Raw genomic sequence first — 57,671 nt, forward strand, 5'->3', positions numbered from 1 at the left:
CCCCGCCGACCACCGCCACCTCGCCGGGATCACCGCCTACTACAACACCCTGAACTGGCACTACCTCTACCTGACCCGGGCCGACGACGGCCGGGCGGTGCTGGAGCTGCTCAGTTCCGACAGCGGCCGGCGCACGGTGTACCCGGAGCTGACCGTGGACGCCAGCGCGGCCGGCCGGGTCGGTCTACGCGCGGAGTTCGACGGCCCCGCGGTGCTGTTCTCCTACGACCTCGGCGACGGCTGGCGCCAGCTGCCCGTCGAACTGGACGCGACGATCCTGTCCGACGAGCACGCCGCGCTGATCATCGACGGTGAGCCCGCCGCGTGGGGTTTCACCGGCGCGTTTCTCGGCCTCTGGGTGCAGGACCTCGGCAACGACGGCGTGCACGCCGACTACGACCACGCCACCTACCTCGAACACTGACGTCTTGCCGATCGGGACCCGGCCGCATGGGGGCCGGGCCCCGATCGCGCCTGGCGAGACAGCGACCTGCGCACATGTCCCCAACCGAAACTTTCGGGGCTGAGCTGCACAGATTCAACGCTGTACCAAGGTATTTCCGGAAGTTCCGACGGTTGACGGTCCACAAAGCCCATCGTAATGTTTCGGCGTAGTAACGGAACTTGAGCCGCAACTACCGCGCCTCGCGCGGGGAGGGTCTCCGCCCGCGGCTGCATTCGCCACTCACGCGTCATCCGCATCACGCAAACTCCCGTGCCTCTTCGTCGACCCCGTCGACCGCTCACCACGGAAGGAACGCTTATGAGAATCAAACGGTGGATCGCCACCGGCGCCGTCGCCATCGCGACCGTCGGGGCGCTCAACACGCTGCCGGCCTCGGCCGGTCATCCGTACAACCCGGCCGACCAGAGCCTGCGCAACCTCGGCCTGCGCCACGACCTGTACATGGGGACCGCGATCTCCATGGCAGCCCTCAACGACGCGGCCGACCCGCGCTACCGCGAACTGGCCGCGTCGGAGTTCTCCACGGTGACCGCGGAGAACGAGATGAAGTGGGAGAGCCTCGAGCCCACCCGCGGCGCCTACAACTGGGGACCGGCCGATGAGCTGATCGCCTTCGCCAAGCAGAACAACCAGCGGGTGCGCGGGCACGTGCTGGTGTGGCACAACCAGCTGCCCGCGTGGCTCACCAGCGGCGTGAACGACGGCTCGATCAGCACCGAGGAGCTGCGCGAGATCCTGCGCAACCACATCACCGACGTGGTGACACACTTCAAGGGCAAGATCTGGCAGTGGGACGTGGTCAACGAGGCGGTCAGCGACCCGTGGGACAACCCGTCGACCCTGCACTACAAGGGGTTCTGGGCGCAGCACCTGGGGCCGGACTACATCGCCGACGCGTTCCGCTGGGCGCGGGCCGCCGATCCGAAGGCGCTGCTGTTCTACAACGACTACAACATCGAGGCGTTCGGCTCCGGTGACCCGGCCAACGACAAGACCCAGTTCGTGTACGACATGGCCAAGAACCTGCTGGCCCAGCGCGTGCCGATCGACGGCGTGGGCAGCCAGGGCCACCTGGGCACGCAGTACGGCAACTACGACACGCTGCAGGTCGCGGCGGCGCTGAAGAAGTTCGCCGGGCTCGGGCTGGCGACGGCGTTCACCGAGGTGGACGTGCGCAGCCAGATGACCGAAGCGGTGCAGAACGGCGATTCCAACGAGATCAACCCGCGGCTGCAGGCGTCGGCGGCGAACTACAGCGTGCTGCTGCAGGCCTGCCTGGCCGACCGGCACTGCCTGTCGTTCACCGTCTGGGGTTTCACCGACAAGCACTCCTGGGTGCCGAACTGGTTCGGCACCGAGGGCATGGCCAACATCTACGACGAGAACTACCAGCCCAAGCGGGCGTACAACCTGATGAAGGGCGACCTGATCTACACGGGTCCGCCGTACGTGCTCCCGCGCATCCCGCAGAAGCCGCGTAAGTAGCAGCGTCGCCGCAGAGGGCCCGGCCGGTCTGGTCTCCAGGCCGGCCGGGCCCTGCCACGCCGTGATGCTGGGGCCGGGCGGCGCGACGCAGGCGGGCGGCCCTACACCGCCCGCCGCCGTCGTGTCCTCGCGCCGCCCGGCGTCACCGGGCCCCTCGGAACGGCCCGGTCCGCGGCCACGCCGCCGGCCTGCCGCCCCGGGCGCGTCGGGAGACACCCCGGCGCAACCCCGTGCGGTCGCCACCGCCGGTCACAGCGCCTCCTCCAACGCGCCGGGACAGCGGCGAACGGCCGACACCCTGGCCACAGCATCCGCAGTATTTTGGCTGACACCGACCGACGTCAATGACTTTCGGAAAGTATCGGAGCCGCCACGCCGCCGCGGGCCGCGAGAGTTCTCCGAAAGTCATTGACGGTGCGGGAACAGCCTGCGGACAATGAGATCCGCAACCAGGAGAAACGTTTCTACGTGATTACAGAACAGTTTCCGCTCCTCATCGAGGCCGCACGCGGCGACGGTGACGTCGTCAGCCTCACCTTCGACGACGGCCCCAACCCCGCCGACACCCATCGCCTGCTCGACGTGCTGCGCGGGCACGACGTCAGGGCCGTGTTCTGCCTGCAGGGCGACCAGGTCGAGCGGCATCCCGAGACGGTGCGCAGGATCGTCGCCGACGGGCACACCCTGTGCAACCACAGCATGCACCACGACGACATGAGCACCTGGACGCCGGAGCGGATCGCCGCCGACCTGCGCGAGACCGACGCCGCCATCCGCCGGGCCCTGCCGCACGCCCGCATCCCGTACTTCCGCGCGCCGTACGGCGCCTGGGGACAGAGCCCGGCCGTGGCCGCGGCGCTGGGCATGCGGCCGCTGGGCTGGCGGCTGGCCGTCGCCGACTGGGAGACCCCCGGCGCCGACGAGCTGGTGCGCCGCCTGGCGGCGGGCGTCACGCCCGGGGCGGTCGTGCTCCTGCACGACGGCGGCGGCGACCGCAGCCAGACCGTCGACGCCGTCGACCGGGTCATCCCGATCCTGAAGGCCCGGGGCTGGCGGTTCACGCTGCCCGAGACGGGCCGCTGACCGGGGCGTCCCCGCCGCTTTGATCGATCTATGTCACCATGTCGAAACCTCGATGTCGTACCCTCGACGCGGGGAGGTCGCCATGCCCAATCCGCGCCGATCGCCTTCGCGGCTGGTGCCGTCGCCGCGGGGCGGCGTGCTGTCGGTCGAGGTCTCCGGCGCGCCGGACGGGCGCCCCGTGTTCCTCATGCACGGCACGCCCGGCAGCCGCAGCGGACCGCGCCCGCGCAGCATCGTGCTCTACCGGATGGGTGTGCGGCTCGTCTCCTACGACCGCCCCGGCTACGGCGGCTCGACCCGGGTCCCGGGCCGCCAGGTCGCCGACGCCGCGGCCGACGTGGCGGCCATCGCCGACACGCTGGAGCTGGACCGCTTCGGGGTCATCGGCCGCTCCGGCGGCGGCCCGCACGCGCTGGCCTGCGCGGCACTGCTGGCCGACCGGGTGACCCGGGCCGCGGCGCTGGTGGGCATCGCGCCGCCGGACGCGCCCGGACTGGCCTGGTTCGACGGCATGGCCCAGTCCAACACCAACGACTACGACATGGCCGACCGGGACGTGGCCCTGTTCACCGAGCGGCTGCTGGCCCGCGCCGACCGCGCCCGCCGCGACCCGGAGAGCCTGATGGCAGCCCTGCGCGGCGAGCTGACCCACTCCGACCTGCGGGTCATCGACGACACCGCGATCCGGCGGCTGATCACGGACAACTACGCCGAGGCGACGCGCTTCGGCGGCCACGGCTGGGTCGACGACGCGCTGGCGTTCCGTCGCGAGTGGGGGTTCCAGCTGTCCGACGTGACGGGCGAGGTGCTGCTGTGGCACGGCGCCGACGACGCGTTCTCGCCGGTCGGGCACACCGAGTGGCTCGCCAGGCGGATCGCGCACGCGTACGTGCAGGTCCAGGCGGACACGGCGCACTTCGGCTCGGTCGAGATCCTGCCGCAGGCGCTGGCCTGGGTGACGGCCGGGCCCTGACCGGTCAGCCGGGGAACGGGTCGTGGTGCAGGGTCGCGGTGTGCTCGCGCAGGTGCCCGAGCTGGCGGTGCAGTTCGGCGTGCGAGTCCGGGTCGGCGGTGCGGTCCAGCGCCCGGGTCCACAGCTCGTCGAGGTGGCGGCCCAGGGTGCGGCTCTCGCCGGTGTCGCCGTGCAGCTGCAGGTAGCGCAGCCGGTGCAGGAGCAGCTGCCGGACGGCGGCGTCGCCGCACTCGGCCGCGCCCGAGGCGTCCAGGTGCGGCCACAGCGCGCCGTACGCGGCCCAGGAACGGGGGTCGTCGACGTCGGCGCGGGGCCGCGTCGCGGCGAGCACCAGGTGGGCGCGGTGCCGGTTGGCGGACAGGTCGGCGTCGGCCATCCGGGACCTGATCACCCGTTGCAGGACGGGGTGGATCAGCACGCGCGCGCCGCCGGCGTCCTGGCCGCGTACGTCGAGGCGGACCAGGGCGAGCCGGTTGACGGTCTGCAGGAGCTTGCCGCGTTTCCACCGGTCGGTGAGGGCCGGGTCGACCTCGGCGAGGGTCGCGGCGAGCGCGTCGCTGTACACGATGTGCAGGGGTATCTCCGGGGCGAGCAGCGCGCAGATCTCGATCAGGCGGTATGCCGCCGGGGTCTCCTCGCCCAGCCTGCGCAGCGAAGCGTCCCAGGTGAGCCGCAGGTCGGGTTCGAGGCGGCCGGGTTCGACGAGCAGGTCGGCCGGGGGGCGGCCGGTGTCGGCCAGCCAGCTGCCGGCCGCGGCGACGGCGATCGGCAGGTCGGCGACGGAGGCGGCCAGCTGCACGGCTTCGGAGTCGCGGATGGTGGGCAGCCGGTGGCGCAGGTGGGCGATGCTCTCCACCCGGTCGAACAGGCCGACTTCGAGCAGGTCGGCGTGTTCGGCCCAGCCGGGGTTCCGGGAGGTCACCACGACGTGCCCGGACCCGCGGGGCAGCAGGCCGACGACCGCGTCGATGTCGTCGGCGCCGTCGATGACGATGAGCCAGTGGCGGTACATGCGACCGCGTTCGAGTGCGGCCAGCGCGGCGCGGGCGGTGCCGGCAGGGGTGGGGCGCGCCGCGACGGCCAGGTGCGGGGCGAGCGCGGCGAGCTGGGCGGTGACGTCGGCGGTGGCGTCGATCCACCAGACGAGGTCGTACGCGCCGGCGTAGCGGTGGGCGTACTCGACGGCCAGCTGGGTCTTGCCGATGCCGCCCATGCCCTGCACGGCCACCCGCGCGCCGGCGGGCAGCAGGGTCGCGTCGTCGTGGTCGCGCAGCCGGGCGCGCAGCAGGCCCAGGTCGTCGTCGCGCCCGGTGAATCCCGGGTCGCGGGGTGGCATGTGGAACATCATGGGCGGCAGGCCGGGGAAGCGCACCGGCGGATGTGACGCGTCCAGGGCGGTCGCGGCGTGGCCGAGCAGGGTGAGCAGGCCGGTGCTGGCGGCGAGGACGTCGTCGCCGGACAGGCGCACGCTGTGGGCGGCGTCGAAGGCGGGCACGGCGGCGACGTCGGCGACGTACACGGCCAGCGGCGGGTTGGCGGCGGGGGCGCGCTCGTCGCGGGTGAGGCGGGCCAGGGCGGCGGCGTTGGCGGCCGAGATGATCGTCAGCCGCCGTCCGTGGCCGCGGGCCGGCGTGTTGCCGGGTGTCGGATCCGCGACGGTGAGCCCGGCGGCGTGGCAGAGCGAGGTGACCCATTCGGCCCAGACCGCGTCGGTGGCGTCGTGGTGCAGGATCACCTCGGTGACGGCGGGGTCGGGGGTGCGCACGAAGCGCGCGGCGGTGCGCCGGCGCAGGCCCTCGTCCATGACCGGGGCGCCGGTGACCGCGCCGTGGGTGATGTGCGCGACCAGCTCGGAGTATGCGGCGAGCAGCGTGCCGGGCAGGCCGGGCGGGTCGGCGACGGCGGCGAGGATCTCCTCGAACGCGTACGCGGGCTGGTAGGGCACCTCGACGGCGGCCCAGTAGCGGCGGCGCTGGGCCTCGGTCATGTTCGCGGGCAGCCCGGCCATGCGGCGCATGGCGACGGTCCGCCCGGCCTGGGCCTGGGCGGGCTGGGTCGTGTCGACGTGCATCGGGACGGGCAGGATGCGGATGGACCGGTTGCGGTAGCGGGTGGAGATCTCCCGGGCCAGCACGGCCGCGCCGTTGATCGCCTGCTCGGCGAAGGTGAAGCAGCTGACCAGGGTGTCGGGCAGGTGGGCGGTGCAGATGTCGGCGAGTTCGGTCAGGCCGGTGCGGCTGTCGACCAGGACGTAGTCGTAGTGGCGGCGCATGTCCTCGCGCAGCGCGTCGAAGAACCGGCCGCCGTGGCGGCGTTCGTAAAAGTCGTCCCAGTCGAGGTCGCCGAGCTGGGTGGCGTAGTCGCGGTTCTGTCGGCCTGCCGACAGGAAGTGCACACTGCCGCCGCCGGGAAAGGACCAGCGCAGGGGTGTCGCATAGCGCTGCACCTGGGCGTAGTGGGCGTACCAGGACGGCTCGCGGGGTTCGTCGGCGGTGGTGGCGTGGTCGAACTCGCGGATCAGGTCGATGACCCCGCCGAGCGCGGACAGCCTGCTCACGTCGAGGAACGGGTGGAAGAAGCGGTGCAGGCCCGGGGATTCGAGGTCCCAGTCGGCGGCGAGCACGCGCTTTCCGGCGGCGCCCAGGATCCAGGCCACATTGGCCACCGCCATGGTGCGCCCGGTGCCGCCCTTGAAGGAGTAGAACGTGACGATCTCACCCTGTCGCGCCTCGGCGCCGTTCTGCACGGACGGCCCTCCTTGCGTGTTATATGTATCGATTAAAGCACCCCGCGCCGCCTTTTCGGCTCCTTGTCGCGACCCGCTCGACAGTCGGCAATTCACCGGTTCCGATGTTTTGCGGGGCGGGTCAGGTCGGATAGGATCCGCAGAGGGTGTCGGTTCACAGCTGAAATGAGTGCCAATGGCCGAAACGGTGGGAACCCGAGGCACGCTCGAAAACCTCGTGGAGATGCTCGTACGCGTACCCGAACTCGCCGATCCGGCCGTCCGTGACCAGCTCATCGAGCAGATGCGCCTGGTGCTGCGGCGGACGTTGCGGGTCAAGCGTTTCGACGACGTGCGCCACGAGATGTCCAGCCTGGTCAACACATCCGCGGCCTGCTCCGGCGGGCTGCGGGTGCTCGCCGCGATCGTGGCCGAGCAGCATGTGGGCGACACCTCGGCCATCCACGCGGCGGTCGCCGAGCTGAGCCCCGGCCTGCTGTCCGGACCGGACCGTGACCACCTGCGCAGCCTGCTGTCGAACCTGGCCGCGAGCCAGGTCGCCGAGGCCGTCGACGGGCTCGGCGGCGCCGAGCAGCTGTACTCGATGCGCACCTGGCGCGACACTGCCGGCGCGATCAAGATCATGGAGGGTCTGCCGATCCCGGACGACGGCGTGCCGCAGGTGCTGGCCTTCGCCAGCCGCCTGTCGGAGCTGCTCACCGGTCCGATCGCGGACGGACTGCGGACCTGGGTGGACACCGTCGCCGGCGGTCTCGGCGTGGACCTCGCGGCGCTGGTGCTGCTGCGCGGCGGGGCGGGCCCGCTGCCCGCCACCGCGGCCCCGGCGTTCACTCCCCCGTCCCCGCGCACGCCCAGCTCGCGCCGGTCCGAGACGCGCGTGGTCGGCGGCGGGGTGCCGATCCGCAACCGTAACTTCACCGGTCGCAGCGAGCTGCTGGACCAGCTGTCCGAGGTGCTCAGCAGCGGCGCGCAGGCGGCCGTGCTGCCGCCGACCATCCACGGCCTCGGCGGGGTCGGCAAGACCCAGCTCGTCGTGGAATACCTCTACCGCCACCTCGACGACTACGAGGTGGTGTGGTGGATCCCGGCCGAGCGCACCGCGACCGTGCTCGGGGCGCTGACCCAGCTCGCCGAGACGCTGCGGCTGACCGTGACCGAGGACCGGCAGCAGACCGCGCGCACCGTGCTCGACGCGCTCGCCGGCCTGCGCGTGCCGTGGCTGCTCGTCTACGACAACGCCGACGACCCCGACGCGCTCAAGCCGCTGCTGCCGGCGACCGGCGGCCACGTGATCGTGACGACCCGCAACCCGGAGTGGGGCTCGGTCGGCCGGCCCATCGAGGTCAACGTGTTCCCCCGCGAGGAGAGCATCCAGATGCTCGAGGGCCGCGGCCTGCACATGCGGCCCGGCGAGGCGAACGAGCTGGCCGAGAAGCTCGGCGACCTCCCGCTGGCGCTGGAGCAGGCCGCGCTGTGGTGCCGCTCGACCGCGATGCCGGTCAGCGAGTACATCGAGCTGCTGGACAGCCACAGCCGCACGGACCTGCTGTCGGAGTCCAAGCCGTACGGCTACCCGGTCACCGTGACCGCGTTCGTCACCCTGGCCAGCGAGACGCTGCGGGCCACCGCGCCGGCCAGCGCGCAGCTGTTCGAGCTGCTGTCGTTCCTGTCGGGTGAGCCGGTGTCGCTGAACCTGCTCAGCCGGGGCCGCTCCGCCGACGTCACCGAGCCGCTGCGCAGCACCCTCAACGACCCGGTGAAGCTCAGCCGCGTCGTGCGCGACCTCAACAACCGCGGTCTGGCCAAGGTGGACCCGGCGCAGCGCATCCAGGTGCACCGGCTGGTCCAGGACATCCTCCGGGACATCCTGCCGCCCGACCTGGCCAGGACGACGCTGCGCAACACCCAGCGGCTGCTCGCCGAGGCCAACCCCGGCGACCCCGACGAGCTCGGCGGCCTGGACGTGCAGGCGGAGCTGGGTCCGCACCTCGACCGCGCGCAGATGATCTACGGCGACGAGGAGGCGGTCCTCAAGACCGTCCTGGACCACACCCGTTCGCTGTACATGATCGGCGACTACGAGAACAGCCTGCGGCTGGCCACCGAGGCCGCCCAGGAGTGGGCCAAGCCCACCGACGACCCGGAGCGGGGCCCGAACGGCCTGGCGACGCTGCGGGCGCGCAGCATGATGGCCAACGCGCTGCGCGTGCTCGGCAAGGCCACCGAGGCCGCCGAGCTGGCCCGCGACACCTACGACCGGATGTGCGCCAGCCCCCGGCTCGGTGAGCTGCACGAGTTCACCCTCATCCACGCCAACCAGGTCGGCCACGACATGCGCATCTCGGGGCAGTACGGCGACGCCCTGAGTTTCGACACCGCGTCGCTGGAGCGCCACCGGCGGGTGTTCAACGCGACCGAGGCCTACACCCTGCGCGCGCAGGCCAACCTCGCCGTCGACCTGCGGATGATCGGCGACTTCCCGAAGGCGTTCGAGCAGGACCGCGACATCGCCAACCACTGGGAGGACGTCGGCGGCTCCGACCCCCGGGCCCTGGCGGCGTACATCAACCAGGCTCGCAACTACTACGGCATGGGCGCCTACCGGGCCGGTCTGGACTGGATCCAGCAGTGGCGCGAGCCGCTGGCCGAGGCGCTGGGCGCGGGCAGCAGCCAGGTGCTGCTGGCCGAGCGCACCTACGCGATCCTGCTGCGCAAGCTGGGTTACCTCGACGACGCCCGGTGGATCCTGCGGGAGCACTTCGAGCGGACCCTGTCCCGGCTCGGCGACACCCACGAGTTCACCAACGCCGCCGCGGTCAGCTACGCCAACGTGCTGCGCCAGGTCGGCGGCACGTACGAGGCGGCGCAGCTGTTCGACGAGACGATGCCGCGCTACGACGAGTATTTCGGCGTGAAGCACCCGCTGACCCTGGCCGCGAAGGTCAACCAGGCCATCCTGGCGCGCGCCATGGGTGACCTGGATCAGGCGCGCGCCCTCAGCGAGGTCTGCTATGCCGGTTTCGGCGAGGTGCTCGGCGACCGGCATCCGTACACGCTGTGCGCGGGCGCGTCGCTGGCCAGCGATCTGGCGCTGGCCGGTGAGCATGCCGGGGCGTGCGCGCTGTCCGAGAAGATGTACGAGGTGAGCCAGGGGTCCGGCGGCGGCCACGAGGCCCGCGGCGGCGGCGAGCACCCCTACCTGCTGATGCGCGGCATCAACTACGCCCACGACCTGCGCGCCGTGGGCCGCACCGCGGAGGCCGACAAGTTGCGGCGCACCTCGCTGCAGGCGCTGCGTGAGGCGCTCGGCGCGACCCACCCGGAGGTGGAGGCGATCGAGCGGGACGAGCGCACCGAGGGCGACATCGAGCCGCCCCCGACCTGATCCCGTGGCCCCGTGGCCCGCTGCCGGAACATCGGCTGCGGGCCACCGGCGTCTCGGGTCAGCCCGCCACGAGCTGCCTGTTGCGGTCGAGCCACAGGCGGTGCGACTCGCTCAGCGCCTCCTCGGCCGCCGCGACCACGGCCGCGTCCAGCGGTTCGGCCAGCAGCTCGTCGGTGCGTTCCCGCAGCCCGGCGACCAGCCGCAGCCCGGTGCCGGTGAGCGCGCCGGACGCCTCCACCGCGCCCAGGCCGCGCTCGACCTGCAGGCGCGCCTCGGCGAACCGGGCACCGGCCAGGTCGGCGAGGCCGTCCTCGGCGATCAGCGCCCGCCAGGAGTCGGCGACCCCGACGAACGCGTACACGCCCTGCAGCAGCCCGGCCAGCGGCCGCGGGTCGGTGCGCCACGGGGCGAAGAAGCGCCGGGTGTCGGCGGGGTCGCTCATCGGGGTGAGGTCGAGCATGCCGCTGAGCTTCGAGTGCTGGAACTCGTGCACCATCGTGACGACCAGGTCGGCCGCCGACGACGGGCGGGTCAGCCCGAACGCGCCGAACGCGTACTTGATCGTGGCGCTGCGCGCCGAGTGCGGGTCGGTCTGCGCCAGCGGCACCAGCACCTGCAGCCCGGCGGCCAGTTCCGCGGCGCGGCCGGGCATCCGGCGCTCCAGCATCCCCCAGGCCTGCGCGAACACGGTCTGCCAGTGGGCGACCTCGGCGTCGTCGAGCCGGTTGGCGGGCGGCGCGTGGTGGCCGTGCCGGTACGGGTCGACGTCGTCGAGCGCGACTCCGGGCGCGCCGGGCGCCGAGAGCCGGTGGACGGGCAGCCACCCGGGCACGTCCGCGACGGCTGCGCCCTGCGCCGGCACCGGCGATGCGGACGACGCGTCCCCGCTGGGCAGCGGCTCCTCGTGCAGCGCCACGACCCGGCCGCCGGCCGCCACGGACAGCCGGCCGCCGTCGGCGACCAGCCGCGCGTCCGTGACGTCGCCGACCGTCAGCGCGCCGACGCCGGGCACGGAGACCACGCCGTCGCGGACCGGCACGGGCAGGTCGGCGGGCACGCCCGCGGCCGCGGCGGCGACGGCGGCGATGCCGCAGAGCTGCCCGAAGTCGGAGGCGGCCGCGACACCGCGCTCGGTGGCCCGCACGGTGATGCCGGTCCACGAGCCGACCAGCGGCGCGCCGAGCACCCGGGCGAACCGGCCCGGCGCGGCGCGGCGGGCCCGTTCGAGAGTGTCGGCGACGGCGTCGCGTTCGGCCGCGCTGCCCGGCCAGTTGCGCAGCAGGTGCCCGATGAGCAGCAGGTGGCGGCTGAGCTGCGCGGTCCGCAGCGCGTCGATGGCCGCCGGGCCGCCGTCACCGCGGGCCAGCGCGGCGAACTGGTCGGGATCGAACTCGTGGAAGGCAGTCATCACGTCTCCGGTTGAGCGGCACGGTTCAGGTCCGCCGCGACGCGCGCGGACACGTGGTCGATGAGGCGGCGCATGTCGTCGCAGTACACCGACGGGTTGAGGAAGCCGGCGCCGGGCCGGTAGCGGTGGGCGTAGTGGCCGCCGCCGCACACCGGGCGCACCGGGCAGGCGCGGCAGGTGCTCGACAGGGCCTGCGCCCCGAGCTGGCGGGCGGCGATCCCGGCGTCGTCGAAGACCCGGTCGAGTTCGTCGTGGCGCACGTCGAGGCCGGTGGCCGCGGCGCCCGGGTAGGCGGACTTGAGCGCGTCGACCTGCTCCAGCGCGCCGTCGGACTCCACCACGAGCATGCCGGCGGGGCTCAGCCCGACCTGCTCGGAGCCGCTCGCGCCGCCCAGCAGCAGGGCCAGGATGTCGTCGAACAGCCGGATCCGGATCGGTGAGTCCCGGCCGTACCAGCGTTCGAACACCGTGATCAGCCAGTCGGCGTACGGCGTCGCCCCGGGCCGGGCGGCGGGCGGCGGCTCGCCCCAGTTGGCGTGCGGCAGCAGGAAGTCGATCATCGGTGGGTCGAACGCGGACAGCGCCTCGAAGGTGGCCACCGGGTCGGTCTCGGGCGCGACGGTGGTCAGGATCCCGGCGTACGCCGGCCGGTTCGCGGGCTCGCGCAGCAGGTCCAGGGCGCGGGCGACGGCGGTGAAGCTGCCCCGCCCCGAATGGGTGCGCCGGTGCCGGTCGTGATCGGGCTGCGCGCCGTCGACGCTGACCCCCACGCTGATCCCCAGCTCCACCAGCCGGGTGACGGTGGTCCTGGTCAGCAGCACGCCGTTGGTCTGCATACCCACCCGCACCCGGGTGGACCGCGGCATGCGGGCGTGCAGGAAGCCGACGAGGCGTTCGATGCGGTCGAGCCGGAACAGCAGCGGCTCGCCCCCGTGCAGGATCACCTGCACACGGCGCAGCCCGTGGGCGGCGGCGTGCCGGGCGAGGTTGTCGACCGCGGCCTGCCAGATCTCGTCGGCCATGACCGCCGGGCGGTCCCGCCAGCTCTGGTCGGTCGACTCGTAGACGTAGCAGTAGTCGCAGGCGAGGTTGCAGCGCTGGTGAACCTTGAGGATGAGGTCGCGGATCGGTGTGGGCCGCCAGCCGGCGGCGCGCAGCCGCTCCGGATCGAGCTCGGCGTACGGCCACGGTGCTGCCGCTCGCTGTGCCTGCCGCAGCGACGTCCTGGCGTCGCCGGCCGACAGCACGGTCACGAGGTGAACGACTGGAAGGCTGAGATGATGCCGTCCGGGTCGTCGAGCGCACGGATCACTCGGCGGGCCGCCCTGGCGAGGGCGTCGTCGCCGGCTTGGATCGCATCGAGCAGGGGACGATCGGACAGATCAACCAGTGGCGACCATGCTGCGGCCGGAGGCTCCATCGTGATTTCAGCCTTCACCATTTGCTCCCCATCGGGTATGCCATACGGCGACCCTCGCCGGATGACGTCTTCGGCGCCGGACTATGTGCCCGGACGACTCAAGATAGGGCTCAGGGGCAGGTCTCGGCACGTTTTTGCCACCCTGTTTGGCAAAGTTTGGCGGTACCGGTTTGGCAAAGTCTGTCGATCTTCCCCTTGCGCCGGAGGCGGCGGAATGCTGTGCTCGGCCGACGGTCAGATCGGCAGCGGGTCCAGGTCACACTCGACCCGGGAGCCGCGCGCCCAGCGGGCGACGAACTCGTGCTCGCCCAGCAGGTCCTGCCAGCCGACGAGCATCCGTTCGCGCAGGCCGTCGTCCGGTTTGCCGACGGCGATCAGGTCCAGGGCCAGGTTCGTGCCGGCGGCCAGGGTCTCCGGGTGCTCGGCCCCGCGCACGGCGACGGCGATCTCGTACGCGGCCCGCGACGCCTTCACCGCGCCCGCCCGGTCACCGGTCAGCGACAGGTCTGTCGCATGGTTGACCGCGGCCGCGATCGCGTACGGGTGACTCTCCCCGAGCAGCTTCTCCAGCTGCGCGGCGGCCAGCCGGCCGGTCTCGCGGGCGGCCGCCCACAACCCGCGGGCACGCTGCACCGCGGCCAGGTTCACCCGGGCCACCGCCGTCAGCGGGTGCCCGTCGGACAGCCTGCGCCGGTAGCCGTCGACGGCGTCGGTGACCAGCCGCTCGGCCCGCGAGGTGACCCCCGCGTCGCGCAGCGCGTTGGCGTAGCTGACCGTCACGCTGAGCAGGTGCGCGTCGGAGCGGTCCAGCATCTCCTGGCAGCGCAGGTACAGCTCGGCCAGCTCGTCGAGCGCCTGCGGCCAGCCCAGACGTCGCCGGGCCACCGCGGCGGTGCGGCGGGCGGCCAGCATGCCCAGGTCGCCGTCGCCGAGCAGCCGGCTGCCCAGGGGCAGGTAGCGGTCCAGCATCTCCAGCGCCCGGTCGTAGTGGCCCAGCCCGGACTGGTCCTCGGCCAGCGCGAACGCGGCCCGGACCGTGGCGGCGGTGTCGGCGGGCTCCAGCCGCTCGAAGTCGGGCAGGTCCAGGAAGGCGGCTTCGGCGTACGCGCCCGCATGCCGCAGGCTCGCCGACAGCCGCCGCCGGCAGTCCGCGGTGCGCGCGTGCCCCGCGCCCAGCGCGCGCAGGGACCGGTCGTGGTTCTCCCGGCCGGCGGCGACGGCCTGCGCGTAGTCGCCCGCCACCAGCAGGTCGGTGGCCGTGCCCGCCACCGCGGCCAAGGTCAGTTCGTGATCGGCGCCGTGCGCCGGGCTCGCCTGCAGCCGCCGCACCACGTCCACGGCCAGCTCCCGGGCCCGCGCGTACTCCCCCAGCCCGCGCCACGCGCCGGCCAGCTCCACCTGCACCTGCAGGACCAGTTCGTGGTCCGGGCCGAGGAAGTCGGGCTGCTGCCAGACGGCCACGGCCTGGCCCGCCAGGTCCGCGGCCTTGGCCAGGTCGCCGTCGAGGACCCGGAACCGCACCTGGTCGGCGATCAAGCGCTGCGCGTCGGGGTTGCGCGACTCGACCAGCCGGGACGGCTGCAGGTGCCGGCCGATCTCGCGGTACTCCCCCGCCGCGGCTACCCCGGGTGCGCCCAGCGCTGCTCGGGCCAGGATCTCGTGGACGTGATGGCGGGCCCGCGCGTCGACGTCGGCGGGCAGCGTCGACCGCAGCGCCTGCCGGGCCAGGTGCGTCATCTCGACCTGGTGCTCGCCCAGCCGGATGAGGCCGTAGTTGGCCAGTGCCCGCAGCGCCCGGCGCAGCTCGACGCGGTTGCGCAGGGTCGTGCCCAGCGGCGAGCCGAGAGTGGTTCCGGCACGTTGCAGCAGGGCGATCGGCACCGGCGCCGGTCCGAACCAGGCGAACAGGTCGCACAGGTCCCGGTGCTCGGCGCTCAGTCCGGCCCGTGCGGCGGCCAGCGGTCTGACCACCGGATCCGACGGCGTGTACTGGTCATGCAGCGCGGCCGGGTCGATCCGGGCGGCGATGTTCAGGGCCTGCGGCAGCCGGCCCACCAGCTCGATGAAGTCGGCCAGCTGCGCGTCGGTGATGCCGGGACGCTGCCGGGAGAGGAACTCGCTGGCCTCGTCCGGCGCGAATTCGAGCACCTCGACCTCGACCATCGTGGCGTCGTACGGCAGCTCGCGGTCGGTGGTGGTCAGTATGGCGTGCCCGCCGCCGATCGGCAGCAGGTCACGGATCTCCCGCTCCTGCTCGCCGTTGACGTCGTCGAAGATCAGCAGGTGCGGCACCTCGGGCGCGCCGAGGTAGCGGCGCAGGTCCACCAGCGAGCGGTCGCCCGGGGATCCGTTGCCCAGGCCCAGCCGCGCCGCGAGCTCGGCCATGCCGGCGCGGGCCTGGTCGACGTCGGTGCAGCGCACCCACCAGACGATCGGGTAGCTCTCGCCGTAGCGGTGCGCGTACTCGGTGGCGAGTTCGGTCTTGCCGGCCCCGCCGACGCCGTGCAGCACGACCGTCGTGTGCTCATGCTGCTCGAACGCGGTGCGGATGCGGGCCAGCGCCGCCCGGCGGCCGGTGAACGAGGAGTTGCGGATCGGCAGTTGCTGCACCGGCCACGAGATGACCGCATCGGGTCGTGGGGGCTGCGGTGGAATGCCGCGCCCGGCGGGTGATCTCGGCACCGTCGTCTCCCCCGTCCGCGTCGGCCGCTGGCCGTCCTCCTGCGCGCGCGCCCAGAGTGCGTGGAACCTGCCGACCAGTTCGGCCTCGTTCCGCCGGGCGAGCGTGCGCTTGTTGAGATCGACGATAATCGACTGATACTTCGGCCACGAGAGCAGATATGCGCCACGCAGCGCCGCGCGGTAGGTCTCGTGCGAGACGTACTCCAGGGAACGGTCGCGGTTGATGCTGGTGCTGACCGTGCGGCCCGACGGGCAGCCGGCGCTCACGTACAGCTCATGCAGCGCGTCTATCAGGTCACGGAAAGGTCCCAGCGGGACCGCGTCCAAACTGGGTCTGCTGATCTGCACGTGGCGGCTCCGCGCGGATGACGGCCAGCCGAGGGTTGACGGTGGCGGAACGACTGTTGGCGGAACACGGAGACGCCATGCGGGCCCCCGGCGAGCATATCGACGGATGACCCACCGGCGCCATCGACACGCGCCATCGTCGCGCACACCCCGCGAGCGGGTGAATCGCCTTGACAGCGTCACATTCCCGACAGTCGGCGGCGGCGGGCGGGGTGGCGCGAGGTCGATAGGTTTGGCGGATGGCGCGGGTGGTAGCGGTGCACGGCATTCACAACACGTACGCCAGCCGGCCGCAGCTGGCCGACGGCTGGATCCCCGCGCTGCTGGGCGGGCTGGACAACGCCGCCCAGGCCGGCCTGGCCCCCGCCGTGGGGCTCACCGCCTCCGAAGTGGCCTGTGTGTTCTACGGCGACGTGTTCCGCCCGCCCGGCAAGCGGCTCAGCGGTGACATTCCCCCGCTGACGGCCGACGACGTCGAGGAGGGGCCCGAAACCGAGCTGCTGCTGCAGTGGTGGGCGGCGGCGGCGCGGATCGACCCCGCGGTGGTCGCACCGGACGCGCGGACCCTGGGACCGCGCGCGTCGGCCCGCAAGGCGCTGCTGGCGCTGGCCGGCGCGCGCTTCCTGACCCAGGTGTCGGAGCGCCTGCTCGTGTGGTGGCTCAAGCAGGTCACGTCCTATTTCACCGACCCGGCGGTGCGCGCCGCCGCCCGGGACCGGTTCGCCGCCGCGATCGGCGACGACACCCGGGTGGTGGTGGCCCACTCGCTGGGCTCGGTCGTGGCGTACGAGGCGCTGTGCGCCCGTCCGGGGTGGCCGGTCACCGACCTGGTGACGCTGGGTTCGCCGCTGGGGGTGCCGCACCTGGTCACGCACCGGCTCGACCCGTCGACCGGCGCCTGGCCGGGGGTCGAGCGCTGGGTGAACATCACCGACGCGGGCGACTTCGTGGCGCTGCAGCCGCTGCTGCGCACCGTGTACGGCGAGCGGGTGCGCGATGTGGAGATCAGCAACGGGCTGGGCGCGCACCAGGTCGAGCGGTATCTGTCCGATCGGGAGACCGGCGCGGCCGTGGCCGCGGGACTGCTCGCCGGCCGCTCGTGACCGGGCAGGAGGGCGGTCCGGTGGCGCGGCGGTACTTCATCGGCGCGGCGACGACCGTGTACGCCCCGGCGACCGAGCTGGTGGACCTGCCCGAACTCGTCGACGAGCTGCGCCGGGCCACCGAGCTGTTCACCGGCCTGGGCTACGAGGTGGTGCCGGACTTCGGCACGGACCTGAGCGCGGTCGCGTTCACCGGCCGGCTGCGCGCCTTCCTGCGCAGTCCCGAGCGCCTGCCCGACGACATGATCGCGGTGTACTACACGGGGCACGGCGAGGTGGCCGGGTCCGGGACGGAGCTGCTGCTGCCGATGGCCGACGCGACGGCCGACCGCTCGTACAGCTTCCTGCACGCCGGGGACCTGACCGGACGCCTGCTCGACAGCTACGCGCCCGGCGAGATGGTCGGCCAGCGGCTGCTGTTCGTGCTGGACACCTGCTACGCGGGCGCGGCCGGTGGCACACTGGCCGCCGGGGCGGTGGGCTTCGTCGACCGGCTGCGCCGCACGGCCAGCGGGCCCGCCGTCGCGGTGATCGTGGCGGCCCGCGACTACCAGCAGGCCGGGGTCGGCACGTTCACCCAGGCGCTGGCGCGCGCCGTGCAGGAACGGGCGATCGCCGGCCACGAGGTGCCGTTCCTGCCGCTGGAGCCGCTGATCACGCAGGTGAACGCGGAGATGGCCGAGGCCGCGGCGGGCGCGGCCGTCAGCCAGCACGCCCGCCTGCTCTACTTCGGCGAGCGGGCCGGGGAGTTCTTCCCGAACCGGCTGTACAGCCAGTGGTACGCCGACCTCGACGTGCGCACCCGGGACCTGCGGCTGCAGCAGGACGCGCGGCGGGCCGAACGGGAGCGCAGCGAGCGCATCGGGCAGGGCCTCGACCCGGCGTCCGAGCGCGACGACCTGTGGCTGTTCACCGGGCGGCACGCCGCCCTGCGCCGCGCCTCGGCCTGGCTGGCCGAAGCCGCGGGGCACCCGCCGCCACCGACCCTGGTGATCACCGGCGATCCGGGTTCGGGCAAGTCCGCGCTGCTGGCCCGGCTGGACACGCTGGCCGACCCGGGCCGCAGCGCCCGCGTGCCCGACGTGCACCTGCTGCCCCCGGACACCATCCCGCCGCGGGAGTCGATCAGCCGGTTCATCCACGCCCGCGGCCTGACCCCGGTGGCGCTGCTCGCCGGGCTGGCCGAGGCCTGCGGCGTCGACGACATCGCCGCGATCGACTCGCCGGGCAAGCTCGTCGCGCAGCTGCGCAGCCGGACCGCGCCGGTCACGGTCGTCATCGACGGCGTCGACGAGGCGGCCGGCGAGGCCGGCGACACCACGGTCACCGGCCTCGCGATGGTCAAGCAGGTGCTGGCCCCGCTGGTACGCGCCGCGCACCGCACGCCGCTGCGGCTGCTGATCGGCACCCGCCGGCACCTGATCGGCCCGCTCGGCAAGCCGGTCGAAGTCGTCAACCTCGACCGGGCCCGCTACGCCGACCAGCCCAGCCTGCACGCGTACGTGCGCTCGTGCCTGATCGAGCTGGTCGAGACGTCGCCCTACCGCAGGCAGCGGCCCGAGTACCTGGCCGCGGTCGTCGACGCCGTCGCCGCAGCCGCCGGTGACTCGTTCCTCGTCGCCCTGATCACCGCCCGCAGCCTCGCCCTGCAGGACGAGCCGGTGGCCGACCCGTACGACCCGGTCTGGCGGGCCTCGCTGCCGCGGGAGGCCGCCGGAGCGATGAGCCGCGACCTCGACGAACGGCTGGGCGCGGACGCGGCCCGAGCCCGGGACCTGCTGCTGCCGCTGGCCTACGCGCAGGCGTCCGGGCTGCCGTGGGAGGATCTGTGGCCGCGCCTGGTGACCCGGCTGACCGGCCGCCCGTGCGGCAACCGCGACCTGGACTGGCTGGTCGAGAACGCCGGCTACTACATCATCGAGTCGCGCCTGGCCAACAGCTCCGTGTACCGCCTCTACCACGCGGCGCTGGCCGAGCACCTGCTCGCCGAGCGCCGGGCCGGCCACGGCGCGGTCCCCCACGACCTGCCCGACGACGGCGACGCCAGGGCCGACGCCGCGGCGATCACCCGGGCCGACCACCGGGCGATCTTCGACATGCTCGTCGACCGGGTGCCGCGGCGGCTCGACGGCACCCGGGACTGGGCGATGGCCCATCCGTACACCGCGGCCGCCATCACCGGCCACGCCGTGCAGGCCGACTGCCTCGACATGCTGCTGGCCGAGCCCCGGCTGCTCACCGACACCCCGGCCGAGCCGCTGCTGACCGCGCTGCACCGGGTCCGCACCCCGCAGGCGTGGGCGACCGCGGACGCGTACCGGCGCGCGATCGGCCGCATGCAGGCCCACCCGGCCGAGCGGGCCGCCTACCTGCAGCTCGCCGCCCGGTGCGCGCGAGCCCCGCACCTGGCCGACGACATCACCGCCAGCGGCCTGCCGCTGCCCTGGACCGCGCACTGGGCGTCCTGGCGTATGCACCCGCCGCACCAGACGCTGACCTGGCACCGCGGCCCGGTCACCGCCGTCGCGCTCGGCGAGGTCGCCGGCCGGGCGGTCGTCGCGTCGGCCAGCGGCGACCGCAGGCTTCGGCTGTGGAACGCCGCGACGGGGCGGCCGCTCGGCGAGCCGCTGGCCGGCCACACCGACTGGGTCACCTCGGTCGTGTTCGGACAGGTCGACGATCAGACGGTCGTGGTGTCCGGTGGCCGGGACGGCACCGTGCGGCGCTGGGACGCGACGACGGGCCGCCCCCTGCCCGGACGGCCCAACCGCCACCGCGGGCCGGTGCGCACGGTCGCGTTCGGACGGCTCGACGGCCGCGCCGTCGTCGTGTCCGGGGGCGAGGACGACGGTGTCATGGTGTGGGACGCGGCCACCGGACAGGTCGTCGCCGGGCCGCTGGCCGGGCACGCCGGCGGGGTCTACGCCGTGGCGGTCGGGGACGTGCGCGGGCAGGGCGTCGTGGCGACGGCCGGCGCCGACGGCCTGGTGCGGCTGTGGGAGGCGAGCACCGGCAGCCTGTTCGACGTGCCGTACGGCGGCCACACCGGCCGGGTGAAGGCCGTCGCGTTCGGACGGCTCGGCGACGACACGATCGTGATCTCCGGCGGTGAGGACCGGACGGTGCAGGTGTGGTCGGCCGAGACCGGACGGCTCGTCGCGGACGTCTACACCGGGCACACCGACCACGTCAACGCCGTCGCGTTCGGCCGCCGCGGCTCCCAGCCGGTCGTCGTGTCCGGCAGCAGCGACCAGACCGTGCAGGTGTCCGACGTGGTCACCGGACGCCAGATCGGGGTCCGGCTCACCGGCCACACCGACTGGGTGTCGTCGGTGGCGTTCGGCGTCCGCGACGGCCGGCCCGTGATCGTTTCGGGCAGCGAGGACGAGACGGTGCGCCTGTGGGACGCGGTGTCCGGCGAGCCGGTCGGCGAGCCCTTCACCGGCCACACCGGCACGGTCGACGCGGTGGCGTTCGGTGACCTGGCCGGGCAGCCGGTCGTCGTCTCCGGCGGCGGCGACCGCGCGGTGCGGCTGTGGGACGCCGCGTCCGGCCAGCCGGTCGGCGAGCCGATCACCGGCCACACCGGCGCGGTCACCGCGGTGGCGTACGGGACCGTCGGCGGGCAGCCCGCGGTCGCCTCGGGCGACGACGAGACGGTGCGCGTGTGGCACGCCGTGTCCAGGCGGGCGGCCGGCGATCCGATCACCGGCGCCGGCCCGGTCCGCTCGGTGGCCCTGGGCAGCGTCGACGGCCGGGCCGTGGTGGCCGCCGCAGGCCCGGACGAGACGGTACGGCTGTGGGACGCCGCGTCCGGGCGGGCGGCGGGACCGCCGCTGACCGGGCACACGGGGGCGGTGAACGCGGTGGCCTTCGGCGAACTCGACGGGGCGGCCGTCGTCGCCTCCGGCGGCGACGACCACACGGTGCGGCTGTGGGACGCCGCGTCCGGCCAGCCGGTCGGTGAGCCGATCACCGGCCACACCGGCGCGGTCACCGCGGTGGCGTTCGGGACCGTCGACGGGCTGCCCGCGGTGGCCTCCGGCAGCGACGACGAGACGGTGCGCGTGTGGTACGCCGACTCCGGCGAGCCGGTCGGCGAACCCGTCACGGGGGCCGGGGCGATCCGGTCGGTGGCGTTCGGGCAGCTCGGCCGGCAGCCGATCGTCGTCGCCGGGGGCGCGGGCGCGCAGGTGCGGGTCAGCGACGCGGTCACCGGGGAGGCGGTCAGCGCGCTGTACGCGACGCCCGGCGGGGTGCGTTCGGTGGCGTTCGGGCGGCTCGGCCGCCAGCCGATCGTCGTCGCGGGCGGCGCGGACCGCGCGCTGCGCGCCTGGGACGCGGCCACCGGGCAGGTCGTCGCGGCCCCGTTCGCCGGGCACCTGAGCCCGGTCACCGCGATCGCGTTCGGCCGCCTCGACCGGGCCCTGGTCGTCGCGTCGGGCAGCACTGACCACACGGTGCGGCTGTGGGACGCGGCCTCCGGCCGGCCGCTGGCCGCCCCGCTCACCGGCCACACCGACGGCGTGCGCTCGGTCGCGTTCGGGCAGGTCAACGGCCGGACCGTGGTCGTCTCCGCCAGCGACGACCGCACCGTGCGGATCTGGGACGCCGGCACCGGCCGCCCCGTCGGCGAGCCGTTCACGGGCCACCGCAGCTCGGTGAACGCGGTCGTGTTCGGGCGGCTGGACGGGCATCCGGTGATCGTGTCCGGCAGCAACGACCACAAGGTGCAGATCTGGGACGCGGCCACCGGCAAGCTGCGCTGCCCGCCCGTCGACGCCCACCACGGCTACGTCAGCGCGGTCGCCTTCGCGTCGCTGCGCGGCCGCCCGATCGTGGTGTCGGGCGGCTACGACCACGTCGTACGGCTGTGGGACGCCCGCACCGGGGAGCCGGTCGGGGAGCCGTTCACGGGGCACGCCGCCGACGTCAACGCCGTCGCGGTGGGCGAGTCCGGGGACCGGCTGCTGGTGGTGTCGGCGGGACGGGACGGCACCGTGCGGACCTGGGACGCGACCACGGGCGAGCCGGTCGGCCCGACGTTCACCGGCCACGAGGGCTGGGTGCACGCGGCCGCGATCGACCGGCGCGGTGACCGTACGGTGGTGGTCAGCGGCGGAGCCGACCAGACGCTGTGGGTGCGGCCCGCACCGGGCGAGACCGGTGACCGGCCGCTCGGCGGCACCCGGATCCGGCTCAACGCGACGGTGCACTGCGTCGCCGTACGCGACGCGTCCCACCTGGTCGTCGGCACCGAACTCGGCATCGTGAGCCTGCAACTGCCGTGATGCGGCGCCGCCGGACAGCCGCGCCGGGGCACGGGCCCTCGCCGCCCCGAGGGCCCGTCCCGTCCCCCGGGTTCAGGCGGCGGCGCTCTTTCGCCGCTTGCGCTCGTCGCGCAGGATCTGCTTGGCCTCCTGCCGGCTGAGACCGAGTTCGGCCAGCAACTGCTTCTGCGGGATGAGCAGCAGCGCGCCGATGCCGACACCGACCGCCGTGCCGCATGCCGGCGAGATCATCAGATTGTTGGCGATGAGCAGGGCCAGTACCCCGATCATGGCGAAGCAGAAGACCCAGACCGAGATCTTCAGGTTGCGGTGGGAACGGACCAGCCGGTCGAGGTCCTGCGGACTCAGCTTGCGCATGGTCACCGATGCCTTCCACTCGTGGGCGTGCCTGGCGTGCGCCGCGGCGGGACACGCCCGGCGCGCCGACGCTAGCCGCACGCCACCGCCGCCCTGCCGGACAGCTCGCTCACCGCACCGCCGTACGGCCAGCTCAGCGCAGGTAGGCAACGGCTGCGCCCGCTCCCCGGTGCGGGCCGGTCCGGTGACCGGCGCGGGCCGACCGTCCACATCGGCGCATCCTAGAATCAGATCGTCGACGGACCGGGGAGGGGGTCGCGGGCCACGATGGCGGAGCGTTCGCACGATCAGGACTCCGTGCCCCGGATCGCGTTCACGGCCGCGCTGGCGCAGCTGCGCCGCCGCCTGCCCGACGTGTCCGATGAGGTGCTGGCCCGCCGGGCGAGCGGGATCGCGCTGCCGTCGGGGCGGCGGATCGCCGTCAACGCCCGCCGGATCGGCGAGTGGATCAACGGCCGGTCGGTGCCCCGCGACTTCGAGCAGGTGCACGCGCTCGTGCAGGCCGTGGAGACGGCCGCGGGCGGCTCGGCGACGGGCCAGTCGCTGCAGCGCTGGCGGCAGCTGTGGCGGGCCGCGCACGAGCAGCAGCGCGCTCCGGCGCGCACCGCACCGGCCGCCGAGCCCGTGGCGGAGCTGGTCGTCGGCCGCCCGCCCAGCGACGCCGCCTCGCTGCGCGAGCGCCCGGAGCTGGCCGCGGCCATCGACGGCGCGCTGCGCGACGACGCGGTCCGCCAGGTGCTGCTGACCGGGCCGGGCGGGTCAGGCAAGTCGCAGCTCGCGGCGGCGGCGTTCCACCGGGCGCGCGGCAGCGGGGGCCTGTTCGCCTGGGTGTCGGCGTCGTCGCGGCAGTCGCTGCTGGCCGGCTATGCCCGGGTCTGGCGTGCCGTCTCCGGCGGTGCCCTGGACCGGCCCGCCGCCGCCGGGCGCGCGGCGCACCCGGACGGCTACGGCCACGACGAGGAGACGCAGGCCGACCTGCTGGTGGCGTGGCTGCGCACGACGCCGCAGCCGTGGCTGGTCGTGCTCGACGACGCCGACGACCCGGCCGACCTGGACGGGCTGTGGCCGATCGGCGAGCACGGGCGCAGCATCGTGACGACCCGCCGCCGCGACGCGATGGTGCTGCGGCCGGCGGCCCGGGTCGTGCGGGTGGGCATGTTCACCGGCCCGGAATCGGTGGACTACCTGCGCAACCGGCTGTCGCTGGATCCGGCGGCGGGGCACGGCGCGCCGCCGCCGGACGGAGAGCTGGCCGGGCTGGCGGCGGCGCTGGGGCACTTCCCGCTGGCGCTGTCGCAGGCCGCGGCGTTCCTCATCGACACCGGCACGGGTGTGGCGGCATACCGGCGGCTGCTCGACGACGAGCGCGAGCGGCTGGCCGACCTGTTCCCGCCGTCCTCCCCCGCCGACGGCCACGACCGCACGGTGGCCAGCACCTGGCAGCTGGCGGCGCAGCGGGCCGCCGCGCTGGCCAAGCCGGGCACGGCGCAGCGGCTGCTGGAGCTGGTGTCGCTGCTGGCCCCGGAGGGGGTGCCGCAGGAGCTGCTGCTGACGGGCGCGGCCCGGGCCAGGATCGGCGCGGACCGGCGCGAGGCGCTGGCGGCGCTGCGGGCGCTGCACCGGCTGAGCCTGCTCACCCACGACACGGCGACGGTGGCGATGCACGCGCTGGTGCAGCGTGCGGTGCGGGAGTCCGTCCCGGACGCCGAACTGCCCGGACTGGCCCGCGCCGCCGCGGACGCGCTGGACGAGGCGTGGGCGGCCCCGGATACCGGCCTGCCGGTGGCCGCCCTGTACGACAGCCTGCTGGCGCTGCGCCGGGCGGCCGGTGAGCAGCTGTGGCACGGCGGCATGCACCCGGTGCTGCGGCGGCTCGGCGAGCACCTGATGGCGGTGGGCCGCACCGCCGCGGCCCGCGACGACGTGGAGGGCCTGCTCCAGCAGGCTCGCGCGCGGCTCGGCGACGGGCACCGCGACGTGATCTTCCTGGCGGCGCAGCGTGCCCAGGCCGTCGGCGAGCTCGGCGACCCCGCCGCGGCGCACACGGAGCTGACCCGGCTGCGGGGCGAGGCCGAGCGGCTGCTGGGCGCCGACGACCCGGACACGCTGTGGATCCGGCTGCACGAAGGGCTCCAGCCGTTCGAGCTCGGCGCGCCCGCCACGACGCTGGCCGACATGGTGCCGCTGCTCGCGCAGGCCACGGCCGTCCTCGGGGACGACCACCCGCTGACCCTGTCGGCGCGGCGGTACGTCGCGCTGTGCCACGGGATGTCGGGCGACCCGGCCCTGGCGCGGGACGGGTTCCGTGCGCTGGCCGACGAGCTGGCGCGGCGGCGCGGCCCGGCGCACCCGGACACCGTCAGCACCCTGTCGGACCTGGGCCGGTGGATCGGCGAGGCCGGGGACGCGGAGCTGGCCGTACGGACGTACCAGCGGGCGGTGGAAGGGCTCGTCGCCGTGCACGGGCCGCTGCACCACGACACGCTGACGGCCCGGCACAACCTGGCCTACTGGCGCGGTCTGGCCGGGCAGCCGGCGGCGGCGGTCGAGGAGTTCGGGGTGGCCACCCAGGACGCCGAGCGGGCGCTGGGACCGCGGCACCCGACGACGCTGACGTTCCGCACCAACCTGGCCTACTGGACCGGCCTGGCCGACGACCCGGCCGCGGGCATGGCGGCGCTGGCCGAGCTGCAGGCGGTCGTCGAGCAGGTGTTCGGGCCCACCCACCCGCGCGCCCTGCGGACCCGGCAGCTGCACGCGCAGCTGCGCCACCGCGGCGGCGACGTGACGGGCGCGGTCGGCGAGCTGACCGCGGTGCTGGCCGACATGCGCGCGGTGCAGACCGACGACCACCTGCGCACCACCGAGGTCGCCCAACTGCTGGCGTCGTGGACGCAGTCGCCCGCGCAGGGCTAGCTCGTTGACCGGTGGCGGTCGACGGGCCACAGTGGAGGCGTGTATCGGGCTCTGCACGCGCTGACCGTGGCCGCGTATCTGACGCTGGTCGCCGGGGTCGCCGTGGCGCAGCCGCCGCCCGGTATGCCGCACGATCCGGTCGCGGCGGTGGTGCTGGGCGTGGTGTACACGGCGACGGCCACGGCCGGTTTCAGCCGGGTGCGCCGAGGGTCGCGGCGCGGCCCGCGGATCGCGTTCGTCGCGGCGCAGCTGCTGCTCGGGTACGCCGTCTTCGTGACCTCGGGTGCGATGGTGGGTGCGATCCTGCTGCTGCTGGTCCTGGTGAGCCAGAGTGTGCTGCTGCTGCCGCCGCGCGGCGCGCTGGTGATCGTCGCCCTGGTCCCGTTCGCGCACACGGGCATGGAGTGGCGGGCGGGGCTCCGGGAAGCGCTGGGCATGCTGGCCGCGGCAGCGTTCGCCGCCGTGCTCACCGGTCTGATCACCCGCGAGCGGCAGGCCCGCCAGGAGCTGACCCTGGCCCACGAGCAGTTGCGCGAGTACGCGCTGCGGGTCGAGCAGCTGGCCGTGGCGCAGGAGCGCAACCGGGTCGCCCGCGACATCCACGACGGGCTCGGCCACTCGCTCACCGTGGTGCAGATGCAGGTGAAGGCCGCGCGGGCGGTGCTGGGCACGGACCCGGACCGGGCCGACGCGGTGCTGGCCAAGGCTCAGGTCCAAGCGGAGGAGGCGCTGGCGGAGGTGCGCCGCTCGGTGGGCGCGATGCGTGAGCCGCGGCCCCGCGCGCCGCTGGCCGACGCGCTGCGTGAACTGGTCGAGCAGTCCTCGGCGTCGGGGGTGCCGACCAGCCTGGACATCGCGGGCCAGGCCCGGCCGCTGCTGGCCGCCGCCCAGGAGTCGCTCTACCGGGCCGCGCAGGAGGGCCTGACCAACGTGCGCAAGCACGCCGGGGCGACCCGGGCCGCGCTGGTCCTCGACTACACCCGCCCGGCCGCCGTGCGGCTGGAGGTCCGCGACGACGGCGGCGGCCTGGCCGCCGACCCGGCCGAGCTGCCCGGCTACGGCCTGCTCGGGGTACGCGAACGGGCCGCGCACGCGGGCGGCCGGATGAGCATCGAGTCCACGCCCGGCGAGGGCGCGACGCTGAGCGTCGAGGTGCCCGGGTGAGCGGCGCGCCGGTGCGGGTGCTGCTCGCCGACGACCAGTCGCTGTTCCGCGAGGCCTTGGCCGTGCTGCTCGGCGTGCGCGACGACATCGTGGTGGTCGGCGAGGCCGGCGACGGCGCGCAGGCCCTGGACCGCGCCGCCGAGCTGCGGCCCGACGTGGTGCTGATGGATCTGCGCATGCCGGTCCTGGACGGGGTCGCGGCCACCCGGCGGATGCGGGTCGAGCACCCGGGCGTACGGGTCATCGTGCTGACGACGTTCGACGACGACGAGGACGTGTTCGCGGCGCTGCGCGCCGGGGCGCTGGGTTACCTGCTCAAGGACGTGTCGTCGGCGCGGCTGGTGGAGGCGGTCCTCGCCGCCGCCCGCGACGAGGCGGTGCTGCAGCCGTCGGTGGCCGCGAAGGTGGTGGCCCGGTTCGCCCGGCTGCCCGCCGAGGAGCCGGCGGCCCGGCCGCAGCCGCTGGTGGTGCCGCTGTCCGAACGGGAACTGGACGTGCTGCGCCTGCTCGCCGACGGCCGGTCCAATCGGGAGATCGCGGCCGCGCTGTTCCTGGCCGAGGGCACGGTGAAGAACCACGTCAGCGGCGTGCTGGTCAAACTCGACGCCCGCGACCGCACCCAGGCGGCACTGCGGGCCCGCTCGCTCGGCCTGCTGTGACCCGAGCCGGCCACCGTCGCGGCCGGCGGCGGTCAGCCCTTGGTGCGCCAGTCGGCGTCGCCGGCACGCCATTCGAGCCACGACAGGTTGACGAACCCGGCGTGCAGGAGGCTGACCAGCCAGGTGGCGGCGACCATCGACGGCGCCCAGCCAGGGGTGTCCGCCGCGGCGATCAGCGCCGCGCCCGTGCCGACGACAGCGGTGTAGACGATGCCGGGCGCCCACCACCAGGCGCGGCGGGCCAGCAGCCCGATCAGCAGGAAGGCCGGTCCGGCCAGGCCGACGAAGGGCAGCACCAGCCACGAACTGTTGAGCAGCCGCCACCACAGCCGCCGCAGGGCGGTCGGGAGGGGCACATTGTCTTGTCCCAGCGACACGGGCGGCAGCGTAGCCGCCACGATCAACAGGGTCCGGTCCGTCCCATGACCCAGACCGTGACTTCCGGCACCTGTGCGCACGACGCGGCCGGTCCAGGATGGCTGTCATGACAACCTCGACCGGTTCGACCGCCCCCGCCGAACAGCCCCCGCGCTCGGCCGCCCGCAAGAACCTGCGCTTCGCCCTGCACTTCGTCGAGATGGTCGTGGCCATGGTCGTCGGGATGGTCGCGCTGGGCCCGCTGTGGTCGCTGGCGTGGCCCGGCCTGGCCGACCTGACCGTCGCGAGCGTGCTGGTCATGGCGACGAACATGACGATCGGCATGGCGCTGTGGATGCGGTTCCGGCGGCACGGCTGGGCGCCCATCGCCGAGATGTCCGCCGCGATGTACGTGCCGTTCCTGGTCCTGCTGGTGCCCTACTGGTTCGGAGCCGTCTCCGGTGAGGCGCTGATGATGGGCGGCCACCTGCTGATGCTGCCCGCGATGCTCGCCGCCATGCTGTGGCGCCATCACGAGTACCGCCATTGAGCACCGCCGGGGACGGGCCGGGACCGCTGGCACGCGGTTCCGGCCCGTCCCCGGTCGACGCTCAGGCCAGCCGCACCACGCGCACACCCCGCGCTGGTAGCGGCAGCTCGCCCTGCGTGCTCCGCGCTCCCAGGAGCGGTTCGCCGGGCAGGTCGGAAACCGTGAGGGGGCGGTCGGTGCGGTTGACGAGGAACGCGAAGCGCTCCGCACCACGGCGGCGCACGGTCAGCTCGACGTCTCCGCGCGACTCCAGGGGCAGCTCACTCGTCACGCCCGCGGCCCTGGCCAGCCCGTCCAGGACTGCCGTGAGACCCCGAGACCCCAGGCGGGTCGACACGTACGCCGCCGAGCCTTCGCCGACGGTGCGGCGGGTGACGGCCGGGTGGCCGGCGTGCTCGCCGGTCGTGTAGCACGACAGCACGGCGACGTCCGGGCCGGTGACCTGGACGCGTTCGGTCCACAGGGTCGCGGACAGGCCGTCGTCCAGCGTCACGGTCTCGTGGTCCAGCAGGGGCGCGAACTCCTCGACGCGTACGCCGAGCAGGTCGCGCAGCGCGCCCGGGTGGCCGCCGAGCCAGACGTGGTCGTGCTCGTCGACGATGCCGGAGAAGTACGTCGTGACCAGGTGACCGCCGGCTTCGGCGTACCCCCGCAGGTCCTTGGCGACCGCCTCGGTGACCATGTGCAGCATCGGCGCGACGACCAGGGAGTAGCCGTCGAGCGGCGTGCCCAGCGGCACGACGTCGGCGCGGATGCCGAGGTTCAGGCACGCGGTGTACCAGTCCAGGGCCTCCTGCCGGTAGCGCAGGCGGTCGGTGGGGTGCGAGTCGGCCTCGGCGGCCCACCACGACTCCCAGTGGAAGAGGATCGCGGCGGGGGCCTGCTCGCGGCTCGCGCCGGCGACGGGGGCGAGGTCGCGCAGGGTCGCGCCGAGGGCGGCGGCGGACCGGAACACGTCGCTGTCGGCGCCGGCGTGCGGGACCATCGCCGAGTGGTACTTCTCCGCGCCCGCCGCGGACTGCCGCCACTGGAAGAAGCACACCGCGTCGGCGCCGTGCGCGACGTGCGTCAGCGAGTCGCGGGCCAGCTCACCGGCCTTCTTGGCGACGTTGACCGGCTGCCAGTTGACGGCGCTGGTGGAGTGCTCCATGAGGAACCACGGCCGCCCGCCGGCGATGTTGCCGGTCAGGTTGGCCGAGAAGGACAGCTCGTCGAACGCCTGCGGGCCGGGCTCGACGTAGTGGTCGTTGGACACGAAGTCGACGTCGGCCGCCCAGGCGGCGTAGTCCATGCCCTTGGTGCCGCCCATGACCATGAAGTTGGTGGTGACGGGCACGTCCGGGGTGTGCCGGTGCAGGATGTCGCGTTCGGCCCGCAGGTATCGCCGCAGCGCGTCGGAGGAGAAACGCTTGAAGTCCAGCTGCTGGGTCGGGTTGGGGTGGGTGGCGGCCAGGCGCGGCGGCAGGATCTGCGCCCAGTCGCTGTACTCCTGCGACCAGAACGCGGTGCCCCAGGCGTGGTTGAGCGCGTCCAGCGTGGTGTATCGCGCCTGGAGCCAGTCGCGGAAGGCGCGGGCCGCGTCGTCGGAGTAGTCGTAGACGTTGTGGCAGCCCAGCTCGTTGGACACGTGCCAGGCGGTGAGCGCCGGGTGCCCGGCGTAGCGGGCGGCCATCTTCTCGACCAGGGCCAGGGCGTGCTCGCGGAAGACCGGCGAGGTGGGCCGCCAGTGCTGGCGGCCGCCCGGCCAGATCGTCTCGCCGCGGGCGTTGACCGGCAGGATCTCGGGGTGCTTGGCGGTCAGCCACGGCGGCGGGGAGGCGGTGGCGGTGGCCAGGTCCACGGCGATGCCGTTGTCGTAGAGCAGGCCCATGACCTCGTCGAGCCAGTCGAAGCGCCAGGCGTTCTCGGCGGGCTGCAGCTTCGCCCAGGAGAAGATGCCGAGCGAGACGATGTTGACGCCGGCCTCGCGCATGAGGCGTACGTCGTCGCGCCACACCTCGCGGGGCCACTGCTCGGGGTTGTAGTCGGCGCCGTAGGCCAGGCCGGGCGCCACGTTGTCGGGCCGGCGCAGCCACTGCGGGCGGGCGGGGTGGGTCACGGGGAGCTCCTTGCAAGGGGTTGTGCGGTAGGGCCAGGGCCGCGCCGCGGACGGTCGGGGTGTTCCGCCCGCGGCGCGGGGTACGTAGCGGACGGATTCGTGGTCCGCCCGCGACGCGGGGCTGCGGTCAGCCGACCGTGAAGCCCTGGTCCTTGCCGTACTTCGCGGACGCCTCCTGCCAGGCCTTGAGGCCGTCGGTCAGCGGCTTGTCCGTCACGTACGCCTGTCCGACGGTGTCGTTGAAGATGCTGTTGGCGTACACCTGGAAGGGCAGGTACGACCAGCCGGGCACGACGTCGGCGGCCGACTTCGCGAACACCTCGTTGGCCTTCTGCCCGCCGAAGTACGGGAACTCCTTGCCGAGGAACTCGGCGGACTTGAGCTCGGCGGTGGTGGCCGGGAACGCCCCGTTGTCGACGCGGATCTTCACGCCCTCGCCGGCGGTGGCGTACTTGAGGAACGCGTAGCCGAGGGCGTTGTTCGCGCCGGCCTTCGGGATGGCCAGCGAGCTGCCGCCGTTCTCGGCCGCGGCGTTGGCGCCGGCGGTCCACTGCGGCATGGGCGCGACGCGCCACTTGCCCTTCGCTCCGGGCACGCCGGACTCCAGGTTGGCGGGCATCCACGCGCCGATGACCAGGGTGGCGATGCTGCCGTCGCCGAGGCCCTTGTACCAGCCGTCGCTCCACGAGCCGACCGGGGCGAGCAGCTTGTCGCTGATGAGCTTCTGCCAGGTGCCGGCGAACTTGGCGGAGCCCTCGTCGGCGAGGTTGATCTTCACGTTGGTGCCGTCGACGGCGAACGGCTTGCCGCCGGCCTGCCAGATCAGGCTGGTGGTGAAGCCGGCGTCGCCGGTGTCGTTGGTGATGTAGGCCTTCGGGTCGGCGGCGTGCAGCTTCTTGGCGGCCGCGGCGTACTCGTCCCAGGTGGTCGGCACCGCGATCTGGTGCTTGTCGAAGACCTCCTTGTTGTAGAACAGCGCCATCGGGCCGGAGTCCATCGGCAGGCCGAACGTGCCGCCGCCGGTCTTGACCGACGACCACGGGCCGGGGGTGAAGGTGCCGTCGAGCTCGCCCGCGCCGAACGCGGCCAGGTCGGTCAGCGACTTGCCCAGGGCGAACTGGGGCAGCGCGTAGTACTCGACCTGCGCGACGTCCGGCACGCCGGAGCCGGCCGCGATCGCGTTCTGCAGCGCGGTGTACTGGTCGTTGCCGGTGCCCGCGTTGACCAGGTTGACCTTGACCTTGGGGTACTTGGCCTCGAACGAGGTGACGACCTGCTTGAGGGTCGGCTCCCAGGCCCAGACGGTGATCGAGCCGCCCTTGTCGAGCGCGGCCTGTACCTGGTCGGCGGTGACCGGGGTGGTCGTGTCGCCGCCGTCGTCGGAGCCGCAGGCCGCGAGCGCCGCGGTCGTGATCGCGGCGGTGGCGAGCGCCGCGGTGCGCAGGAACGCGCGTCGGTTGGTGAACATCGGTGTCCTCTCAAACGGGGTGTGGCGCATTTCGTGAGCGGTGAGGTCGGTGGGTCAGTCCTTGACGCCGCCGGCGGCGAGGCCGGACTGCCAGTAGCGCTGCAGGAACAGGAAGGCGGCCAGCAGCGGCAGGATGGTCAGCAGCGAGCCGGTGATGACCAGGTGGAAGATGGCCTGCCCGCCGGCGGTGGCGGCCTGGTCGTTCCAGGCGTTGAGGCCCAGGGTCAGCGGGTACCAGTCCGGGTCCTTGAGCATGATCAGCGGCAGGAAGTAGTTGTTCCAGGTCGCGACCATGGTGAACAGCGCCACCGTGACGATGCCGGGGGCGAGCAGCGGCATGCAGATGCGGATGAAGGTGCGCAGCTCGCCCGCGCCGTCCACGCGCGCGGCCTCCAGCAGCTCGCCGGGGATGGCGCTGGCCGCGAAGGTCCACATCAGGTAGAGGCCGAACGGCGAGATCAGCGACGGGATGATCACCGCCCAGGGGGTGTTGGTCAGCCCGAGTTTGGAGAACATGAGGAACGTGGGCACGGCCAGGGCGGTGCCGGGCACGGCGACCGCGCCGATGACGACGGCGAACACGCCGCGCTTGCCGGGGAAGTCGAACTTCGCCAGGGCGTATCCGCCCAGCGTCGCCAGCGCGGTCGCGCCGCCCGCCCCCAGCACCACGTAGAGCAGGGTGTTGAGCAGCCACCGGACGAAGACGCCGTCGTCGTAGGCGAGCGTGGCGCGGATGTTGTCGAACAGGGCGAAGTCGTCGTCGAACCACAGCCCGAACGAGCTGAACAGGCCCTCCTGCGTCTTGCTGGCGTTGATGAGCAGCCACACCAGCGGCACCAGGCTGTAGATCAGCATGATGGCGGTGAGCGCGGTCAGCAGCGGGCTGCGCCGCTGTTCCTTGCGGCGTACGCGGCCGCGGGCGGGTGCCGTCGGCGCGGCGGCGGTGACGGGGGTGGTCTGCGTCGTCATGGCTACCTGTCCTTCCGCGTGCCACGCAGCTGGACGGCGTAGGCGACGATCATGGTGAGCACGCCCATGACGATCGCGACGGTCGCGGAGTAGTTGTACTGCTGGCCGGAGAACGACAGCGAGTACGCGTACATGTTCGGGGTGAAGTACGTGGTGATCGCGTTGGGCGCGAGGCTCTGCAGGATGCTGGGCTCGTTGAAGAGCTGGAAGCTGCCGATGATCGAGAAGATGGTGGCGATGAGCAGCGCACCCTTGATCGCCGGGATCTTGATCGACCGGATGACCTGGAGCTGGCTCGCGCCGTCGAGTTCGGCGGCCTCGTACAGCGACTTCGGCACGACCTGCAGCGCGCTGTAGAAGATCAGCATGTTGTAGCCGACGAACTCCCAGGTGACGATGTTGCCGATGGAGGCGAGCACCAGGTCCGGGGAGAGCGGGTCGGGCAGCATCACGCCGAGCGCGTCGTTGATGTTGCCGATCAGGCCGAACCGGGAGCCGTACATGAAGCCCCACATCAGCGTCGCCACCACGGCGGGCACGGCGTACGGCATGAACACCGCGACGCGGAAGAACGCCTTGCCGTAGAGCCGGCCGCTGTCGATGGCCAGGGCGACCAGCAGCGCCAGGAACAGCATGATCGGCACCTGGACGAGCAGGAACAGGGTCACCCGCCAGGTCGCCGACCAGAACTGCGGGTCGGTGAAGGCCTGCTGGTAGTTCTCCAGGCCGACGAAGCTGGTCCCGCCGATCAGCCGGGTGCGGAACACGCTGAGGTAGAGCGCGTAGGCGATGGGCGCGACGAAGACGAACGCGAACACGGCCATGAACGGGCCGACGAACGCCCATCCCGTCCAGGACCGGCGGCGGCGCGGTGGTCTGGGGGCGGCTTGGCCGGTGCGCGAGATGGTCGGCGGGGCAAGCACCGTCATGTCTCCTCCTTCCGGCAGATCCTCAAGAGTGGCTGGTCAGGCCAGATGTTTACGCAAACATAGCGCCGCTGCCGAATCACACCACATCTACACGAATAGGAGTGATTTCGTCACGCTGCGTAATGTTTACGTAAACATCAGCTCGGTGATAGTGTCACCGAGGCCAACGGCCGTCAAGAAGCGGTTTCGGATTCGTTACCCGGAGCACTCGACCGCCCCGGCGGAGCCGCGCGAAGGGAGCACGGGAGATGAGCCGCCCCAAGGCGACCCGGGTGTCGATGGCCGACGTGGCCAAGCTCGCCGGCGTCTCCTCGCAGACCGTCTCCCGCGTGGCCAACGGCCACCCCAGCGTCGTCGGCAGCACCCGCCAGCAGGTCCTCGCCGCGATGAAGGAGCTGCACTACCGCCCCAACAGCGCCGCCCGCGCGCTCAAGAGCGGCCAGTTCCGCACCATCGGCGTGATCCTGTTCACCCTGTCCAGCACCGGCAACAGCCGCACCCTGGAGGCCATCGCCACCCACGCGGCGCTGCAGGGATACGCCATCACGCTCATCCCCGTCGCCGTGCCCACCCAGGACAGCGTGCTCGGCGCGTTCACCCGGCTCGGCGAGCTCGCCGTCGACGGCGTGATCGTGATCATGGAGGTGCACCTGCTCGACGCGGCGACGGTGACCCTACCGCCGAACGTGCAGGTGGTCGTCGTCGACTCCGACGCCGGCGACCGGTATGCCGTCGTCGACACCGACCAGGCCGACGGCGCCCGCCAGGCCGTCGAGCACCTGCTGGAACTGGGCCACCGCACGGTGTGGCACGTCACCGGCCCCGAGGAGTCCTTCGCCGGCGAGCGGCGCACCCAGGCCTGGCGCGACACCCTCACCGCCGCCGGGCGCGAGATCCCGCCGCCGCTGCGCGGCGACTGGTCGGCCGAATCCGGCTACCGGGCCGGGCTCGCCCTGGCCGACGAACCCGGCTGCACCGCCGTCTTCGCGGCCAACGACCAGATGGCCCTCGGCGTGCTGCGCGCCATGCACGAGCGCGGCCGCGCCGTGCCCGCCGACGTCAGCGTCGTCGGCTTCGACGACATCCCCGACGCCACCTCCTTCATCCCGCCGCTGACCACGGTGCACCAGGACTTCGCCGAGGTCGGCCGCCGGTGCGTGGAGGGCATCCTGCGCCAGATCGACAGCGGCGAGACCGGGCCCGGCACCGCGCTGGTCCCCACCCGCCTGCAGGTGCGCAGCAGCACCGCCCCGCCGCCGCCCGGCCGGTGATTCCGCCCATCGCCCGGATTGGCACCAACGCCGGGATGCCACCGGTTCGACCGGTGATTCTGCCGATGCCGGTCCCGTTAACATCGATGAAACTGACTCCACTGCTCGATCGACCAGCTTCCCGTCCCCCGCAGCACCGCTGCTGGGGAGCTGGTTCCTCACCGTCAGGAGTGGAACAGTGCAGCAATCCGTCTCGTCCCCCCGCCGGCGGCTCACCCGCCTGATCGCCACCGCCTTCGTCGCCACCGCTCTCGCCGGCGGAACCGCGCTCGGCGCCGCCGCACCGGCGTACGCCGACGAGATCGGCCAGGCGCCGACCTCGTCGAACATCACCGGCAACGGCAGCTTCTCCGTGTCGACCTACAACATCTCCAGCCTCGTCAGCGGCTTCGGCGGCGGCGTGGCGTACTACCCGAGCACCGCCGGCCGCTACCCGGTCGTCGCCGTGTCCCCGGGCTTCACCGCCCGCTGGTCCAGCATCAGCTGGATCGGGCCGCGCCTGGCCTCCTGGGGCTTCGTCGTGGTCGGCATCGAGACCAACAGCGTCTACGACCAGCCCGCCAGCCGCGGCAGCCAACTGCTCGCCGCGCTGAACTGGGCCGTGAACTCGGCCCCGAGCGCCATCACCTCCCGCGCCGACGGCAGCCGCCGCGGCGTGGCCGGCCACTCCATGGGCGGCGGCGGCACCCTGGAGGCCCTCGCGGCCGACACCACCGGCAACGTCAAGGCCGGCGTGCCGCTCGCGCCGTGGAACTCCGACAAGACCTGGAACAACGTCACCGAGCCCGTGCAGATCATCGGCGGCGAGAACGACTCGGTCGCCGGTGTCAGCTCGCACTCGATCCCGTTCTACAACTCCCTCGGCGGACAGAAGAGCTATGTCGAACTGAACGGCGCCAGCCACTTCTTCCCGCAGACCACCAACGCGACCACCTCGCGGGCGCTGGTCTCCTGGTTCAAGCGCTGGCTCAACCAGGACTCCCGCTTCACGCCGTTCACCTGCGGCTACAGCGGCACGGCGATCTCGGACTTCCGCACCAACGCCTGCTGATCACCACTGAGCGGACGCGGCGGGGCTGGTCCCCGCCGCGTCCGCGTGTGCCGGCACGACCGGCCCGGCCGCCGCCACGGCGTATATCGTGGATCAGATGCGGGTGACGACCTGGAACGTGAACTCGGTGAAGCAGCGGCTGCCCCGGCTGCTGCCCTGGCTGGACCAGCGGCGACCCGACGTGCTCTGCCTGCAGGAGACCAAGCTCGCCGACGCCGCCTTCGCCGAGCTGCTGAGCAAGGAGCTGGCCGACCGCGGCTACGAGTACGCCGCGCACGGCGAGGCGCGCTGGAACGGCGTGGCGATCCTGTCCCGGGTCGGGCTCGACGACGTCGTGACGGGCATCCCCGGCGGCCCCGGCTTCCCCCATCCCGAGGCGCGGGCCGTGTCGGCGACCTGCGGCGGGATCCGCGTGCACTCGGTGTACGTGCCCAACGGCCGCACCCCCGACTCCGACCACTACCAGTACAAACTCACCTGGCTCAAGGCCCTGCGCGACCTCGTCGCCACCGGACCCGACGCCGTGATCGTGGCCGGCGACATCAACATCGCCCCGGCCGACGCCGACGTGTTCGACCCCGAAGCGTTCGTCGGCCAGACCCACGTCACGGCCCCGGAACGGGCAGCCCTGGCCGAACTCCAGGCGGCCGGGCTGCACGACGTCGTACGCGACCACTGGCCCGACAAGCGCGTCTTCTCCTACTGGGACTACCGCGCCGGCATGTTCCACCAGGACCTCGGCATGCGCATCGACCTGGTGCTGGCCGGCACACCGGTCGCCGAACGGGTCAAGGCCGCCTGGGTCGACCGGCACGCCCGCAAAGGCACCGGCCCCAGCGACCACGCCCCCGTCGTCGTCGATCTCGACGAGGCCCCGGACGGCGACATCGGGCCCGTCGTGCCGCCGCCGTCGGCACCGGCCGCCCGGCGCGGCAAGGCCCGTCTGCCCCAGGCCGCGCCGGCCACCCCGGACGACAAGTGAACGGCACGGGCGCCCCTGCCCTGCACGTGGGCTGCGCGATGTGGAGCCTCAAGGCCTGGCAGGGGCGCTTCCTGCCGCATCCGGCCACGGCCGAGGAGCGGCTGCGGGCGTACGCCGGCTGGTGCAACGCGGTCGAAGGCAACACCACCTTCTACGCCACCCCGGCACGGGCCACCGTGGCCACCTGGGCGCAGCAGACCGACCCGGACTTCCGGTTCGTGGCCAAGCTGCCCAAACTGATCACCCACGAACGCCGCCTCATCGGCGCCGACGCCGAGTTGCGCGCCTTCCTGGACGCCGTCGAACCGCTCGGCCCCCGTAACCACGCCGTCTGGCTGCAGCTGCCGAGCTCGTTCGGCCCCTCGGACGTGCCCGTGCTGGCCGCCTTCCTGCGCGGCCTGCCCGCCGGGCACCGGTACGCCGTCGAGGTCCGCCACCGCGCGTTCTTCGACGAGCAGCGCTCGGCGCGGCTGCTCGAGGACGTGCTCACCGCGGCGAACGCCGAATGGGTGCCGTTCGACACCCGCGTGCTCTTCCGGTCCCCGCCGACCAGCGACGCCGAGCGCGAAACGTGGACCAGGAAGCCCCGCATGCCGTACCGCTCGCGCGCGCTCACCGATCAGCCGATCATCCGCTACCTGGGCCGCGACGACACCGCCGCGACCGTCGAGGGCTGGCAGCCGTGGGTCGAGACGGTCACCGGCTGGCTGCGCGAGGGGCGCTCGCCGACCGTGTTCATCCACACCCCCGACAACGCCGACGTGCCCGAGCTGTGCCGCCGCTTCCACGACGAGGTGCGGGCCAGGGTGCCGGAACTGCGTCCGCTGCCCGAGCCCGAGCCGGTCGAGCCGCTGACCCTGTTCTGAGCCGCCTCAGCAGGCCTTCTTGTACGGCGGCGGCATCGGCGGGGCGTGGTCCGGGGCCACGTACGCGCCGATCAGCCGGAACACGGTGTCGCTGGAGTTCGGGTAGACGCCCTTGCAGTCGAACGCGCCGGGCAGGAACGTGGTGGCCACCGAGATGCCGACCTTCTCCTGGGGCAGGAACGCCTCCGTCGCGCTGTACCCGCCGACCAGCGGGTCCTGCAGGATCCAGTCGCCGGAGCGGACCACGCCCAGGCCGTAGTTGTACCCGACGATCTGCTTGAAGCACGAGGGCGCGCAGTTGGCCTGCGCGTGCCCGAAGCCCAGCAGGTTCGGCTCGGTCATCGCCCGGTAGCTCGACTCCGACAGCAGCTTGCCCGTGCCGACCGCGATCGCGGTGGTCGCCATGTCGTCGATGGTCGACGTCTGGTTCGCGCCGACCGGGGTGCCCCAGTCGGAGTTCCAGTACGTCGCCTCCTCGTAGAACGCCGTCTTCGGCGGGACGCCCAGCGCCACACGCCGTTCCGAGCTGTACGAATGCAGCGCCGGCTCGGGCACGGCCCCGGTCTGGCTGCCGACGGTGCTCCGCAGCCCCATCGGCTCCATGACCTTCTCGCGCAGCAGCACGTCGAGCGGCCTGCCGCCGATCTTCGCCAGGATCTCACCGAGGATCATGAAGTTGGTGTGCGCGTAGCTCCAGTTCGTGCCCGGCGGGAACTGGATCGGCCGGGAGAACGCGTACTTGAGCCGCCGCTCGAACGTCCACGACTGGAACGGGTCGGCGTTGAAGGCCGCGTTCCAGCCCGGGTCGGTCTCGAAGTCCGGGTAACCCGTGGTCTGGTTCGTCAGCATCTTCAGGGTGACCTTGCCGGACTCGGGCAGCTCCGGCATCCACCGGTCGATGGTGTCGTCGAGGCCGGCCTTGCCCTCCTCCACGAACAGCAGCAGCAGCGTGCCGAGGTACGCGAAGACGACCGCGCCGTTGCGGAAGCGCATGTCCGTGGTGGCGGGCACCCCGTCGAGGGACTCGCCGAACGCCTGGGACGTCACGACCTGGTCGCCTCTGGTCACCTTGACGATGACGGCCCGCAGCGACTGGTCCGCCATCGCCTTGCGCACGATGTCGGCGATGCCCTGCTCCTGCGGCGTCGGGGCCGACGGCGCCAGCGCCGCCGCCGACGTGTCCACGGGAACCGTGCACCCGCCCAGCAGGAGCAGCACGGCGGCGGCTCCGGCGACTGCGGCACGGCGGAAGTCCCCCGCCCTCGACCTGGTCATCCCCGGATCGTATCGGCACAAATCAACCGAACAGGCCGCAACCGACGAACAGGACCGGTCGCTGGCGGCCCGCTGCCCACATCGCCGTATCCGGGCATGTCAGAGGGGTCATGTCTACTGATCACACCGGCTCGACCAGCGCGCCGGAGCGAACGGGCACGGAGGGGAAGCGCAACCGTCATGGCCGATCTCAAGGACCACATCGACGACGCCAGCATCACGCGGCTGGCCGCGGCCCTCGCCCGGGTGCACCCCGCGTTCCCCGCCGCGGACTTCCGGGCCGCCGCCGGCCGAGGGCTGGAACCGCTCGCGCTCAAGCAGCGCGTGTCGGCCGTGTCCGCGCAGCTCGCCCGGTTCCTGCCCGAGCCGTTCCCGCACGCCGCACGCGTGCTGCGTGAAGCCGTCGCGGCGAGCCCGCTGGACATGTGGAGCGGCTGGCCCGCCACCGACTACGTCGCCGCGCACGGCCTGGCCCACCCCGACGACGCCCTGGCCGCCCTCGCCGCGCTGACCCCGCACGCCACCGCCGAGTTCGCGATCCGCCCCTACCTGGCCGCGCACCCCGAACGCACCCTCGCCCAGCTGCACACCTGGGCCACCGACCCCGACCAGCACCTGCGCCGGCTCGCCTCCGAAGGCTCCCGGCCCCGGCTGCCGTGGGCGTCCCGGGTGACGATGCTGGCCGACCCGCAGGTCACCCTCCCGGTGCTCGACCGGCTGCACGACGACCCCGAGCTGTACGTGCGGCGCTCGGTCGCCAACCACCTCAACGACATCACCAAGGACCACCCCGACGTCGCCCTGGCCACGGCCCGGCGCTGGGCCGCGAGCGGCGGCGACGGCACCGCCTGGGTGATCCGCCACGCGCTGCGCTCGCTGGTCAAGCAGGGTCATCCCGAGGCGCTGGGGCTGCTCGGCTTCGACCACGGCGCGGACGTCACCGTCACCGGCCTGACCGTCACGCCCACCACGCTGCCGATCGGCGGGCAGGTCACCATCGCGTTCACCCTCACCGCCGACACCGGCGTACGGGCCGCCGTCGACTACGTCGTGCACCACGCGGGCGCGCGCGGCCCCCGCGCCCCGAAGGTGTTCAAGCTGACCACGGCCGACATCGAACCCGGCCTCCCCCGCCAGGTCACCCGCCGCCACACCTTCCAGCACGTCAGCGTGCGACAGCTGTACCCGGGCCCGCACCGCATCGACATCCAGGTCAACGGCCGCGTCCTGGCCGGCGCCGAGATCACCCTTGAGGACGGCCACTGACCCGGCGCAGGCGCACCGGCCGGCGAACGGCGGGTGATCGCCGTTTCAGGTCAGGGCCTGCGGTCTGGCCACAGTTCCCGACCCGAAACGGCGATCATCGAGCAGCAGCTGCCCGCCGCGTCGCCGTCAGTTCACCGCGGGCGGGTCCTCGTCGGTGAACTCGGCACGCACCACGAGGTCGCTGCTGCGCAGGGTGCCGGTGGCGGCCGGTCTGCGGCCCGCGCCGAGGTCCCAGATCTCCTCGGCGAGCGCCTTGCCGGTGGTCAGGTCGACGATCAGGCGGGTCTGGTACCACCTGCCCCCGTCGTCCTTGCGGACGAAGCCGACCGCGGTGCCGGTGCGCCCGTGCTGGTCCTGGACGGTGCCGAGCACCGTGGCGCCCTTGACCTCGGCGAGCACCCGGTAGGCCGCCGCCCGTACCCGCGGGGACACGGGCAGGTCGGAGACGAGCTGCTGCGCCGCCACGAAGAGGGCGTGGTCGGTGGCGATCTGCACCTCGCTGCGGCCGAGCATTCCGGACAGCGTGCGCCGTAGCGCCTGTGGTTCGGCGGGCAGGGCGTTCAGCTGGGCGAGGGTGACCTGGCCGCCGGCCAGTTCGTAGGTGGGCAGGGCGTGGGTCTGCTTCTCGGAACCTCGGGGCGCGGGGCGGCCGGGCATGGGCCGCCACGGCCCGGGATCGGGCGTGAGGACGAGCTTGCCTTCGATCACGACCCACCGCGTCGGGGAGCCGTCCGCCTGCCAGGCCGCGACGTCCTCGGCGGTGATCGGGGCGGCTCCGGCGAAGCGTTTGCGGGCCGCGCCGGCGTACGCGGTGCTCATGTTGTCCCAGTAGGCTCTCTCCATCCCGTACCGGATGTGATACGGCCGGGTCGCCGGGCCGACGCGCAGCGGTTGGGCGTTCTCTTTGGCCAGCACCCAGTAGCGGCCGCTGGTCGCGGTGCCCGCCTCGATGCGTTCGGCGGCGACCAGGAAGAACTGCCGGGCCGTCCGCGGTGCCGGAGCCGCGGAGGCCGCTGTCGTGACGTCGACTCCGAGCGATGGTGTGCCCTCGGCCCGGGGCGGTGTCGTGCCGGTGCCGGTGCCGCCGGCCAGGAAGACCGCGACCGCCGCGGTCAGGGCGGCCGCCGGCAGCCCTGCGGCCAGGGCGATCCGCAGCGCGGGCCGCCGTGTCCGGCCGGTCTTGACCCGTGCGGCTCGGTCGGCCGGGGCCGCTGCGACGCCGTCGAGGACCCGCCGTCCCTCGGCGCTGCCCGCCCAGCCGGCCGAGGTGCGCGGGCGGGTGGCGCGTACCAGTTCGTCGATGTTCATGGCGCTCCTCACACTGCCAACGGATTGCGGACTGCCGACGGGTGGTCTTCGGCTCCGGCGACCTGCTGGTATGCCGAGCGGAAGCGGTTGCGGGCGCGGTGCAGCCGGACCAGGTAGGCCGGGCGGGAGATGTCGAGGACCCGGGCGGCCTCGGCGGGGGTCAGGTCGAACCAGTTCGCGGTGATCAGGACTTCGCGGTCGCGCTCGCCGAGCGCGTCCAGAGCCCGGCATACGTGGTCGCGGCGGGCGACGTCGTCGGCGAGTCCGTCCCGTTCAGACTCCTCGACGGCCAGGGTGACCAGGCGCTGTCCCAGGGCGGCCGAGGCGGCCCCGTGCCGGTGGCGGGCCAGCACGATGTTGCGGGCCGCGCCGAACAGCCAGCCGCGTTCCTCGCCGGCGCGGATCCGGTCCAGGGACCGCCAGGCGGCCAGGAACACCTCGCCGACCACGTCCGGGGCGTCCTGGCGGCCGACCCGCCACGTCGCGTACGCGTGGATGTCGTCGGCATGTCTGCGGAACAGTTCCGTCAGCCGTTCTTGCCGTTCTCGCATGGCACCTCCGTGAGTCGCGCTGTCGACGGGTACTTGTCGAGCCGCGCGCCAGGAATTACAGGCCGGCCGCGACGATCATTGTCAGCGCTTCGCGTGGTCGGGCGCTCATCACCTTGGCTGTACGATGAGCTGCGAGTGAAGGGCTGATGTCGTTGGCTACCCGAACCAGGCGCACCGAGTCACGGCCCGCGTTGAGCCGGGACCGCGTGCTGCGGGCGGCGATCGAGATCGCCGACGAGGGCGGTATCGCCGCGGTGACGATGCGCCGGCTGGCCGAGAGCCTCGGGGCCGAGGCGATGTCGCTCTACCACCACGTGGCCAACAAGGAGCAGGTCCTGGACGGCGTCGTCGACGTCATCGCGACCGAGATCAACGAGGCCGTCGGCCGGATCACGCTGCCGACCCGCGGCGCGGCCTGGCAGGGCGCGGCCCGCGAGCGCATCCTGACGGCCCGGCGGCTGCTGCTGCGGCACCGGTGGGCGCCCGCGGTGTTCGAGTCGCGGACCACGACCAGCCCCGCGGTGCTGCTGTACTACGACGGCCTGGTCGGCATCATGCGCGACGGCGGGTTCTCCAACGACCTGGCCCACCGGGCGATGCACGCGCTCGGCAGCCGGGCGCTGGGCTTCAGCCAGGAGCTGTTCAGCCCGGGTGACGGGCCGACCACCGGCGAGCCGGATCCGGTCATGGCGGCCATGGCGGCGCGGCTGCCCCACCTGGTCGGCATGCTGAGCGAGGTCATGCACGTCGATCCTGATGCGACGCTGGGCTGGTGCGACGAGCAGGCGGAGTTCGAGTTCGGACTGGACCTGATCCTCGACGGCCTCGACCGCCGCCGCTGACCCTCCACTTAAGGGATTTCCCTCCTTGACTGCCTTACGGCGTAAGTCTACCTTACAACGTAAGACTTACAACGTAAGGTCAGGAGACCTCGATGAAGGCGTACATGCTCCACTCCTACGGGCCGCCCGAGAATCTGCACCTCACCGACGTCGACGAGCCCACGCCCGGGCCCGGCGAGGTGCTCGTCCGGGTCCGCGCCACCTCGATCAACCCGTACGACTGGCACCACCTGCGCGGCGAGCCCGTCGTCGCCCGGTTCATGGGCGGCGGCTTCGGCAAACGCCGCCCGACCCACCCCATCCTGGGCTGCGACGTGGCCGGCGAGGTCGCCGCGGTCGGCCCCGGGGTCACCCGCTTCCGCCCCGGCGACGAGGTCTACGCGCTCGTCACCCACGGCGGCTTCGCGCAGTACACCTGCATCCCCGAGGACCACCTGGCGCTCAAGCCGCGCAGCCTGTCCTTCGAGCAGGCCGCCACGGTGCCGATGGCCGCGCTGACCGCGCTCGTCGCGATCCGCGACAACGCCAAGGTCCAGCCGGGACAGCGCGTCGTCGTCAACGGGGCCTCCGGCGGCGTCGGGACGTACGCGGTGCAGCTCGCCCGCGCGGCGGGCGCGCAGGTGACCGGGGTGTGCAGCGCGCGCAACGCCGAACTCGTCCGGTCCATCGGCGCCACGCAGGTCATCGACTACACCACCCAGGACTTCACCCGGCTCGTCCGCGACCACGACGCGCTCATCGACATCGCCAGCAGCCCGTCGGTCTGGGCCGCGCGGCGCGTACTGCGCCCGTCCGGCACCTACGTCGTCGTCGGCGGCAACGCGGGACGGTGGGCCAGGCCGGTCGACCACATGATCGCCGCCACCCTGATGGGCAAGCTCGCCTCCCAGCCCGTGGTCATCACCGACACCCCGGCCGCCCCGGCCAGCGCCCGCGACCTGGTCGAACTGACCCCGCTGTTCGACTCCGGCGAAGTGACGCCGGTCGTGGAGCGGCGGTTCCCGTTCGCGCAGCTGCCCGAGGCGATCCGTCACGTCGAGACGGGGCGCGCCCGCGGCAAGGTGGTGGTGGCCGTCGAGTGAGGCCCCGAAGCCGGTCCTGCGGGGACCGCGGGTGTCGGTCAAGATTGCTACGCTCCGCGCCATGTTCTCGGAGGACGTTGACGCCGACCTGCGGCAGATGGCAGACGACCCCTCGTTTCCGCACCGCGACGCCGCCCGGCACGCGGTGCGGTTCCGCGCCGGCGGCGACGTGGCGGACCTGGTCGCGGTGCACGACGATCCGCACCCGTGCGGGATGACGGACATCCTGTTCGCCATGGCCGGCGCGAAGCGGCACTGGCTCAACTGGGTGCCGATGCCCAGCGAGGCGATCACCAACATCGCCAACGAGGTCGGCAGCCGCCGGGCACAGGGCGAGGAGCTCGTCCTCACCGGCCTCGGCCTGTCGGCCGGCGAAGCCGCCAGCGCCGTGACCGCGTGCCGCCGGGTCACCGGCCCGCTCGACATCGCGGTCGCCGGCTTCCCCCACCCCGACATCCGGGTGCCCCTGCGGCCCGGCCGGTACGCGGTCTGGCGCTACGACGGCGACGAGCCGCTGCCCGCCGTCGCGGTGCCGTCGCCCGCCGCGGTCGCGCTGCTGCACGAGGTCGCGGGCGAGCCGTGGCAGTCGCCGCTGTCGGGATACACCAAGGCCGCGCCGCTCGGCGAGCTGCCGCTGGACGACCTGCTCGGGCTGCTCGCGCACCTGCCGGGGCCGCCGGACACGGGGCGCTGGCAGCACCTGGCCAAGTCGACACCGACGTACTGGTACCGGCTCATGCAGCCGTGGGTGTGCCTGGGCATCCTGCACCACGCCGCCGGCGAGCCGTGGCCGACGTCGACCCGCCGCCAGGTGCTGGTCGACCTCGCGTTCGGGGTCGAGGACTGGGTCAGCGACGCCGCCCTGTTCGCGCTCGTCACCGCCGCGTACCGGACGCCGGAGCTGCGCGAGGAGGTGCGGACGCTGGTCCGGGCCCGGCTCGACGCGGCCGTCGCGGCCCGCCGCGCGGTCACCATCGAGGAGTCCCTGGCGAAACTGATGCTGGTCACGCCGGGCTGCCAGTCCGTGGACCGGACCGTGGCGCAGGCGGTGCTGGACCGCGCCGAGCAGGACGACGAGGACGAACCCGTCGCGCCGGCGAAACGCCGCTGGTGGCAGCGCGGCCGCTGATCCTCACCGTTGCGGCGGCGGTCGTTCCCGCAGGCAGCGGCCAATTGAGGTTAGGAAGGGCACCTTCCACAACGCATAGCGATGTGCAGGTGCCCTTCCTTTCATCGGGGGCGGCCGGTGAGCAGGGCGCTGCCCAGCGGGGTCACGATGTGCAGCATGTTCCTGCCGTACGGGCGGGTTCGCAGCAGACCCGCCCGGCGCAGTGTCGTGGCGTGCTCGCTGGCGCTGGACAGCGAGATGCGGACCCGGCGGGCGAGTTCGGTGGTGGTGCAGCCCTGCGGGTGCAGCTGCGCCGCCCGCAGCACCGCGGCGCGGGTGTGGCCCAGCAGCGCGACCAGCTCGCCGTCCGGCGGCGGCGCGCGTTCGGCGTCCCAGTCGGGGTCGTGGTCGATCGGGTACACCAGCACCGGCGGCCGGTCGGCGGCCCGCAGCGTCACGGGCGTGCCCCGGCAGAAGAACGAGGGCAGCAGCACCAGCCCTCGCCCGGCCAGGTGGATGTCGCGGTCGTTCGGGTAGGCGACGTGCAGGGTCGGCGAGTCCCACCGGATCGTCGGATGCAGCGTGCTCAGCAGCCGGTCGACGCCCCCGTCGACCAGGAACCGGGCCCCGCGGGCGCGGGCGCCGGCGACCTGCCCGGAGATCAGCTCCCAGTGGCCGGCGAGCACCGCCTCGAAGTAGGCGCGCATCGCCGACACCAGCGCGGTCACCTCGGCGCGGTCGCCGTCGGCCAGCCGTTCGGCCCGCTCGCGCGGGCAGTGCCGCGGCAGCACCCGGCGCAGGTCGGCGCGCAGGTGGTCGACGGGTGTCGCCCGCACCTCGGCCAGGCCCGCGGCGAGGCCCTCGTCGGCGTCGGGCAGGCCGCGGGTCGGGGTCAGGAAGTCGGGCGAGTAGCCCGTGGGCGGGGCCAGGCTCAGCAGCGCCCGCATCTCGGGGGTCAGACGGGTTATCGCCCGCCGCCGCCACGAGCCGAGGGCCGGCGGCGCGTGCCCGCTGGTCAGCGCGTGCTGGCTGAGCAGGGATTCCCACAGTGGATCGGCGCCTGCGGCCAGCCGCAGCGAGCCCAGGTCTGCGGCGGTGAAGTGGATACGCAGCATGGTCGGGCCTCCGCTGCGCGGACTCTACCGCCAGACCGGCAATACGGGCAATCAGTGATGTCCATGCGGCGATCTGCCGGGCACCCTTCGGCTCTGCCCGAAGCGAGTGGCACCGCTCGATGCGCGGGTCGCATGCTCTGTCGCGACCGCGCTCCACCATCCCGAGACGGGAGTTGATCCGATGCGACGCCTGGTTGTGCTGCTCACGACGCTCGTGCTGCTCATACCCGCCGCGCCCGCGCTGGCGGCGGGCACGTTCACCAACCCGCTCAACGGCAGCGCGGACCCGACGCTGACCTACGTCAACGGCAACTACTACCTGGCCACCACGCTCGGCGACCGGATCGGGATCTGGAAGTCGCCGACGCTGAAAGGGCTCGCCACGGCCGGTGAGCACACGGTGTGGCGCGACAGCGATCCCAGCCGCAACCAGCAGATGTGGGCCCCGGGGCTGTACCGGTTCGGGCAGCGCTGGTACGTCTACTACACGGCCAGCAACGGCATCGACGCCAACCACCGCACGTACGTGATCGAGTCCGACGGCGACGACCCGCTCGGGCCGTACCACTTCAAGGCCCGCATCGCCGACCACGGTGAGTACGCGATCGACGGTGAGCCGTTCGTGCACAACGGGCAGATGTACTTCGCGTGGAGCGGTCCCGGCCGCGGCATGGGCGGCCCGGCGCAGATCTACCTGCAGCGCATGGACACGCCCTGGTCGACGACCGGTTCGCGGATGGCGCTGCCGGCCAGCGGCGGCTGCACCGAGGTGCGCGAGGGCGCGGTCGGGCTGCGCGGCAGCGGGCGGCTGTTCCTCGTGTACTCCACCTGCGACACCGGCAAGCCGGACTACCAGCTGTGGATGAAGTCGATCGCCGACGGGGCGGACCCGATGGTGGCGGGCAACTGGGTGCAGCACGCGGGGCCGGTGTTCTGGCGCAACGACGCCGCGGGCGTGTACGGGCCGGGACACAACGGGTTCTTCAAGTCACCGGACGGGACCGAGGACTGGATCGTCTACCACGGCAAGACCACGTCGGCGTACACGTACGCGGGCCGTACCACGCGTGCGCAGAAGATCAGCTGGAACGGCGACGGCACCCCGAACTTCGGCCGGCCGGTCGCGCTGGGCACGGCGCTGACGCCGCCGTCGGGTGATCCGGACAACCCGTCCACGGCCTGGTCGGCGATCGTCGACAACACCACCGAGGGGCGCTTCACGGCGAGCGCGAACTGGGGCGTGTCGTCGTACTCGGTGCAGCGCTACGGCGCCGACTACCGGTTCGCCGAGCCGGTGTCGGCCAGCGACGCGGCCTGGTACCGGTTCGCGATCCCGGAGACGGGCACGTACCGGGTCGACGCGTGGTGGCCGTCGCTGTCGGGGTACAGCACGAAGGCGCCGTATGTGATCGTCACCGCGAGCGGCAACCAGACGGTCAACGTCGATCAGCGGTTCAACGGCGGATCATGGCGCACGCTGGGGACCTTCACGCTGACCGCGGGCGACGAGAACAAGGTGGCCGTCAGCCGCTGGACCAACGGCACGGGCCTGGTCATCGCCGACGCGATCCGCATCACGCGGGTCTGACCGGCAGCGGATCCGGGAGAGCCGAACCCCCTCGGCTCTCCCAGATCCGGGTCCTAACGCAGGCCGAACGCCCGCACGACGGTCTGGGTGACCGTGTTGCCCGCGGAGTCGGCGGCGCTGACGCGCACCGAGGCGAACTTCGCCCACCCCGGCGCGTGCAGGGTCGTCTGCCAGGAGCCGTCACGCCGGTCGAGCGTCGCGCGCTGCCAGGTGCGGCCGTCGTCGTACGACACCTCCAGCCCGACCTCGCGGACGGTCCCGCCCTGGTGGACGCCCTCGAACTGCTGGGCGGTCACGGCCAGCCGGGCGCGGCGGTCGGCCCGGCCGGCGAGGTCGGTGTCGACCGTGTAGTGCACGCCCATCAGCGGCAGCCGCCGGATCTCGTCCGGGGCGGCCCCGGTGAACGGGAACGTCCACTCGGTGCGGGTGCTCGTCGAGTACGGCGACACCACCGACTGGCTGGTCTCGGTGATCAGCCGCACCGGCCGCGGGCCCGGCGTGAGCGTGCCGTACATGCTGCTGCCCGGGTTCTCGGCGATCAGCTCGTCACCCTGGTACAGGCTGGTCTTCTGCGCGATCTCGCCCTCCCAGACCAGTGCCTGGTGGTGCGGGTCGGAGTCGCCCCAGTTCGGCAGCGCCCAGACCATCAGGTCGTTGCCGAGCATCGTCGGGCGGCCGGACACGAGGCTGTCCTGCAGCATGCTGGGCCGGCCGATCGGCGCGAACCAGCGCACCTGTGTACGGCTGCCCGGCCGGTAGCCGAGCAGGTCCGAGGAGTAGGTCAGCGGCTGTACGGTGGCCTGCTCGAACCACTGGTTGCCGTGGTCGGCCGACACCCAGTCGGTGCGGGTCCCCTGCGCGGGCACCGGCAGGATGCCGCCGCCGAGCGCCGAACCCGGCTGGTCCGGGGACACGTCGTAGCGCAGCCCCGTCCCCACACCGGGCACCGGGTTGCGGAAGGCGACGTCGACGCGGGCCAGGTCACCCGGCCCGGGGCGGTAGGACAGGTCCTTCGGGACCGCGCCGCGATAGCGGTGGACCAGGTCGTACACGTAGGACGGCAGCGGGTGCGACTCGACGCCGTAGCGCCGCCGGCCCGCCGCGAGCTCGGCGATCAGCTGCTCGCCCTGGTCCCGGCCGAGGGACGCGACCGGCAGCGCCGGGTTCGGCTCGGGCAGCTCGTACCAGGCGTCGAGGCGGCCGTCGCCGTCGTTGACGAGCAGCAGCATCTTCGCCCCGGCGGCGGCCGCCGCGTCGGCCTGCGCGACGACGTCCCCGCCGGTCTCGTGCCGCACCACGGCGATCTTCCCGCGGACCCGGGCCCGGTCCAGCTCGGCCGGGGTGCCCCGGCCCGCGAAGGCCAGGTCGAGCTGCTCGCGGCCGTCGGGCAGGCTGCGCGAGGCGGTCTGCATGAGCAGGTCGTCGTAGCGGCGACCGTACCCGCCGATGGTCAGCGGCGGCTCGACCAGGCTCCACCGGAACCCGAGGCTGAACACGCCCTGCTTGACGGGACGGCCGGTCGGGGTGGCCCAGAGGCTGTGGAAGCGGTTGGGGACCAGGTAGTTGTCGAAGAACGGCGCCCGGTCGGGGTAGGTGCGGCCGTAGTCGACGCGGACCTCGGCGCGTGCGGTCGGCTGCTTCGCCGTGGCGGTGACCTGCCGCAGCTGCCGGGCGTCGAGCACGACGGTGCGGTCGCCGGCCAGCACGATCTCCGGTGCGATCAGCACGCCCAGGCCCAGTGAGTGCGGGCCGGACACGCCGGGCAGGTCGGCCTGCATGATGGCGCTGTAGGTGCCCGGCGGCAGGCTCACCGACAGGCGGCCGGTGCCGTCCACGGCGTACAGCCGCGGCGCGGTGTCCCGGGTGACCTCCTTGAGCAGGATCAGCCCGGCCAGGCCGCGCCCGGCGCGGTCCCGGGTCTGGAAGGTCAGGTCGGCTCGCTCGCCCTCCTTGTTCAGCCCGACCAGGGTGCGCAGCCGCTGCCCGCCGGGGCCGGTCGCGTCGACCGCGACGTGGGCGTAGGTGTCGTCCTCGGCGCGGTCGAGGGCGATGTGGACGGTCGCCTTGGCGGTGCCGTGCGCGGGCACGGTGATCTGCTCGGCGTCGAGGCTGAACAGGCCCGCCGGGGCGGTCGGTGCACGGACCGCCAGGTCCAGGTCCACCGGCGCGTCGCCGGTGTTGGTGTAGACGACCTTCCGGTCGACGCGCTGTCCCGGCTGGTACGGCCAGGCCAGGTCGGTGAAGTCGGTGCCGGTCGCGAACACCGTCGCCGTGGTGGCCGCGACGGCGTCGACGCGGCCGATCCCGTCGACGTACGGGTCGATGCGCTCGCTGGTGCGGCTCGTGCTCATCAGCACGTCCTTGAGCCGCTGCCCGGTCCAGTCCGGGTGCGCGGCGGCCAGCAGCGCCGCCACGCCCGCGACGTGCGGCGTCGCCATCGACGTGCCACTCATCGTGGTGTACATGCCCTCGCCCTCGCTCGACTGCTGCGAGCGGGCCGCGTACACGTCCACGCCCGGGGCGGTGATGTCGGGCTTGAGTCCGTTGTCGCCGCGGCGCGGGCCGCGGCTGGAGAAGAACGCGACCCGGTCGAGGCCGTCGACCGCGCCGACGGTGAGCGCGGCGTCGGCCGCGCCGGGCGCGCCGACGCTCTGCATGTCCGGGCCGGAGTTGCCGGCCGCGATGGCGAACAGCGCGCCGGTCTGCGCGCTGAGCTCGTTCACGGCGCTGCTCAGCGGGTCGGTGCCGTCGGTGGGCGCGCCGCCCAGGCTCATGCTGACGACCTTCGCGCCCTGCTGGCGGGCGGCCCACTCCATCCCGGCGATGATCCAGGAGTCCTGGCCCTCGCCGAGGTCGTTGAGGACCTTGCCGACGTGCAGGCGTACGCCGGGGGCGACGCCGCGCTCGCGGCCGTCCGAGGCGGCTCCGGTGCCCGCGATCGTCGACGCGACGTGGGTGCCGTGGCCGTGCTTGTCGGTCACCTCCTGTCCCGGTACGAAGCTGGCCGTCTGCGCGATCTGCCCGGCCAGGTCCGGGTGGGTGAGGTCCACACCGGTGTCGAGCACCGCGACGGCGACGCCCGAGCCGGTGTTGCCGGTCGCCCAGACCTGCGGCGCGCCGATCTGCGCGGTCGTGTCGGCGAGCGCGGCGCGGACCTTGCCGTCCAGCCACACCTTGGTGACCCCGCCGGCGAGTGCGGGCCGGTCGTCGGCGCGCTTGGCGGCCGGGGCGGTCAGTGCCGCCCAGAACCGGTCGGCGTCGCCGCGCTGCTGCTCGACGGCCGCGCCGTGCACGCTGTCCAGGCCGCGTACCTGCACCGAGCCGGGCAGGGGCGCACGGCGGGCGGCGGTGACGTCGGTGTACTGCACGATCAGCGGCAGCCGCGGGCGGCGCGCGTCGTCGTAGCCGTCGGCGATCAGGTCGGTGACATTGAACAGGCGCTCGTCGAGCAGCCCCGCGGCGACGTACGGCGCGGCCGCGTCGGGGTACACGTAGGTGTCGGCGCCGTAGGTCAGCACGTGCGCGCCGACCGGGCCGCCGTGCGCGCTGCGGACGCTGGTGGTGGTGCGGCCGCCGGGCAGCGCGGTGACGGTGACCCGGTCGCCGGTGATCAGCGTGACGGTGCGCGGACCGCCGGGTGCGGCCGGGAGTTTCCCGGTGGGTACGGCGGCGACGGCGCTGCCTGGGGAGGTGACCGAGATCGTGCCCAGAGCCAGCGTGATCGCCAGCAGGGCATGCGCGGGGGCGCGGCGTCTCGGTGAGGGAAGTACTGCCACGAGGCGGACTCCGTTCGTGCGGGGGTGAACGTTCGAAGATCGTCGCAACGGCGCAGGCCGGGCGGGATACGTCGCCCGTGGCGCAGATGTGACTCGCCCGTTCACGCCACCGGTGCCGGGCGGCGTTCCGGCGCGTCGGGTATGCCTGGCACTACCTCGGATCGGCCCGCTGGGCGGCTGGGCCGGGCCGCTCGCGCTGGCTAGCGTGTCCACATGCCCTCTGACCTGCCACGTAACCTCTTCGCTGCGCTCACCTTCCGCCGCTACCTGTTCTCGGAGTGGCCGTGGCGCGGCCTGGTGTACGTCCTGACCGCGCTGCCCGTCATCGGCGTCGCCACGCTGCTGCTGTCGCCGATCACGCTGCCCTGGGCCGGCACGCTGGTGCAGTTCGCCAAGGGCGGGTTGCACACCGTGCCGCTGGTGGCGGTGTCGGGGCTCGGCATAGCCGGGCTCGGCATGTTCGGCACGCTGCTGGCGGCCCCGTTCGCCGCGCTGGAGCGCCGCCGCCTCGGCCTCGTCGATCCGCGCCCGGTCGAGCCCGCGCCCCGGTCCGGCGGGGCCGCGTCGTGGTTCGGCTCCCGCTACGCCGAGCCCGCCGCCTGGCGTGAGCTGCTGTTCCTGATACTGCTGGCGACGGTCGCCCCGCTCGTCTACGCCACCCTGGCCTTCGCCGCGTTCGTCATCGGCACCCTGATCCTCAGCCCGCTGCTGGTGCCCCGCAACGCCATGGGTGGGTACGACGTGCGCAGTGCGATCACGCTGGGCCCGTGGGAGGCGTCCAGCCCGGCGCAGGCGATCCCGATCGCGCTGCTCGGCCTGGCCTTGCTCCCGGTGCTGGCGTACCTGACCGGGCTGGTCGCGGCCGGCCACGCGGCCACGGCCAGGGCGCTGCTCGGCGGCGGCGGGCAGGCCGAGCTGCGGGAGGTGGCCCGGTCGCGGACCCGGCTGGTCGACGCGTTCGACGCCGAACGCCGCCGCATCGAGCGCGACCTGCACGACGTCGCCCAGCACCGGCTCACCAGCCTCACCCTGCAACTCGGCGTCGCCCGGCTGGACCTGTCCGACGACACCCCCGCCGCGCAGGCGCTGGACCGGGCGCACGCCGAGGCCAAGGACCTGATGGTGCTGATGCGCGACCTCGTGCACGGCATCAGCCCCCAAACACTCGCCGACCTCGGCCTGCCCGCCGCGCTGCGCGACCTGGCCGACCGCAGCCCGCTCGACGTCACGGTCACCGTCGAACCCGAGGTGGCCGACCGTTACCCGGCACGGGTGGAGAACACCGCGTACTTCGCCGCCTCCGAGGCCCTGGGCAACGTGGCCAAGCACGCTCGCGCCACCACGGCGGCGATCCGGCTGGCCCGGCACGGCGACGCCCTGGTCCTGGAGGTGCGCGACGAGGGCGCGGGCGGCGCGGACCCGGCTCGTGGCACCGGCTTGACGGGTCTGGCCGACCGGGTCGCGGCCGTCGGCGGGCGGCTGCTGCTGTCCAGCCCGGCCGGAGGCCCTACGCTCGTACGCGTGGAGCTGCCGTGCCTGCCGTGACCAGGGTCGTGCTGGCCGAGGACGGGGTGCTGCTGCGGGAGGGCCTGGCCGGGGTGCTGGAGCGCTTCGGGTTCACGGTGGTGGCCGCGGTCGGCGACGCCGACGCGCTGCTGGCCGCCGTGGCCGCCGAGGACCCCGATCTCGTGATCACCGACATCCGCATGCCGCCCGGCTTCACCGACGAGGGGCTGCGCGCCGCACTGGCGCTGCGGGCCGCGGACCCGGGCCGCGCGGTCGTGGTGCTCAGCCAGTACGTGCAGGCCGAGTACGCGTCCCGGCTGCTCGACAGCGGCGACGGGCAGCGGGTCGGCTACCTGCTCAAGGACCGTGTCGTCGACATCGCCGACTTCATCGGCGCGCTGCGCGCGGTGCTCGGCGGCGGCACCGTCATCGACCCCGACGTGGTGCGGCGGCTGCTGGCCCACCGCCGCGACCCGGTCGCCGAGCTGTCCGCCCGCGAACGCGAGGTGCTGGCACTGGTCGCCGAGGGTCACTCCAACGCCGCGATCGCCCGTCGCCTGACGGTAACCGAGGCCGCCGTCGGCAAACACGTCGGCAACATCCTCGCCAAGCTCGGCCTCCCACCCGACGACGACACGAACCGCCGCGTCCTGGCCGTCCTCGCCCACCTGCGCTCAAGCCCGGAAACCTGACCCGCCCCCCTCGCCCCCCCGCGCCGAACCAACCCTCAAGATCGCGACGATCTTGCGCGCCCTGTGGGCACGACACACTCCTAACGGGCAAAACGGCAACAGTTCGCGCAAGATCGTCGCGATCTTCGGTGGAGGCGGGTGCCGGCGACAGGCGGGGTGTTGGTAAGGGCACCTTCTACAACGCATAGCGATGTGAAGGTGCCCTTCCTTGCACTAGTGGAGGGTGGCGGTGAGGTGGCGGGTGTTGGCCCAGACGGCGTAGAGGGCGGGGGCGGGGAGGAGGAACAGGCCGATCGCGGGTTTGGCGACGATCGCGGCGGCCAGGATGCCGAGGATGGCGAGGTTGGCCAGGCTGAGGTACCAGTAGCGGATCGACAGGTAGGCGCAGGCCAGCGTTGTTTTCCAGGTCGGTTTGGCTTCGGCGGCCAGTAGTGCGGTGGTGGTGGCGGCGACCAGGGCGATGAGCAGGGCGAGCAGTGGGGTCACCGCGCCGAAGGGGCTGCCGAGGGCGAGTTGGAAGTCGGCGGCGAGCACGATCACGGCGGCGGCCGCGGCGGCGGCGACGGCCAGGGAGCGGCTGAACGCCGTGCGGTAGGTCGTCCAGAAGGTGCGGGCGACGTGGTGTTCGCCGTCGGACAGGGCCCGGAAGGCGGCGAACGCGGCGGCGGCGGCCGGGCCGCAGAGGGCGGACAGTGCGGTGTAGAACGGCCAGGACTGTAGCGGGCTGCTGCCGCTCAGCGCCAGGGTCGCGAGCAGGGGCAGGCACGCGGCGACGAGGCAGAGGTTGATTTTGAGGGCGGCGTACACCGTGTTGAAGACGGTGTCGTAGGGCAGGCGGGCGAGCAGGCGCATGGCGGTCAGCCCTTCATGCCGGAGGAGGCGATGCCCTGGATGAAGTGGCGCTGGCCGAGCAGGAATATGATCATGATGGGTAGGACGGAGAGCACTGAACCCGTCATCATCATCGCGTAGTCGGCGTCGTACTGGCCGACGAACGAGCGCAGGCCGAGCTGGATCGTCCACAGGTCGTTGCTGGTCAGGTAGATGAACGGGCCCATGTAGTCGTTCCATGTGTTGACGAAGGTGAGCAGGGCCAGGCTGGCCAGCGCCGGCTTGGACAGCGGCAGCATGATCCGGGCCCAGATGCCGTACTCGGACAGGCCGTCGACGCGGGCCGCCTCGCACAGCTCGTCCGGGATGGTGAGGTAGTACTGGCGCATCAGGAAGACGCCGAACGCGCCGAACGCCTGGATCAGGATCAGCGACAGGAACGTGTCGGTCAGCTCGGCCTTCTGCATCATGATGTACTGCGGGATCATGTACGCCTGCCACGGCACGGCGATGGTCGCGATGTACAGCATGAACAGCGTGTCCCGGCCGCGGAAGCGCACTTTGGCGAACCCGTACGCGGCGAAGCTACCGGTCAGCACCTGCAGGAACGTGATGACCAGGCTGAGGAACACGGTGTTGCCGAGGTAGGTGTCCAGCGGCACCCGGGTCCAGATCTCGGTGAAGTTGCCCCACTGGAAGTCCTGCGGGATCCACTGGATCGGGATGGTGAACACGTCGTTGTTGCGTTTGAGCGAGGCGCTGACCATCCACAGGAACGGGACCAGGATCGCCAGCGCGGCCAGGGCCAGCACCGCGTAGAGGACGGCCCGGCGGGCGAGGGCCAGCGGGCCGCGTGCGCGCGGGGCCGCGGCCGTGTCGGCGGTGGTCATCGGCGCTCCCGGCGGTTGTTGATCCAGAACTGGACGAGGGTGAAGACCAGCACGAGCAGGAACAGCACGAATGAGATGGCCGAGGCGTAGCCGAACTCGCCCTCGACGATGCCGCGGCGGTAGATCTGCTGCGACAGCACCAGGGTGGCCCGGCCGGGGCCGCCGTCGGTCATGACGACGATGAGGTCGAAGACCTTGAAGCTCTGCACGGTCAGCAGGACGAGCACGAGGAAGGTGACCGGCCGCAGGCCGGGCAGGGTGACGGCGCGGAAGCGCTGCCAGGTGCTCGCGCCGTCGACCTTGGCGGCCTCGTACTGCTCGACGGGGATCGCCTGCAGGCCGGCCAGGAACAGCACCATGTAGTAGCCCATGTCGCGCCAGACACTGGTGAGGATGACCGCGGGCATGGCCCAGGTGGTGCTGGTGGTCCAGCCGGGCGGGCTGTCCACGCCGAGGAACTGCAGGAACTGGTTGACCGGCCCGAACTCCGGGTTGAACAGCATGTTCCAGACGATGGCGACGGCGACCATCGAGGTGATGTAGGGGAAGAACGCCGCGGCGCGGAAGAACCCGACCCCGGCGATCTTCCGGTTGAGCAGCAGGGCCAGGCCGAGCGCGGCGAGCATGGTCAGCGGCACGTGGCCCAGGGCGTAGTAGGCCGTGTTGCGCAGTGCGATCTTGGTGGATTCGTCGTTGAGCAGCCGTTCGAAGTTGTCCAGGCCGACCCACTCGGGCGGGTTGTAGGAGTCCCACTCCATGAACGACAGCGCGAACGCCGCGAGCACCGGCACGAGGGTGAGCACGGCGAAGCCGAGGAAGTTCGGCAGGATGAAGCTCCAGCCGATGAGCGTGTTGCGCCGGGCGCGCCGCCTGTCGCGGGCCCGCGGCGGGGGCGCGGCGCTCGCGGTCGCCGGCGTCGCGGTGAGCAGGTCTGCCATCTCGTCCTCCCGGGCGGGGACGGCCCGGGCGGCCGTCCCCGCGTTGCTACGTCAGTTGACCTCGTTCTTGACGCGGGTCTCCATCTCCTTGATCGCGTCGTCGATCGACTTCTGCTTGGTCATGATCAGCTGGTGTTCCTCGTTGAGGATCGTGTCGACCTTGGCGGTCTTGTCGCTGACCGGCATCTCCGGGTTGATCTTGTCGGGGGTGAAAGCCTTCTTCGACAGGTCGTCGGTCGGCATGCCGGGCAGCGCGAAGTACTGCTGGCGGATCTCGTCGCTGGAGTATGCCGGGACCACGCCGATCCCGGCGATCGCCTTGGCGCCCGCGGCCGAGGCCGCGAACTGGACGAACTTCTCCGCCGCCGCGGCGTGCTTGGCCTTCTTGTTCACCGCGAACGCCGTCGGCGCGCCGAACGTGGTGATCCCGCTCGCGCCGGTGCGCTGCGGCAGGGGCGCGATGGCCCAGTCCGCGTCGGTGCTGCCCTTCTTCTTCTCCGACAGGATCTTCGCGATGTACCAGGTGCCCATCGGCAGCATCGCGGTCTTGCCGGACTCGAACATCGAGGCGTACCCGGTCTTCTGGGTGACCGCGGTGCCGAAGTCGAGCGTGGCCCCGGCCTCCTGCAGCGCCAGCGCGGTCCTGTACTGGTCGGCGAGGAACTTGTAGTCGCCGCTGAGCTGGTCGCCGCCGGTCTGCGCGGCGGAGATGGCCTGCACGATCGAGCGCCAGGTGTGCTGGTAGGCGCCGTAGACCTTCTTCTCGCCGGTGCCCGAGGTCAGCTTCTTGGCCAGCTCGACGTACTGGTCCCAGGTCAGGTTCGTCGGGTACGGCTGCCCGGCGGCGTCGAACATCTTCTTGTTGTAGTACAGGAC

General features: G+C 73.0%; 42 protein-coding genes (1 of these 42 running past the window's edge). 22 read left to right on the plus strand and 20 right to left on the minus strand.

Annotated elements, in window-relative coordinates; genetic code table 11:
• From Cco03nite_RS01445 to Cco03nite_RS01460, 4 genes are all read left to right on the plus strand, one after another.
• Positions 1 to 424, plus strand: a 424-nt coding sequence (locus Cco03nite_RS01445) for a beta-xylosidase family glycoside hydrolase (RefSeq protein ID WP_506272202.1), incomplete at its 5' end; no start/stop codon positions are given.
• Between the two features lie 339 nt (positions 425 to 763).
• Positions 764 to 1,951: an endo-1,4-beta-xylanase gene (locus Cco03nite_RS01450; protein WP_203688066.1), complete on the plus strand. Its 1,188-nt coding sequence runs from the start codon at positions 764 to 766 to the stop codon at positions 1,949 to 1,951.
• 468 nt (positions 1,952 to 2,419) lie between these two features.
• Positions 2,420 to 3,034, plus strand: a complete 615-nt coding sequence (locus Cco03nite_RS01455) for a polysaccharide deacetylase family protein (RefSeq protein WP_203688067.1) — start codon at positions 2,420 to 2,422, stop codon at positions 3,032 to 3,034.
• 82 nt (positions 3,035 to 3,116) lie between these two features.
• Positions 3,117 to 4,007, plus strand: coding sequence for an alpha/beta fold hydrolase (locus Cco03nite_RS01460; RefSeq protein ID WP_203688068.1), 891 nt, complete (start codon positions 3,117 to 3,119; stop codon positions 4,005 to 4,007).
• 4 nt (positions 4,008 to 4,011) lie between these two features.
• Here Cco03nite_RS01460 and fxsT (Cco03nite_RS01465) read toward each other — a convergent pair whose 3' ends face one another.
• Positions 4,012 to 6,753, minus strand: a complete 2,742-nt coding sequence (gene fxsT, locus Cco03nite_RS01465; RefSeq protein ID WP_203688069.1) for an FxSxx-COOH system tetratricopeptide repeat protein — start codon at positions 6,751 to 6,753, stop codon at positions 4,012 to 4,014.
• 175 nt (positions 6,754 to 6,928) lie between these two features.
• Between fxsT (Cco03nite_RS01465) and fxsT (Cco03nite_RS01470) the strand changes: the two genes are divergently transcribed.
• Entirely contained in the window at positions 6,929 to 10,138 is a 3,210-nt protein-coding gene (gene fxsT, locus Cco03nite_RS01470) for an FxSxx-COOH system tetratricopeptide repeat protein (protein ID WP_203688070.1), read from the plus strand.
• 58 nt (positions 10,139 to 10,196) lie between these two features.
• Here the strand turns inward: fxsT (Cco03nite_RS01470) and Cco03nite_RS01475 are convergent, their stop codons facing one another.
• The 4 genes from Cco03nite_RS01475 to fxsT (Cco03nite_RS01490) form a co-directional block, all read right to left on the minus strand.
• A complete protein-coding gene (locus Cco03nite_RS01475; RefSeq protein ID WP_203688071.1) occupies positions 10,197 to 11,546 on the minus strand; it encodes an HEXXH motif domain-containing protein in 1,350 nt (449 codons plus the stop codon).
• Entirely contained in the window at positions 11,546 to 12,799 is a 1,254-nt protein-coding gene (locus Cco03nite_RS01480; RefSeq protein WP_239167032.1) for an FxsB family cyclophane-forming radical SAM/SPASM peptide maturase, read from the minus strand. Before Cco03nite_RS01480 ends, Cco03nite_RS01475 begins: the two co-directional genes overlap by 1 nt.
• On the minus strand, positions 12,796 to 12,987 hold the full coding sequence (locus tag Cco03nite_RS01485; RefSeq protein ID WP_203688072.1) for a hypothetical protein: 192 nt from the start codon (positions 12,985 to 12,987) through the stop codon (positions 12,796 to 12,798). Before Cco03nite_RS01485 ends, Cco03nite_RS01480 begins: the two co-directional genes overlap by 4 nt.
• A 213-nt stretch (positions 12,988 to 13,200) precedes the next feature.
• The gene (fxsT, locus tag Cco03nite_RS01490) at positions 13,201 to 15,915 is read right to left on the minus strand and encodes an FxSxx-COOH system tetratricopeptide repeat protein (RefSeq protein WP_203688073.1); all 2,715 of its coding nucleotides are present in this window, start codon (positions 15,913 to 15,915) and stop codon (positions 13,201 to 13,203) included.
• 320 nt (positions 15,916 to 16,235) lie between these two features.
• Between fxsT (Cco03nite_RS01490) and Cco03nite_RS01495 the strand changes: the two genes are divergently transcribed.
• Together Cco03nite_RS01495 and Cco03nite_RS01500 are read left to right on the plus strand one after the other, a co-directional pair.
• A complete protein-coding gene (locus Cco03nite_RS01495; RefSeq protein WP_203688074.1) occupies positions 16,236 to 17,099 on the plus strand; it encodes a hypothetical protein in 864 nt (287 codons plus the stop codon).
• Between the two features lie 20 nt (positions 17,100 to 17,119).
• Positions 17,120 to 22,390 carry an NACHT domain-containing protein gene (locus Cco03nite_RS01500; RefSeq protein WP_203688075.1) on the plus strand — a complete coding sequence of 1,757 codons (5,271 nt, stop codon included), beginning with the start codon at positions 17,120 to 17,122 and terminating at the stop codon, positions 22,388 to 22,390.
• A 72-nt stretch (positions 22,391 to 22,462) separates the two neighbouring features.
• On the opposite strand, the gene Cco03nite_RS01505 is transcribed toward Cco03nite_RS01500, so the two are convergent.
• Entirely contained in the window at positions 22,463 to 22,747 is a 285-nt protein-coding gene (locus tag Cco03nite_RS01505; protein WP_203688076.1) for a hypothetical protein, read from the minus strand.
• Positions 22,748 to 23,014: 267 nt separating this feature from the next.
• Between Cco03nite_RS01505 and Cco03nite_RS01510 the strand changes: the two genes are divergently transcribed.
• The 3 genes from Cco03nite_RS01510 to Cco03nite_RS01520 are packed head-to-tail and all read left to right on the plus strand — an operon-like array spanning position 23,015 to position 27,486.
• Positions 23,015 to 25,663 carry a tetratricopeptide repeat protein gene (locus Cco03nite_RS01510; RefSeq protein ID WP_203688077.1) on the plus strand — a complete coding sequence of 883 codons (2,649 nt, stop codon included), beginning with the start codon at positions 23,015 to 23,017 and terminating at the stop codon, positions 25,661 to 25,663.
• A gap of 39 nt (positions 25,664 to 25,702) precedes the next feature.
• The gene (locus tag Cco03nite_RS01515) at positions 25,703 to 26,827 is read left to right on the plus strand and encodes a sensor histidine kinase (protein WP_203688078.1); all 1,125 of its coding nucleotides are present in this window, start codon (positions 25,703 to 25,705) and stop codon (positions 26,825 to 26,827) included.
• Positions 26,824 to 27,486: a response regulator gene (locus Cco03nite_RS01520; RefSeq protein ID WP_203688079.1), complete on the plus strand. Its 663-nt coding sequence runs from the start codon at positions 26,824 to 26,826 to the stop codon at positions 27,484 to 27,486. Before Cco03nite_RS01515 ends, Cco03nite_RS01520 begins: the two co-directional genes overlap by 4 nt.
• A 32-nt stretch (positions 27,487 to 27,518) precedes the next feature.
• On the opposite strand, the gene Cco03nite_RS01525 is transcribed toward Cco03nite_RS01520, so the two are convergent.
• The gene (locus tag Cco03nite_RS01525) at positions 27,519 to 27,863 is read right to left on the minus strand and encodes a hypothetical protein (RefSeq protein WP_203688080.1); all 345 of its coding nucleotides are present in this window, start codon (positions 27,861 to 27,863) and stop codon (positions 27,519 to 27,521) included.
• A 107-nt stretch (positions 27,864 to 27,970) separates the two neighbouring features.
• Here Cco03nite_RS01525 and Cco03nite_RS01530 point away from each other — a divergent pair, with 107 nt between their 5' ends.
• Positions 27,971 to 28,393 carry a hypothetical protein gene (locus Cco03nite_RS01530; RefSeq protein ID WP_203688081.1) on the plus strand — a complete coding sequence of 141 codons (423 nt, stop codon included), beginning with the start codon at positions 27,971 to 27,973 and terminating at the stop codon, positions 28,391 to 28,393.
• 61 nt (positions 28,394 to 28,454) lie between these two features.
• Here Cco03nite_RS01530 and Cco03nite_RS01535 read toward each other — a convergent pair whose 3' ends face one another.
• The 4 genes from Cco03nite_RS01535 to Cco03nite_RS01550 all read right to left on the minus strand — a co-directional run bounded on the left by Cco03nite_RS01535 (position 28,455) and on the right by Cco03nite_RS01550 (position 33,857).
• Positions 28,455 to 30,491 (minus strand): beta-galactosidase, encoded by a 2,037-nt coding sequence (locus Cco03nite_RS01535; protein WP_203688082.1) that lies wholly within the window; start codon positions 30,489 to 30,491, stop codon positions 28,455 to 28,457.
• A gap of 127 nt (positions 30,492 to 30,618) precedes the next feature.
• Positions 30,619 to 31,959, minus strand: coding sequence for an extracellular solute-binding protein (locus Cco03nite_RS01540; RefSeq protein WP_203688083.1), 1,341 nt, complete (start codon positions 31,957 to 31,959; stop codon positions 30,619 to 30,621).
• Positions 31,960 to 32,013: 54 nt separating this feature from the next.
• Entirely contained in the window at positions 32,014 to 32,928 is a 915-nt protein-coding gene (locus tag Cco03nite_RS01545) for a carbohydrate ABC transporter permease (RefSeq protein ID WP_203688084.1), read from the minus strand.
• Positions 32,929 to 32,930: 2 nt separating this feature from the next.
• Positions 32,931 to 33,857: a carbohydrate ABC transporter permease gene (locus Cco03nite_RS01550; protein ID WP_203688085.1), complete on the minus strand. Its 927-nt coding sequence runs from the start codon at positions 33,855 to 33,857 to the stop codon at positions 32,931 to 32,933.
• Between the two features lie 248 nt (positions 33,858 to 34,105).
• On the opposite strand from Cco03nite_RS01550, the gene Cco03nite_RS01555 reads away from it, so the two are divergent.
• The 4 genes from Cco03nite_RS01555 (at position 34,106) to Cco03nite_RS01570 (ending at position 38,027) form a co-directional block, all read left to right on the plus strand.
• Positions 34,106 to 35,128 carry a LacI family DNA-binding transcriptional regulator gene (locus Cco03nite_RS01555; RefSeq protein WP_239167033.1) on the plus strand — a complete coding sequence of 341 codons (1,023 nt, stop codon included), beginning with the start codon at positions 34,106 to 34,108 and terminating at the stop codon, positions 35,126 to 35,128.
• A gap of 178 nt (positions 35,129 to 35,306) precedes the next feature.
• Complete coding sequence (locus Cco03nite_RS01560) at positions 35,307 to 36,179, plus strand: alpha/beta hydrolase family protein (protein WP_203688086.1); 873 nt, start codon at positions 35,307 to 35,309, stop codon at positions 36,177 to 36,179.
• A gap of 97 nt (positions 36,180 to 36,276) precedes the next feature.
• The gene (locus Cco03nite_RS01565) at positions 36,277 to 37,161 is read left to right on the plus strand and encodes an exodeoxyribonuclease III (protein ID WP_203688087.1); all 885 of its coding nucleotides are present in this window, start codon (positions 36,277 to 36,279) and stop codon (positions 37,159 to 37,161) included.
• Entirely contained in the window at positions 37,158 to 38,027 is an 870-nt protein-coding gene (locus Cco03nite_RS01570) for a DUF72 domain-containing protein (RefSeq protein ID WP_506272203.1), read from the plus strand. The genes Cco03nite_RS01565 and Cco03nite_RS01570 overlap by 4 nt, the downstream gene beginning before the upstream one ends.
• A gap of 6 nt (positions 38,028 to 38,033) precedes the next feature.
• On the opposite strand, the gene Cco03nite_RS01575 is transcribed toward Cco03nite_RS01570, so the two are convergent.
• Positions 38,034 to 39,302 (minus strand): serine hydrolase domain-containing protein, encoded by a 1,269-nt coding sequence (locus tag Cco03nite_RS01575; RefSeq protein ID WP_203688088.1) that lies wholly within the window; start codon positions 39,300 to 39,302, stop codon positions 38,034 to 38,036.
• Between the two features lie 180 nt (positions 39,303 to 39,482).
• Here Cco03nite_RS01575 and Cco03nite_RS01580 point away from each other — a divergent pair, with 180 nt between their 5' ends.
• Positions 39,483 to 40,568, plus strand: a complete 1,086-nt coding sequence (locus Cco03nite_RS01580) for a DNA alkylation repair protein (protein WP_203688089.1) — start codon at positions 39,483 to 39,485, stop codon at positions 40,566 to 40,568.
• A gap of 126 nt (positions 40,569 to 40,694) precedes the next feature.
• Here Cco03nite_RS01580 and Cco03nite_RS01585 read toward each other — a convergent pair whose 3' ends face one another.
• Positions 40,695 to 41,876 carry a CU044_5270 family protein gene (locus Cco03nite_RS01585; protein WP_203688090.1) on the minus strand — a complete coding sequence of 394 codons (1,182 nt, stop codon included), beginning with the start codon at positions 41,874 to 41,876 and terminating at the stop codon, positions 40,695 to 40,697.
• 8 nt (positions 41,877 to 41,884) lie between these two features.
• Complete coding sequence (locus Cco03nite_RS01590; RefSeq protein WP_203688091.1) at positions 41,885 to 42,427, minus strand: RNA polymerase sigma factor; 543 nt, start codon at positions 42,425 to 42,427, stop codon at positions 41,885 to 41,887.
• 146 nt (positions 42,428 to 42,573) lie between these two features.
• Here Cco03nite_RS01590 and Cco03nite_RS01595 point away from each other — a divergent pair, with 146 nt between their 5' ends.
• The 3 genes from Cco03nite_RS01595 to Cco03nite_RS01605 all read left to right on the plus strand — a co-directional run bounded on the left by Cco03nite_RS01595 (position 42,574) and on the right by Cco03nite_RS01605 (position 45,480).
• Positions 42,574 to 43,269: a TetR/AcrR family transcriptional regulator gene (locus Cco03nite_RS01595; RefSeq protein ID WP_203688092.1), complete on the plus strand. Its 696-nt coding sequence runs from the start codon at positions 42,574 to 42,576 to the stop codon at positions 43,267 to 43,269.
• 92 nt (positions 43,270 to 43,361) lie between these two features.
• The gene (locus tag Cco03nite_RS01600) at positions 43,362 to 44,351 is read left to right on the plus strand and encodes an NAD(P)-dependent alcohol dehydrogenase (protein ID WP_203688093.1); all 990 of its coding nucleotides are present in this window, start codon (positions 43,362 to 43,364) and stop codon (positions 44,349 to 44,351) included.
• A gap of 61 nt (positions 44,352 to 44,412) precedes the next feature.
• The gene (locus Cco03nite_RS01605; protein WP_203688094.1) at positions 44,413 to 45,480 is read left to right on the plus strand and encodes a hypothetical protein; all 1,068 of its coding nucleotides are present in this window, start codon (positions 44,413 to 44,415) and stop codon (positions 45,478 to 45,480) included.
• Positions 45,481 to 45,581: 101 nt separating this feature from the next.
• Here the strand turns inward: Cco03nite_RS01605 and Cco03nite_RS01610 are convergent, their stop codons facing one another.
• Positions 45,582 to 46,574 (minus strand): ArsR/SmtB family transcription factor, encoded by a 993-nt coding sequence (locus Cco03nite_RS01610; RefSeq protein WP_203688095.1) that lies wholly within the window; start codon positions 46,572 to 46,574, stop codon positions 45,582 to 45,584.
• A 181-nt stretch (positions 46,575 to 46,755) separates the two neighbouring features.
• Between Cco03nite_RS01610 and Cco03nite_RS01615 the strand changes: the two genes are divergently transcribed.
• Positions 46,756 to 48,162, plus strand: a complete 1,407-nt coding sequence (locus Cco03nite_RS01615; protein WP_203688096.1) for a family 43 glycosylhydrolase — start codon at positions 46,756 to 46,758, stop codon at positions 48,160 to 48,162.
• Between the two features lie 53 nt (positions 48,163 to 48,215).
• Here the strand turns inward: Cco03nite_RS01615 and Cco03nite_RS01620 are convergent, their stop codons facing one another.
• Entirely contained in the window at positions 48,216 to 51,938 is a 3,723-nt protein-coding gene (locus tag Cco03nite_RS01620) for a S8 family serine peptidase (protein WP_203688097.1), read from the minus strand.
• A 213-nt stretch (positions 51,939 to 52,151) separates the two neighbouring features.
• On the opposite strand from Cco03nite_RS01620, the gene Cco03nite_RS01625 reads away from it, so the two are divergent.
• Together Cco03nite_RS01625 and Cco03nite_RS01630 are read left to right on the plus strand one after the other, a co-directional pair.
• The gene (locus tag Cco03nite_RS01625; RefSeq protein ID WP_203688098.1) at positions 52,152 to 53,483 is read left to right on the plus strand and encodes a sensor histidine kinase; all 1,332 of its coding nucleotides are present in this window, start codon (positions 52,152 to 52,154) and stop codon (positions 53,481 to 53,483) included.
• Positions 53,471 to 54,136, plus strand: coding sequence for a response regulator transcription factor (locus tag Cco03nite_RS01630; protein ID WP_203688099.1), 666 nt, complete (start codon positions 53,471 to 53,473; stop codon positions 54,134 to 54,136). The genes Cco03nite_RS01625 and Cco03nite_RS01630 overlap by 13 nt, the downstream gene beginning before the upstream one ends.
• A 213-nt stretch (positions 54,137 to 54,349) precedes the next feature.
• On the opposite strand, the gene Cco03nite_RS01635 is transcribed toward Cco03nite_RS01630, so the two are convergent.
• The 4 genes in view from Cco03nite_RS01635 to Cco03nite_RS01650 are tightly spaced (at most 51 nt apart) and all read right to left on the minus strand, a layout consistent with a single transcriptional unit that may run on beyond the window.
• Positions 54,350 to 54,988 carry a DUF624 domain-containing protein gene (locus Cco03nite_RS01635; RefSeq protein WP_203688100.1) on the minus strand — a complete coding sequence of 213 codons (639 nt, stop codon included), beginning with the start codon at positions 54,986 to 54,988 and terminating at the stop codon, positions 54,350 to 54,352.
• A gap of 5 nt (positions 54,989 to 54,993) precedes the next feature.
• Complete coding sequence (locus Cco03nite_RS01640) at positions 54,994 to 55,857, minus strand: carbohydrate ABC transporter permease (RefSeq protein WP_203688101.1); 864 nt, start codon at positions 55,855 to 55,857, stop codon at positions 54,994 to 54,996.
• The gene (locus Cco03nite_RS01645; protein ID WP_203688102.1) at positions 55,854 to 56,795 is read right to left on the minus strand and encodes a carbohydrate ABC transporter permease; all 942 of its coding nucleotides are present in this window, start codon (positions 56,793 to 56,795) and stop codon (positions 55,854 to 55,856) included. Before Cco03nite_RS01645 ends, Cco03nite_RS01640 begins: the two co-directional genes overlap by 4 nt.
• Positions 56,796 to 56,846: 51 nt before the next feature.
• Positions 56,847 to 57,671: the 3' portion of an ABC transporter substrate-binding protein gene (locus tag Cco03nite_RS01650; RefSeq protein ID WP_239167034.1), read on the minus strand. Its footprint extends 444 nt past the window's final position; the window shows 825 of its 1,269 coding nt (coding positions 445-1,269); its start codon lies beyond the right edge, outside the window; the stop codon is at positions 56,847 to 56,849.

The sequence above is a fragment of the Catellatospora coxensis genome (assembly GCF_016862635.1).
In the GTDB taxonomy this organism is placed as follows: Bacteria; Actinomycetota; Actinomycetes; order Mycobacteriales; family Micromonosporaceae; genus Catellatospora; species Catellatospora coxensis.

Bases quoted from the DNA above. Each gene is read 5' to 3' on its own strand.
- Cco03nite_RS01450 (WP_203688066.1), top strand. From the start codon at position 764: ATGAGAATCAAACGGTGGATCGCCACCGGCGCCGTCGCCATCGCGACC.
- Cco03nite_RS01460 (WP_203688068.1), top strand. From the start codon at position 3,117: ATGCCCAATCCGCGCCGATCGCCTTCGCGGCTGGTGCCGTCGCCGCGG.
- fxsT (WP_203688070.1), top strand. From the start codon at position 6,929: ATGGCCGAAACGGTGGGAACCCGAGGCACGCTCGAAAACCTCGTGGAG.
- Cco03nite_RS01475 (WP_203688071.1), bottom strand. From the start codon at position 11,546: ATGACTGCCTTCCACGAGTTCGATCCCGACCAGTTCGCCGCGCTGGCC.
- Cco03nite_RS01485 (WP_203688072.1), bottom strand. From the start codon at position 12,987: ATGGTGAAGGCTGAAATCACGATGGAGCCTCCGGCCGCAGCATGGTCG.
- Cco03nite_RS01495 (WP_203688074.1), top strand. From the start codon at position 16,236: ATGGCGCGGGTGGTAGCGGTGCACGGCATTCACAACACGTACGCCAGC.
- Cco03nite_RS01505 (WP_203688076.1), bottom strand. From the start codon at position 22,747: ATGCGCAAGCTGAGTCCGCAGGACCTCGACCGGCTGGTCCGTTCCCAC.
- Cco03nite_RS01510 (WP_203688077.1), top strand. From the start codon at position 23,015: ATGGCGGAGCGTTCGCACGATCAGGACTCCGTGCCCCGGATCGCGTTC.
- Cco03nite_RS01530 (WP_203688081.1), top strand. From the start codon at position 27,971: ATGACAACCTCGACCGGTTCGACCGCCCCCGCCGAACAGCCCCCGCGC.
- Cco03nite_RS01540 (WP_203688083.1), bottom strand. From the start codon at position 31,959: ATGTTCACCAACCGACGCGCGTTCCTGCGCACCGCGGCGCTCGCCACC.
- Cco03nite_RS01545 (WP_203688084.1), bottom strand. From the start codon at position 32,928: ATGACGACGCAGACCACCCCCGTCACCGCCGCCGCGCCGACGGCACCC.
- Cco03nite_RS01550 (WP_203688085.1), bottom strand. From the start codon at position 33,857: ATGACGGTGCTTGCCCCGCCGACCATCTCGCGCACCGGCCAAGCCGCC.
- Cco03nite_RS01555 (WP_239167033.1), top strand. From the start codon at position 34,106: ATGAGCCGCCCCAAGGCGACCCGGGTGTCGATGGCCGACGTGGCCAAG.
- Cco03nite_RS01565 (WP_203688087.1), top strand. From the start codon at position 36,277: ATGCGGGTGACGACCTGGAACGTGAACTCGGTGAAGCAGCGGCTGCCC.
- Cco03nite_RS01575 (WP_203688088.1), bottom strand. From the start codon at position 39,302: ATGACCAGGTCGAGGGCGGGGGACTTCCGCCGTGCCGCAGTCGCCGGA.
- Cco03nite_RS01580 (WP_203688089.1), top strand. From the start codon at position 39,483: ATGGCCGATCTCAAGGACCACATCGACGACGCCAGCATCACGCGGCTG.
- Cco03nite_RS01585 (WP_203688090.1), bottom strand. From the start codon at position 41,876: ATGAACATCGACGAACTGGTACGCGCCACCCGCCCGCGCACCTCGGCC.
- Cco03nite_RS01590 (WP_203688091.1), bottom strand. From the start codon at position 42,427: ATGCGAGAACGGCAAGAACGGCTGACGGAACTGTTCCGCAGACATGCC.
- Cco03nite_RS01595 (WP_203688092.1), top strand. From the start codon at position 42,574: ATGTCGTTGGCTACCCGAACCAGGCGCACCGAGTCACGGCCCGCGTTG.
- Cco03nite_RS01600 (WP_203688093.1), top strand. From the start codon at position 43,362: ATGAAGGCGTACATGCTCCACTCCTACGGGCCGCCCGAGAATCTGCAC.
- Cco03nite_RS01605 (WP_203688094.1), top strand. From the start codon at position 44,413: ATGTTCTCGGAGGACGTTGACGCCGACCTGCGGCAGATGGCAGACGAC.
- Cco03nite_RS01610 (WP_203688095.1), bottom strand. From the start codon at position 46,574: ATGCTGCGTATCCACTTCACCGCCGCAGACCTGGGCTCGCTGCGGCTG.
- Cco03nite_RS01615 (WP_203688096.1), top strand. From the start codon at position 46,756: ATGCGACGCCTGGTTGTGCTGCTCACGACGCTCGTGCTGCTCATACCC.
- Cco03nite_RS01625 (WP_203688098.1), top strand. From the start codon at position 52,152: ATGCCCTCTGACCTGCCACGTAACCTCTTCGCTGCGCTCACCTTCCGC.
- Cco03nite_RS01635 (WP_203688100.1), bottom strand. From the start codon at position 54,988: ATGCGCCTGCTCGCCCGCCTGCCCTACGACACCGTCTTCAACACGGTG.
- Cco03nite_RS01640 (WP_203688101.1), bottom strand. From the start codon at position 55,857: ATGACCACCGCCGACACGGCCGCGGCCCCGCGCGCACGCGGCCCGCTG.
- Cco03nite_RS01645 (WP_203688102.1), bottom strand. From the start codon at position 56,795: ATGGCAGACCTGCTCACCGCGACGCCGGCGACCGCGAGCGCCGCGCCC.